The 51395-nt window shown below is 44.0% G+C and carries 48 protein-coding genes and 1 pseudogene; 25 read left to right on the top strand and 24 right to left on the bottom strand.

Annotated features, from left to right (window positions below; genetic code table 11):
- Positions 1 to 163 precede the first annotated feature (163 nt).
- The 5 genes from nhaA to AACU59_RS04755 all read right to left on the bottom strand — a co-directional run bounded on the left by nhaA (position 164) and on the right by AACU59_RS04755 (position 7329).
- A complete protein-coding gene (gene nhaA / locus AACU59_RS04775; RefSeq protein WP_026027720.1) occupies positions 164 to 1309 on the bottom strand; it encodes a Na+/H+ antiporter NhaA in 1146 nt (381 codons plus the stop codon).
- A gap of 280 nt (positions 1310 to 1589) precedes the next feature.
- Positions 1590 to 2723, bottom strand: coding sequence for a lipocalin-like domain-containing protein (locus tag AACU59_RS04770; RefSeq protein WP_094143666.1), 1134 nt, complete (start codon positions 2721 to 2723; stop codon positions 1590 to 1592).
- On the bottom strand, positions 2724 to 5177 hold the full coding sequence (locus AACU59_RS04765) for an FtsX-like permease family protein (RefSeq protein ID WP_094145875.1): 2454 nt from the start codon (positions 5175 to 5177) through the stop codon (positions 2724 to 2726).
- A complete protein-coding gene (locus tag AACU59_RS04760) occupies positions 5158 to 5829 on the bottom strand; it encodes an ABC transporter ATP-binding protein (RefSeq protein WP_013857013.1) in 672 nt (223 codons plus the stop codon). The genes AACU59_RS04765 and AACU59_RS04760 overlap by 20 nt, the downstream gene beginning before the upstream one ends.
- 123 nt (positions 5830 to 5952) lie before the next feature.
- Complete coding sequence (locus tag AACU59_RS04755; protein ID WP_094145876.1) at positions 5953 to 7329, bottom strand: MATE family efflux transporter; 1377 nt, start codon at positions 7327 to 7329, stop codon at positions 5953 to 5955.
- A 40-nt stretch (positions 7330 to 7369) separates the two neighbouring features.
- Between AACU59_RS04755 and AACU59_RS04750 the strand changes: the two genes are divergently transcribed.
- On the top strand, positions 7370 to 8863 hold the full coding sequence (locus tag AACU59_RS04750) for a DUF2867 domain-containing protein (RefSeq protein WP_094145877.1): 1494 nt from the start codon (positions 7370 to 7372) through the stop codon (positions 8861 to 8863).
- Between the two features lie 42 nt (positions 8864 to 8905).
- Here AACU59_RS04750 and AACU59_RS04745 read toward each other — a convergent pair whose 3' ends face one another.
- Genes AACU59_RS04745 through rsuA form a run of 3 tightly spaced genes read right to left on the bottom strand, consistent with a single transcriptional unit; the run spans position 8906 to position 11516 of the window.
- A complete protein-coding gene (locus AACU59_RS04745; protein ID WP_017044311.1) occupies positions 8906 to 9565 on the bottom strand; it encodes a DUF2913 family protein in 660 nt (219 codons plus the stop codon).
- Positions 9565 to 10773 carry a Bcr/CflA family multidrug efflux MFS transporter gene (locus tag AACU59_RS04740; protein ID WP_013857017.1) on the bottom strand — a complete coding sequence of 403 codons (1209 nt, stop codon included), beginning with the start codon at positions 10771 to 10773 and terminating at the stop codon, positions 9565 to 9567. Before AACU59_RS04740 ends, AACU59_RS04745 begins: the two co-directional genes overlap by 1 nt.
- A 47-nt stretch (positions 10774 to 10820) precedes the next feature.
- Positions 10821 to 11516, bottom strand: a complete 696-nt coding sequence (rsuA, locus tag AACU59_RS04735; RefSeq protein ID WP_017044313.1) for a 16S rRNA pseudouridine(516) synthase RsuA — start codon at positions 11514 to 11516, stop codon at positions 10821 to 10823.
- Between the two features lie 104 nt (positions 11517 to 11620).
- Here rsuA and AACU59_RS04730 point away from each other — a divergent pair, with 104 nt between their 5' ends.
- The 6 genes from AACU59_RS04730 to AACU59_RS04705 all read left to right on the top strand — a co-directional run bounded on the left by AACU59_RS04730 (position 11621) and on the right by AACU59_RS04705 (position 16878).
- The gene (locus AACU59_RS04730) at positions 11621 to 13363 is read left to right on the top strand and encodes a DEAD/DEAH box helicase (protein WP_064625084.1); all 1743 of its coding nucleotides are present in this window, start codon (positions 11621 to 11623) and stop codon (positions 13361 to 13363) included.
- 62 nt (positions 13364 to 13425) lie between these two features.
- Positions 13426 to 13815 carry a PepSY domain-containing protein gene (locus AACU59_RS04725; protein ID WP_010318383.1) on the top strand — a complete coding sequence of 130 codons (390 nt, stop codon included), beginning with the start codon at positions 13426 to 13428 and terminating at the stop codon, positions 13813 to 13815.
- 9 nt (positions 13816 to 13824) lie between these two features.
- On the top strand, positions 13825 to 14484 hold the full coding sequence (locus AACU59_RS04720; RefSeq protein ID WP_094145878.1) for a response regulator transcription factor: 660 nt from the start codon (positions 13825 to 13827) through the stop codon (positions 14482 to 14484).
- Positions 14474 to 15814: an ATP-binding protein gene (locus tag AACU59_RS04715; protein WP_094145879.1), complete on the top strand. Its 1341-nt coding sequence runs from the start codon at positions 14474 to 14476 to the stop codon at positions 15812 to 15814. Before AACU59_RS04720 ends, AACU59_RS04715 begins: the two co-directional genes overlap by 11 nt.
- A gap of 227 nt (positions 15815 to 16041) precedes the next feature.
- On the top strand, positions 16042 to 16320 hold the full coding sequence (rplY, locus tag AACU59_RS04710; protein WP_010318386.1) for a 50S ribosomal protein L25: 279 nt from the start codon (positions 16042 to 16044) through the stop codon (positions 16318 to 16320).
- A 165-nt stretch (positions 16321 to 16485) separates the two neighbouring features.
- Complete coding sequence (locus AACU59_RS04705; RefSeq protein ID WP_094145880.1) at positions 16486 to 16878, top strand: ribosome recycling factor family protein; 393 nt, start codon at positions 16486 to 16488, stop codon at positions 16876 to 16878.
- Between the two features lies 1 nt (position 16879).
- Here the strand turns inward: AACU59_RS04705 and AACU59_RS04700 are convergent, their stop codons facing one another.
- A complete protein-coding gene (locus tag AACU59_RS04700; protein ID WP_017046184.1) occupies positions 16880 to 17236 on the bottom strand; it encodes a PilZ domain-containing protein in 357 nt (118 codons plus the stop codon).
- Between the two features lie 290 nt (positions 17237 to 17526).
- Here AACU59_RS04700 and AACU59_RS04695 point away from each other — a divergent pair, with 290 nt between their 5' ends.
- Positions 17527 to 18813 (top strand): DEAD/DEAH box helicase, encoded by a 1287-nt coding sequence (locus AACU59_RS04695; protein WP_094145706.1) that lies wholly within the window; start codon positions 17527 to 17529, stop codon positions 18811 to 18813.
- Positions 18814 to 19013: 200 nt separating this feature from the next.
- Complete coding sequence (locus AACU59_RS04690; protein ID WP_013857026.1) at positions 19014 to 19634, top strand: LysE family translocator; 621 nt, start codon at positions 19014 to 19016, stop codon at positions 19632 to 19634.
- Positions 19635 to 19692: 58 nt separating this feature from the next.
- On the opposite strand, the gene AACU59_RS04685 is transcribed toward AACU59_RS04690, so the two are convergent.
- A complete protein-coding gene (locus AACU59_RS04685) occupies positions 19693 to 21609 on the bottom strand; it encodes a bifunctional metallophosphatase/5'-nucleotidase (protein ID WP_161437643.1) in 1917 nt (638 codons plus the stop codon).
- A gap of 299 nt (positions 21610 to 21908) precedes the next feature.
- On the opposite strand from AACU59_RS04685, the gene AACU59_RS04680 reads away from it, so the two are divergent.
- On the top strand, positions 21909 to 22118 hold the full coding sequence (locus AACU59_RS04680) for a hypothetical protein (protein WP_202598809.1): 210 nt from the start codon (positions 21909 to 21911) through the stop codon (positions 22116 to 22118).
- Between the two features lie 4 nt (positions 22119 to 22122).
- On the opposite strand, the gene AACU59_RS04675 is transcribed toward AACU59_RS04680, so the two are convergent.
- Positions 22123 to 22374 (bottom strand): DUF1289 domain-containing protein, encoded by a 252-nt coding sequence (locus AACU59_RS04675; RefSeq protein ID WP_013857474.1) that lies wholly within the window; start codon positions 22372 to 22374, stop codon positions 22123 to 22125.
- A 165-nt stretch (positions 22375 to 22539) separates the two neighbouring features.
- Here AACU59_RS04675 and AACU59_RS04670 point away from each other — a divergent pair, with 165 nt between their 5' ends.
- The 6 genes from AACU59_RS04670 to AACU59_RS04645 all read left to right on the top strand — a co-directional run bounded on the left by AACU59_RS04670 (position 22540) and on the right by AACU59_RS04645 (position 28961).
- On the top strand, positions 22540 to 22983 hold the full coding sequence (locus AACU59_RS04670) for an META domain-containing protein (protein WP_094145810.1): 444 nt from the start codon (positions 22540 to 22542) through the stop codon (positions 22981 to 22983).
- Between the two features lie 203 nt (positions 22984 to 23186).
- Positions 23187 to 24326 carry an ABC transporter substrate-binding protein gene (locus AACU59_RS04665; protein WP_094145808.1) on the top strand — a complete coding sequence of 380 codons (1140 nt, stop codon included), beginning with the start codon at positions 23187 to 23189 and terminating at the stop codon, positions 24324 to 24326.
- Positions 24327 to 24346: 20 nt separating this feature from the next.
- Positions 24347 to 26068: an ABC transporter permease gene (locus AACU59_RS04660; RefSeq protein ID WP_094145809.1), complete on the top strand. Its 1722-nt coding sequence runs from the start codon at positions 24347 to 24349 to the stop codon at positions 26066 to 26068.
- Entirely contained in the window at positions 26034 to 26681 is a 648-nt protein-coding gene (locus tag AACU59_RS04655) for an ATP-binding cassette domain-containing protein (RefSeq protein WP_094124578.1), read from the top strand. Before AACU59_RS04660 ends, AACU59_RS04655 begins: the two co-directional genes overlap by 35 nt.
- A complete protein-coding gene (locus tag AACU59_RS04650; protein WP_094124577.1) occupies positions 26674 to 27312 on the top strand; it encodes a CDP-alcohol phosphatidyltransferase family protein in 639 nt (212 codons plus the stop codon). The genes AACU59_RS04655 and AACU59_RS04650 overlap by 8 nt, the downstream gene beginning before the upstream one ends.
- A gap of 158 nt (positions 27313 to 27470) precedes the next feature.
- Positions 27471 to 28961, top strand: coding sequence for an EAL domain-containing protein (locus tag AACU59_RS04645; RefSeq protein ID WP_161437641.1), 1491 nt, complete (start codon positions 27471 to 27473; stop codon positions 28959 to 28961).
- Between the two features lie 75 nt (positions 28962 to 29036).
- On the opposite strand, the gene AACU59_RS04640 is transcribed toward AACU59_RS04645, so the two are convergent.
- The 3 genes from AACU59_RS04640 to AACU59_RS04630 all read right to left on the bottom strand — a co-directional run bounded on the left by AACU59_RS04640 (position 29037) and on the right by AACU59_RS04630 (position 32143).
- Complete coding sequence (locus AACU59_RS04640) at positions 29037 to 29969, bottom strand: class I SAM-dependent methyltransferase (protein ID WP_161437644.1); 933 nt, start codon at positions 29967 to 29969, stop codon at positions 29037 to 29039.
- Between the two features lie 11 nt (positions 29970 to 29980).
- Positions 29981 to 30676, bottom strand: a complete 696-nt coding sequence (locus AACU59_RS04635) for a TIGR01621 family pseudouridine synthase (RefSeq protein ID WP_094144528.1) — start codon at positions 30674 to 30676, stop codon at positions 29981 to 29983.
- A 123-nt stretch (positions 30677 to 30799) separates the two neighbouring features.
- Complete coding sequence (locus AACU59_RS04630) at positions 30800 to 32143, bottom strand: sodium-dependent transporter (protein ID WP_094144529.1); 1344 nt, start codon at positions 32141 to 32143, stop codon at positions 30800 to 30802.
- Positions 32144 to 32479: 336 nt separating this feature from the next.
- On the opposite strand from AACU59_RS04630, the gene cls reads away from it, so the two are divergent.
- A complete protein-coding gene (cls, locus tag AACU59_RS04625) occupies positions 32480 to 33934 on the top strand; it encodes a cardiolipin synthase (RefSeq protein WP_094144480.1) in 1455 nt (484 codons plus the stop codon).
- Between the two features lie 78 nt (positions 33935 to 34012).
- Positions 34013 to 35209, top strand: coding sequence for a cystathionine beta-lyase (locus tag AACU59_RS04620; protein WP_094144481.1), 1197 nt, complete (start codon positions 34013 to 34015; stop codon positions 35207 to 35209).
- 68 nt (positions 35210 to 35277) lie between these two features.
- Here AACU59_RS04620 and AACU59_RS04615 read toward each other — a convergent pair whose 3' ends face one another.
- The 4 genes from AACU59_RS04615 to pspA are packed head-to-tail and all read right to left on the bottom strand — an operon-like array spanning position 35278 to position 37222.
- Positions 35278 to 35868 (bottom strand): DNA-3-methyladenine glycosylase I, encoded by a 591-nt coding sequence (locus AACU59_RS04615; RefSeq protein WP_013857035.1) that lies wholly within the window; start codon positions 35866 to 35868, stop codon positions 35278 to 35280.
- Between the two features lie 54 nt (positions 35869 to 35922).
- Positions 35923 to 36312 carry an envelope stress response membrane protein PspC gene (gene pspC, locus AACU59_RS04610; protein ID WP_013857036.1) on the bottom strand — a complete coding sequence of 130 codons (390 nt, stop codon included), beginning with the start codon at positions 36310 to 36312 and terminating at the stop codon, positions 35923 to 35925.
- Entirely contained in the window at positions 36305 to 36538 is a 234-nt protein-coding gene (pspB, locus tag AACU59_RS04605) for an envelope stress response membrane protein PspB (protein WP_026027627.1), read from the bottom strand. The genes pspC and pspB overlap by 8 nt, the downstream gene beginning before the upstream one ends.
- A 15-nt stretch (positions 36539 to 36553) precedes the next feature.
- Positions 36554 to 37222: a phage shock protein PspA gene (pspA, locus tag AACU59_RS04600; protein WP_026027628.1), complete on the bottom strand. Its 669-nt coding sequence runs from the start codon at positions 37220 to 37222 to the stop codon at positions 36554 to 36556.
- A 231-nt stretch (positions 37223 to 37453) separates the two neighbouring features.
- Here pspA and pspF point away from each other — a divergent pair, with 231 nt between their 5' ends.
- From pspF to AACU59_RS04570, 6 genes are all read left to right on the top strand, one after another.
- Positions 37454 to 38461 carry a phage shock protein operon transcriptional activator gene (gene pspF, locus AACU59_RS04595; protein ID WP_176428493.1) on the top strand — a complete coding sequence of 336 codons (1008 nt, stop codon included), beginning with the start codon at positions 37454 to 37456 and terminating at the stop codon, positions 38459 to 38461.
- Between the two features lie 96 nt (positions 38462 to 38557).
- Entirely contained in the window at positions 38558 to 40177 is a 1620-nt protein-coding gene (gene sapA, locus AACU59_RS04590; protein WP_094144484.1) for an ABC transporter substrate-binding protein SapA, read from the top strand.
- Entirely contained in the window at positions 40177 to 41139 is a 963-nt protein-coding gene (locus AACU59_RS04585; RefSeq protein ID WP_094144483.1) for an ABC transporter permease, read from the top strand. The genes sapA and AACU59_RS04585 overlap by 1 nt, the downstream gene beginning before the upstream one ends.
- Entirely contained in the window at positions 41126 to 42013 is an 888-nt protein-coding gene (locus AACU59_RS04580) for an ABC transporter permease subunit (RefSeq protein WP_013857042.1), read from the top strand. Before AACU59_RS04585 ends, AACU59_RS04580 begins: the two co-directional genes overlap by 14 nt.
- The gene (locus AACU59_RS04575; protein ID WP_010320232.1) at positions 42013 to 43008 is read left to right on the top strand and encodes a peptide ABC transporter ATP-binding protein; all 996 of its coding nucleotides are present in this window, start codon (positions 42013 to 42015) and stop codon (positions 43006 to 43008) included. Before AACU59_RS04580 ends, AACU59_RS04575 begins: the two co-directional genes overlap by 1 nt.
- Complete coding sequence (locus AACU59_RS04570) at positions 43005 to 43793, top strand: peptide ABC transporter ATP-binding protein (protein ID WP_013857043.1); 789 nt, start codon at positions 43005 to 43007, stop codon at positions 43791 to 43793. Before AACU59_RS04575 ends, AACU59_RS04570 begins: the two co-directional genes overlap by 4 nt.
- Positions 43794 to 44093: 300 nt before the next feature.
- Here AACU59_RS04570 and AACU59_RS04565 read toward each other — a convergent pair whose 3' ends face one another.
- Positions 44094 to 44879, bottom strand: coding sequence for an AraC family transcriptional regulator (locus AACU59_RS04565; protein ID WP_017043971.1), 786 nt, complete (start codon positions 44877 to 44879; stop codon positions 44094 to 44096).
- 96 nt (positions 44880 to 44975) lie between these two features.
- Between AACU59_RS04565 and AACU59_RS04560 the strand changes: the two genes are divergently transcribed.
- Positions 44976 to 46094, top strand: coding sequence for a multidrug effflux MFS transporter (locus tag AACU59_RS04560; protein WP_088732291.1), 1119 nt, complete (start codon positions 44976 to 44978; stop codon positions 46092 to 46094).
- An 85-nt stretch (positions 46095 to 46179) separates the two neighbouring features.
- Here the strand turns inward: AACU59_RS04560 and AACU59_RS04555 are convergent, their stop codons facing one another.
- The 5 genes and pseudogenes from AACU59_RS04555 to AACU59_RS04535 form a co-directional block, all read right to left on the bottom strand.
- A complete protein-coding gene (locus tag AACU59_RS04555; protein ID WP_094145475.1) occupies positions 46180 to 46572 on the bottom strand; it encodes a DUF2750 domain-containing protein in 393 nt (130 codons plus the stop codon).
- A 100-nt stretch (positions 46573 to 46672) separates the two neighbouring features.
- Positions 46673 to 47578: a manganese-dependent inorganic pyrophosphatase gene (locus AACU59_RS04550; RefSeq protein ID WP_094145474.1), complete on the bottom strand. Its 906-nt coding sequence runs from the start codon at positions 47576 to 47578 to the stop codon at positions 46673 to 46675.
- A gap of 195 nt (positions 47579 to 47773) precedes the next feature.
- A pseudogene (locus AACU59_RS04545) lies at positions 47774 to 48355 on the bottom strand (glycoside hydrolase family 36 protein); the annotation flags it as partial.
- Between the two features lie 242 nt (positions 48356 to 48597).
- A complete protein-coding gene (locus AACU59_RS04540) occupies positions 48598 to 49047 on the bottom strand; it encodes a GyrI-like domain-containing protein (protein ID WP_094145476.1) in 450 nt (149 codons plus the stop codon).
- 89 nt (positions 49048 to 49136) lie between these two features.
- Entirely contained in the window at positions 49137 to 50771 is a 1635-nt protein-coding gene (locus AACU59_RS04535; protein WP_094145473.1) for an aerolysin family beta-barrel pore-forming toxin, read from the bottom strand.
- Positions 50772 to 51395: the final 624 nt, after the last annotated feature.

The raw sequence follows: 51395 nt of genomic DNA, 5'->3' as shown, positions 1-51395 counted from the left end.
GTCCGAGATTGGTGCGAAAAATATCAAAAAATAATTACGCTGGCAATAATTTTCAATAAATCGATAAAAACTTAAATTTTCTATTGATTAAGAATATTGATAAATCAAATGGTTAGTTTATAAAATGAATCAGCCCTCGTATTACGGAGGGCTGATTATATTCTTATGCGTTTTTTGGCAAAGATAAACGAAGCAATATATAGCCTACAATCGCGGCAGTGGTCGAGCCCATTAATATACCGAGCCGTGCAAACGTATCAAATTCAGCATTGGTCGGTCCAAAAGCCAATGACGAGATAAAAATCGACATTGTAAAGCCAATACCACATAGCACTGACACGGCAAAAATATGCTTGAAATTGATCCCTTCAGGCAATTTAGCGACACCGAGTTTCACCGCAGCCCAACTGAAGGTAAAAATACCCAATGGCTTACCAATAAATAGGCCAAGAGCCACGCCCAAAGGCAACATTGACGTGAGGCTAGATACGGAGATCCCTTCCAGTGAAATCCCGGCATTGGCAAATGCGAACAATGGCAGAATACCAAAAGCGACATACGGGTGTAGCGCATGCTCAAGATGCTTTAGCGGAGAATATTCGCCTTTATCACCTTTCAGCGGAATAGCAAAACCAATCACTACACCAGCCAAGGTTGCATGAACACCAGATTTAAGTACGGCAAACCATAAAATCGCACCGACAATTAAGTAAAGGCTGATTTTGGTAACATGCTTGTTGTTTAGTATAAAAAGCACACCAGTCATTAAGAAACCGACGGTTAACGCAATGGTAGAAAGATCACCGCTATAAAATAGCGCAATAATGACCACAACCCCTAAGTCATCAATAATCGCAAGCGCCAGCAAGAACACTTTTAAGCTGATTGGAACACGTTTACCCAATAGCGCCATAATACCTAGCGCAAACGCAATATCAGTGGCCGCTGGGATCGCCCAACCTTGAATCGCTTGTGCATCACCAGCCGTAAACAGCACGTAAATTAATGCTGGAGCAAGCATGCCGCCGACGGCAGCAATGGCTGGGAAAATAGCCGTTTCTTTGGATTTAAGAGCACCTTCCAACAATTCACGTTTGACTTCTAAACCAATCAACAAAAAGAATACGGCCATTAAGCCATCATTGATCCAATGCGACACTGACATTCCAAACACGTAGGAATGTAAAAAAGATTGGTAAACATCATTTAGCGGTGAGTTAGCAATCATCATTGCAATTGCAGCAGCAATAACCAGCAAAATACCACCTGCTGATTCCATCTTGAAAAAGTCGCGAATCACATCACTCATGATATCGTCCTTATAGTTATGCATGTTAATAAACCATTAACAAATGAATATGACAGAGTTTATACAGTAGCTGATAGAAGTAAAAATCGCTTGTTCAGATATTAAGAATCGGAATTTCCGAGTCAAGCATAACAATACAACGTATATTCCTTGGTTTTCACTATTTTCCCATTGTTGATTAGTTTTCATGCATAACAATTTTACAACAAAATAAAAAAGGTTCACAAAAACACAAAAGGCCAAGAACAACTTGACCTTTAGATTCCGCAAATATTTGAACTTAGTTGCTCGTTAGTTGCATGAAACCCGTCACCTTATGACTACCATCGGTGATAATTGGGCCTTCCCAATAAGGGATCAGAAAGGGCGACCACAGATCGCGATTCACCGCTTTCGTCACCAGATGAATATTATATTTAGGGATGTTTACCACCCATTGTAACGGGATGTCACGCTCATTCTCCGACGCGGCAGAAACGACAGGAACTAAATCAATTTCATCAGCAGATAGTGCGATCGTGGTGCCCGAATCTTTCACAATTGCCCCAAACAAATAGGGCTCTTGCTGAAAATAACGATAGCGATTAACCAATAAGGTTGTTTTGCTATCGAGTTTAACGAACAACTTATCCCATCCCTGTTTAGCGTTAGGCAGCAGATTATTACCCCACTCCTTGCTCAGCCATGCATTACCTGTGACTTGAATGGGTTGAGAGTTAACACCTAAGTTGAGCACACCTTTGACCTGCAAAAACGGTGCTTGGAGACTATATGAGGCTAAAGAAAGTGAATCATGCTTTTTTTGGTATCCCTGCTGACCAGGTAATACAAATGGCCCGGAAAGATTATTTTTTAATGAGAGTGAAAACGTGTCCGTCGCTACATCTAATACTCCAGGAAATGGAGTCGTCCCCGGTGCGCGCCAGTTCCAATTATCAATCCACATTTTAAACGGCTTTAATTCTAAGCCGGCTTGACCAATTCCGCCCCGCGCAATCCGCTGTTCACGCCAGACTTCATTCTTTGAAGAGATCACCACATAAGCAAGATAAAGCTGAGGACTAAGCCATCCATTGGCATCTCGAGCTTCATTAGCGAGACGAAAATAACTCCACTGGATCCCATATTGCTGCCCATGTTCATCACTGACATTCGCAAAGTAATGCCACCACTCATGTTCAAAACCTTGATGAAAATTGAAATCTTGAGGAAGTCGTACCGGGCGATTAGGAAGCACGAGCTCGAACGGGTGCTCTTTCGATATTGATGATGTATCCATTTGCTTAGAAGCTGTTTCAGAAACAGCATATTCTGAAATCGTTTGCTGTGCCTGCCAATACTGGTGCCACGAATAGAGGCCGAACAATACAGCAATCAACAAAGAGCACAAAAGTACGAGGTATCGTTTCATCATTTATAACGCGTCTCTAAATGAGCTAATCGGTGGCCTTCTAACCAAACGAATAACCGGGATTGCACCTGCGCACATCAAGGTCACCATCGCCCATGCTGCCGTTTTCAAATACTCCCCGGGGATCAACTGCAGTTGGATTGTCCAACCAAAGGATTGTTTAATCACGATGTCCACCACAAGACGAGCGAGTGCAAGCCCTAACGGCATTGCAATCACGAGTGCTATCGCCCCAAAAACACACAATTGCAAGCTGCCAATCACCACCAGCTCTTTACCAGAAACACCCAAACAACGCAGTAGCGAAACGTGTCGCTGGCGAGAAACCTCTCCGGCTAACGTAGCAAAGAAAATACCACACACGGCAATCAACAAAGTAATGCGTCCGAGCGTATCGGCGATGGAAAAGGTTCGGTCAAATACTCGCATCGCTTGATTGTGGATGTGGTTGTTATCAAATACTCGTTCATCACCAAGCCTAAATACCGACTCTAAGCGATTTTTCAAGCCTTGATCATTCACACCATCGCGCAAAATAACCCCTAGCGCCACATTCCCTTTCCCTGCAAATGCAAATAGCCAATTTTGATGTGACAATAAAACTTGATAGTAAGGGTTACCATAATCGTAATAAACCCCCGCGACTTGCCACTTTTGGCCCAAAGGCTCAGAAAGGTCAATAAAATCACCAGGCTTAATGCCTAATTTAAGCGCCATGGATTCACTGATCATCAAACTCTTTGAATGGTGTAAATCATACCAATAGTTAGGAACAGCAAGTTTAACCGTCAACGAGTCTAACTCACCATCGGAGATACCCGTGCTGACCACTTGCAATGCGCCTTTGTCAGTGGAGAAATCTTTTTCCCAACGCCACCAAACATCATTGACCTCAGGCTGCGCTTTCAACCAACTGCTCATTCTTGATGCAGAACTGTTGGTAGGATAGACATAAATATCGGCCGCTAAACGTTGGTTTAACCATTTTTCAGTAGTGTCTCTAAAGCTACCAACCATGGTTTCAATGCCAATATTCGCCGCCATAGCAATCATAAATGCCATAGTTGCGACACCGCGATAGCTCATACTGGCGGCTGCATCGGCAAAGAACCAACGCGCTTTTACCCAAGCGAGTGAATAGGAAAAACTGTTGAACAGCGTCCAAATAAGATAAGGCGTAAACAGCGCAACACTGAGTAACATCAACGCAATAATTGCAAAACCAGAAAGTTGCGTTTGTGGAACTTGATACACGGCAATCGCCGCGACAGTCAATGCGCAAGCAACAAGGGCTTGCAGGCGAAATTCTGTGCCAGCAAATCGAAGCAAAGAGAGACGAGCCGAAAGACGAATAGGTTGCGATTTTAGCAACCGGACGAGGGGCCAAGCGCACGCCGCGAATGCACCAATCAACGCCATGGCTAAACTGTAACTACTCCACTGCCAATTCCAGCTAATCGATAAACCGACATTAGCATCATACAAGTCACCCAAACTGGCTGAAACCGCTGGAATAAGTTGATTGGCCAATAATAACCCCAATCCGTTACCGCATATCCAGCTAAGCAGGACCATGCCAAACAACTCAATCACCAATGCTTGGGTAAGCTGCCAGCCAGAAACGCCCGCTTGTCGTAATAACCCGACTAAAGGTTGGCGCTGGATTAAAGATAAAGACATGGCTTGGTAGAATATGAATAGCCCGACCAAAAATGCCAACATACCCATTGCATTGAGATTGAGATGAAAAGCACGCGTGAGTGATTCCAGCTCAGTGCGAGAACTACGGACTAGCGTCAAACCATTAGGTAAATTATCTTTTAGCCTTTTCAGTTTCTCTGGCGGCATATCACCACAAGCAATAACAGATAAGCCCGAACTTTTCTTGAGCATTCGCACCAAGGATAGATCCGCAATAACGCGTGTGCCGTTGATGAGATCTTGTTGATCGATCTGAATAGGACCTAACTTTGATTCATTATCAAGCACGATAAAATCACCCGTTTGCCAACCTTGGAGACGAGCGAGATCAACACTCACCAAAATAGGATACGGCGGATTCATCAATGATAATGTCGAAAATTCCGATAAAGGAAGGCCGCTATTGGTTGGCAACATCGCGACGGGATCAAGCCCAATCAGCGAAATATCCGTGCCATTTTTTGTCGTCAAACGATGGTTTTCAAAAGGAGCGCACTGAGAAAATCCATCACGGCGCAACTGAATATAGAAACCTTGGGGGATTTTATTGGCAATATGCTTGGAACGAATACGATAAGGTAATGGATTAGAAAACAGCTTTTCGCCATGTTCGTAACTTTGACGAGCATGCTGGTTGATGGCCGTCACTCCCACCAACAATGAAACGCCAAGCGTTAAACCCAGCCATACTAGGATGATTTGTAAAGGATAACGCCGATAATGACCAAGTAGCGCCTTAACTACGGGCCATAACATGCAACAACCCTCCTTGTAAACGTACGCGACCATCCATATGCTGCGCGACTTTTTCACTGTGCGTCACCAATAATAACGTGCAATCCAACTGACGAGTTAAGGTCGTCAATAAACGCATCACCGCCTCGGCATTACGCTCATCAAGACTACCGGTTGGTTCATCTGCTAATAAAATCTTAGGCTCCATGTACAAGGAGCGCGCGATCGCAGCACGCTGCTGCTGCCCACCAGAAACCTCTTCAGGGTATCGGCCTAGCAACGGCATTAAATCAAGCGAAGAAAGAATTTGACGCAGTAAACCTTGGTCTTCCGGCATTCCTTTCAACTGACGACAAAAGCGAATATTATCCGCGAGATTGAGGGTGGGAAGAAGATTAAACTGCTGAAATATATGACCAATGTTATTTCGGCGATAAGCGGTACGCTTATTTTCTGACGTGTCATGCATGGCAAAACTTGGAAACCAAATTTCGCCAGAATCGACAATATCTAATCCGGCAATAAGGTTGAGTAATGTACTCTTACCCGAACCACTTTCACCCATCAATGCGATTTGGTCGCCTCGGTTTAATGTTAACTCTGCCCCCTGTAGCACGGGATGAAATTCATCGCCATCTAGATAGCCTTTACACAGGTTGGTCAGCTGTAACATCAAATCGCTCGCAATCGACTAAAATTGGATTGTGAATCTACACTAATTCTCCTGCAGTAGAAAGCATTTTGGATACCGGATCACATTATGTGCATCAAATTGCACCACCTAACTGCGTTGTGTCTAATTTTCAATCAAATTTCGCATCCACTTCTTGCTTTTCATTCGATAAAGAGAACCGCCCCATTTAATCAACTCTTCAACGAGAAACAATAAATAGATGGCTTCAGGCTTAGCACCAAGCACAATCGCACAAAATGCGGCTAACGGAATACCGATCAACCACTGCGCGACTAAATCTTGGTAAAGACAAAACTTTACGTCACCGCCAGCTCGCAACACGCCAACAATCACAGTCATTGGAATGGAACGTAAAATGATGCCAAGGCTCAGTATCACGATAAACTCTTCAGATAAAGCACGGGTTTCATCCGTCAAGGCGGTGAAAGAGTTCAGGATAGGGATCTGCACCACATACAAGGCGGCAGCGACGATCACGCCTACAAGAAGGCTGATGATAGTTAAACCTAAGGCTTGATAATAAACAGCATCGTACTGCTTAGCGCCAAGTTGGTTACCGACTAAAACCGCAGCCGCATTCGACATCCCAATCAGTAAACTCAATGAAATCGATTCTACTGGCGTCATCACCGATAACGCCGCTAAGCCTTGCACACCACTCTGCCCCATGATGGCATGGTAGGCAAATAAACCGCCTGCCCATGCAAGGAAATTAAAGGTGGTTGGCAACGAAAGCTTCAAAAAACGAGAAATGGTAGGCCATTCAATGATGGCTCGGATATCGTCAATTCCAAACGCTAACAGATGTTTCTTAGCATAGAGGTAACCGTATAAACACGCGACTTCAATAAAACCACTTAGCACGGTAGCAATCGCCGCACCTTCAATTCCCATTGCGGGAAAACCCAATTTGCCGAAAATCAGCACCCAGTTTAAAAACACGTTTGAAACAATACCAATACCGCTAAAAAACGTGCTGAGCCCTGGTTTATGCATCGCTCGCAACCCTACTGCCGTACTACTGACGCAAGCTACAGCAAACATACTGAGTGAGGTAATAACCAAATATTGGCTACCTAGCGCATTAACGGTCTCGGAATCCGTGGTTAGTGCCATAATTTGACTTGGAAACAGTAAAAATAGTGCCACCGTCATGACAGCAAATAGGTTAGCGACTAACCACGTAAGTGCGGTACTTTCTCGCACGCCCTGTTTGTTTCCTGCGCCCCAATACTGAGCTGTTAACAGTGCGCCTCCGGTTGTCACGCCCACTAGCATGATGGTGGTGACAAAAGTTGCTCTAGCGGCAACGCCTACCGCAGCGATTTCAGCCTCACCTAATTGCCCTAGCATCAAAACATCCACTAGACCACGACTAGAAAACATAATACTTTGCAAGGTGATCGGCAGAGCGATAGCCATTAAGCGACGGAAAAAATCGCCTCTTGTATGTAACACGATTTGCGAAAAAACAGACAACCGATCACCTCAAATTCAACACATTGATAGCACAGGAAAAATGAAGTCGCTATTATACGTCTGTGAGCATAATCTAACCATCTTATTTGAAGGGACCGTCATGAAAAAAGTGTTAGTACTCGGCGCATCAGGCTATGTCGGCTCACAACTGCTACCTTTGCTATTAGCGCAAGGTTTTCAAGTAACGGCCGCAGCTAGGCACATTGACTACTTAACCTCACGTGCCATATCTCATCCCAACCTTACCTTGCGTTATTTAGACCTTACCGATAAAGAGGCGACACTTGCGCTTATCCCACAATTTGAACTGGTTTATTTTTTAGTGCACGGTATGGCGCAAGGACATGATTTCGTCGACTATGAATTGTCGTTAGCGGAAAACGTTAAACAAGCCCTTGAGGTTAGCCAGGTCAAACACCTGATCTACTTAAGTGCGATTCAGCCACAAACCGGAAACTCAGAGCACCTCAAAGCACGGAAAATGACAGGCGATCTACTTAGGAAAAGTCCTGTACCAGTGACCGAGTTAAGAGCCGGTGTCATTCTTGGACCGGGATCAGCCGCATTTGAAATCATGCGTGATTTTGTTTACAACTTACCGATGCTCATCACGCCCAAATGGGTTGATTCCAAAGCAAATCCGATAGCGCTGGAAAACCTCAATCATTATCTACTTGAATTAGCGAAGGAACAGCCCGTTGCCCACCAATTGTTTGAAGTCGGTGGGCCTGACACCCTCTCCTACCGCGAACAATTTGCCATTATTTGTCAGGCAACGCAGAAACCTTTTCGGTTATGGTCTACCCCACTATTAACTCCAAAAACGGCTTCTTACTGGCTAGGTCTTGTCACCTCCGTCCCCTCTAATATTGGCAGAGCACTACTTGCCGGTTTAGATCATGATTACATTGCCGACTCACAAGCCATTGAAGCACGCTATCCCCAAAAACTAACTCCCTATCGTGACGTTGTCACCAAAATAATCGAGCATGAAGGGGAATTTACACGCTCGCAGGTGTGGGGATTTGATCCAAGTGCCCTACAACGTTGGCAACCCGGTTTTGGCTACTATCCTAAACAGGCAGGAGCAACGATTCAGACCAGCGCTTCTGCTGAGGTTTTATGGGATGTTATCCGAACCATAGGCAGCCGCCAAGAAGGCTATTTTTTTGCCAATGCACTATGGCGTACACGCGAATGGCTCGATCTTTTATTCGGTGGTGGCAAACCTGTGCGCCGCTCTCCTTGTGGCCCGGAACTGCAAGTTGGCGATTTTATTGATTCGTGGAAAGTGATCCGCTGCCAACCTCAACAGTTTTTGTCTCTTCTTTTTGGGATGAAAGGCCCAGGATTAGGGCGATTGGAATTTACCATTAAAGATCTAGGCGAAACGCGAGAACTCAATGTGACCGCATGGTGGCACCCCAAAGGATTCTTAGGGTTACTTTACTGGTTTGCGATGATGCCTGCCCACCTTTTTATTTTTAATGGCATGGTCAAAGCCATCGTCAAAAAGGCACAAAAAAAGAGCTAGCGAAATCGCTAGCTCTGCAACTTATTGGGTTTCAATTCCATACTAATCAATAGGAAAGCCTAATGGAATTTCAGCTAATTGCACGCCATGATTGCTTGGGTATATCAAATACTCACCATGATATTTCACATTCGACTTATAATCGGTACGTTTGTGCACCATAAAGCCAGCACTGCTGGCTTTTTCGACGAAATCAGCATGATGGCCCCGTACAAACCAGTTCATCGGCTTCACGAGCAGTTCACCATCAAAGCATGATTCACACTGATTTGCGCACAAAGCCAATGAGTTTTGCCCATCGGTAAAAAGCTGTAATTTGCCTTCATTCACCAATGGATCACATGTTGTCACTTCCCAGTGAGCCGCTTCCATGAATTCCAAAAACGCGTCAATTTTCTTATCGGTAATGATGTTATCCGCCTCTTGCGCAAAAAACTGACCGTAAAATGCTGAGATGCGTTTGAAGATAAACAGTAATTCAGATTGGTTGCCTTTCGAACGTCCAGCTTTCTGCCAACGATTTAAATCATCCACCACACAGCGATGGAATCGTTGTGCTTTCAATGCCTTACTCACCCAATGCACCAAAAAGTGATTATTAGCTAAAGGCGCATTCACCAGCTTATTCGCTTGGTGTTCTGCTGTTAACTCTTGCAGCGCTGTATTCACTACACGTTGAATTTCGAGGTAATACTCTGACATTACGCCTTTCTTCCTAATGTCCAATAAAAAAGAGATGAAAGTACCGAGCACGCCGTCATGACCACAATCATCGGCCACTCAACATCACTAGGCATCATCGCGACAATCGCTGCAACCACTGAGCCTGTGCCAAAACGCAACGTTCCAGCCAGTGAAGAAGCGGTACCCGCCATTTTCGGATAACCACTTAACAATAATCCCATTGAATTACTGCCTATCGTTGACAATGTACCAATAAAAAGCACCACAAAAGGCACAATGCCCCATAAACCAAGGTTGAGTAACCACGCGATAAATAGCCCGATACCTGCGCACAACTGAATCAATAAACCAAAGCGTAGCATGGCGTGGGAACCGACTCGTTTCACCATTCGACCATTTAAACTGGTCATGATAATCATCGCGACGATATTGAGGCCAAACAGGTAACCAAATTGATCAGGATCGACTCCATAAATATCAATATAGACAAAGGAGCCTGCGGTCAAAAAGGCAAACATACCAGCAAAAGAGAAAGCACCAGAAAAAACAAGCCCCATCGCGACTGGGTTACGGCTTAACTGCACATAGTTGCGAATGGTATTTCGAAAGCGCAGCGGTTGACGATTTTCTGCACTGAGTGTTTCTGGAATTTTCCAAACCACGAGAGCAATCACCACAGCGGCAAAAATAGCTAACACCCAAAATATCGAACGCCAACCAAACCAAATGGCCAAGTGTCCGCCAATCATCGGCGCAGCTAACGGGGCAACGGTCATCACTAAGGTGACAAAAGACATGGCGCGGGCAAAATCTTCGCGATCAAACATATCACGCACCACCGCTTGGATAACCACAGCCGCCGCTGCTCCAGCAAAACCTTGCGCAGCGCGAACATACGTTAACGCTTCAATACCCTGCGTAGTCGCACTCACAGTAGCAGCAATACCAAACAGTAATACGCCGATCAGCAACACTGGGCGACGGCCATAACTGTCGGCTAGAGGACCATGCAATAGTTGGCCTATCGCAAAACCAGCGGTATAAGCAGTCAGCGTCATTTGTACCGCTCCAGCACTCACACCGAGATCTTTAGCAATCGCTGGCATGGCTGGCAGATACATATCAATCGCCAGCGGCGTTAATGCGCCAATTGCGCCTAAGACTAAGAAGAGTAAAAAACTAATGTGCGGCGTATTATTCGCTGTAACAGGTTGAGATGAAGTCATAGTTCTCCAGATAAATAAGGAATGAAGTTTCAGTAAAGCTAGGCCGTTCAAGCCCCAATAGAAGCCACTTCTTGGTCAGTCAAATAACGGTATTCACCGGGCTCTAGTGCCTCATCTAGCACAATATGACCAATGCGCTCACGGTGAAGGCCAACCACTTTATTGCCTAAAGCAGCAAACATGCGTTTAACTTGATGGTATTTGCCTTCATGAATGGTCAGTAAACATTCATTCTCACCGACGACTTCCAATTGCGCAGGCAAGGTTGGCTCACGCTCATTACGCAGTTCAATACCCGTTAAGAATTGTTCGACATAATTCGCTTCAATAGGATCGGCAAGCCAGACACGGTAGGTTTTGTCGCATTTGTGTTTTGGCGAGGTAATGCGATGAGACCATTGGCCGTCATCGGTGATCAGAACCAAACCTGTGGTATCGACATCCAAACGTCCTGCAAAATGCAAGTCTTGAACATTCACTTCATCGAGCAAAATAAATGCCGTATGATTGAAGCCGTCTTCATGTGAGCAAACGTAGCCAGCGGGTTTGTGTAACATGATATAGCGCGGGCCATGCAAGATTAACTCACGACCTTGCCACTCCACCTCACACTCCTGCGTCACCTGCAATGAACCACTTTTCTGCGTCTTACCATTTACTGTGACATCACCACTTTTGATGATCTTGGTGGCTTCTTTACGTGTCGCACCTAACGCATCACACAAAAATTTATCTAACCGCATGATTACCTCATCTAAATCAAGTCAGGTATTATACGCAGCTAAAATGAAATAGTTGATCTATTTCACTGTTTTTATCCAGCGTTCAACAAGAGACAACGCGAGTTATGTACACACTTCGTCCTTATCAATCGGACTCGGTCAAAGCCGTGATCCACTATTTTCGTCATCACACTACGCCCGCCGTAATTGTACTACCGACGGGGGCAGGAAAAAGTTTGGTTATTGCTGAGCTGGCAAGGCTTGCCAAAGGACGAGTCTTAGTACTAGCGCACGTGAAAGAACTGGTAGAGCAAAACCATGCCAAATATGAGGGCTACGGTTTGCAAGGCGCGGTATTTGCGGCAGGTTTAGGACGAAAAGAGACCGATCAACAGGTCGTCTTTGCTTCGGTACAATCCGTGGTGCGCAATTTAGATGCCTTTAAAAATCAATTTTCATTACTGGTGATTGATGAATGCCACCGCGTACCGGATGAGAAAAGTAGTAGTTATCAAAAGGTGATCACCCATTTAAGCGAGCTCAACCCGGGGATTAAAGTGTTGGGGTTAACCGCTACGCCTTATCGTTTAGGCATGGGCTGGATTTATCAATACCATACTCGCGGCCAAGTGCGCAGTGAGGAGCCTCGCTTCTTCCGTGACTGTATTTTTGAGCTACCGATCCGTTATCTGCTCGATGAAGCTTTTTTAACGCCAGCGCGAATGGTTGATGCCCCCGTGCTCAGTTACGATTTTTCGCAGCTAAAACCAGCCAATACCGGGCGCTACAAAGAAGCCGAACTCGACATGGTGATTGAGCAATCGAAACGTGCCACACCACAGATTGTTCAACAAATCATCCAACTAGCACAGCAAAAACAGGGAGTAATGATCTTTGCGGCCACCGTTCGCCACGCCCAAGAAATTGTGCAATTACTGCCCAATAACGAAACTGCCATCGTCATTGGTGACACGCCGACCACTGAACGCGACACCATCATCAAGCAGTTTAAACAGCGCCAAATCAAATTCTTAGTTAACGTGTCGGTATTAACCACAGGTTTTGATGCTCCGCATGTTGACCTGATTGCGATTTTACGCCCCACCGAGTCCATCAGTTTATATCAGCAAATTGTCGGACGTGGGCTACGCTTATCCGCAGGAAAAACCGAATGTTTGGTATTGGATTATGCGGGCAATAACTATGATCTTTATCAACCAGAAGTCGGTGAGCCAAAGCCCGATCCCAACAGTGAAATTATTACCATTCCCTGTCCGGCCTGCGGTTTTAATAACAACTTTTGGGGTAAACTCGATGCCGCTGGTTTTTTGCTTGAACACTATGGTCGACGTTGCCAAGGCTATTTTACAGACGAAGAAAGTGGCGAACGAGAACACTGTGGTTACCGTTTTAGAGCAAAATATTGCGGTGAGTGTGGGGCTGACAACGATATCGCCGCACGTATCTGCCATGAATGTGACGCAACACTGGTTGACCCTGATAAAAAGCTCAAAGAAGCACTCAACCTCAAAGATGCATTGGTTTTTGAATGTATCGAAATGGATTTGAATGTACATAAAGATGCAAGTGGAAAAGCGCAACTGCGCGTTACCTATCGTGGTGAGAACGATGCACAAGTCCACGAATTTTGGCCACTAACCACCAAGAAACAGAAACAGGTGTTCCACGACCAATTTGTGCGACCACACCTAGCCGATAAGCATCGCCCTTTTGATCAATCTTCACCAAGCAAAGTAGTGGCTCATCAACACCGTTTTCGTCCACCACAATTTGTCATTGCGCGAAAAGTGGGACGATTTTGGAAAATGCGCGATAAGATCTTTGAAGATGAGCTACAAAACCGATGATTCACTTTCTATTCATGTAAGGTCATTTATACTCTGTTCATCTTATTTACAGGGGGCGCAACATGTTGTTCAAAAAGGGTAAAGCTTTCGCACGCTTACTGCTGCTCTCATCATTATCCTTACCCACTTTAGCTGCAAGCAGTGATGTACACGATTGGGTTCAAGACACTTATAAGCCAGGAACCAAGGTAGAGATTGATGAGGATCAAGACGAGGTCTACGCGGCAGTTCAAAAAGGTTTAATTCATCCATTGTCTGAGCTTTATGCCACGATAGATAAAGAACTCAATGGCCGAGTTATCAAGGTAGAGTTAGATGAAGATGATGGTGAATGGGTCTACGAATTAAAACTGATGCATGACAACCGAGTTATCCGCGTAGAATATAATGCAAGCACATTAGAACTAATGGCTATTCGTGGCAGGAACCTACGCGACATCATCAAAAAATAGAGAATAACCATGAAAATATTGGTAGTCGAAGACGATCCTCGTCTTGGGGAACAAATTGTAGAAGCGCTTGAACAGACCGGCTGGGTACCTGAATTATCACAAGATGGCATTGATGCACTCTATCGCGCTACATCAGAAGAGTGGGATGTGATTGTGCTCGACCTCGGTTTACCCAAGCTCGATGGGCTCACCGTATTGAAAGGCATTCGAGATGAAAACATTAATACGCCCATTGTGATCCTCAGTGCAAGAGACGGTTTGACTCAACGAGTCGAGGGCTTAAATGCAGGAGCAGATGATTACCTCACCAAACCATTTGAGATGGTGGAATTAACCGCTCGTATCCGCGCACAACTGCGCCGAGCATCAGGTAACGCTTCCCCTGTGATGCAAATCGGTGACTTAAGCCTTGATACTCGAACCTCTAAAGTGATGTGGCAAGGTCAAGCGGTGAGCTTGACGGCACTGGAATACAAAGTGGTTGCCTACTTCATGCACAATACCGACAAAGTCATTTCACGGACTGAACTGGTGGAACACATCTACAAACAAGATTTCGATAGAGACTCCAACACCATCGAAGTGTTTATTGGCCGCATCCGTAAAAAAATCAATAACAACATTATCAAAACCGTGAGAGGACTGGGATACCAGCTTAATGCAAAATAAAACCTCGGCCTTAAAGCGCCTCAGTTTAAAAAGTCGTTTACTGCTCGCGGCAACGTTTTGGTTAGGTACCATGATTTTAGCGGCGGGAATTGGCATTCCCACACTGATCAAAGACTACCTAGTCAATGATGTGCAAAGTCAGCTACGTTTAGCGATGGATGAAATCACGGCGAACTTGGAAGCGACACCGCAAGGGAATCTAGTACTGTCGTCGCGCCTTTCCGACCCTCGTTTTAGCCAACCCTACAGCGGCCTTTATTGGACGGCCTCAAGCCATGATCAATCGCTTCGTTCTCGCTCATTGTGGGATAAGCGCCTTATCAGCGAAAAACATGGCTTGAAAAGCATCGTCAAAGGCGCAAGAGATGAAAAACTGATCGTCATTGAACAAATCATCTACTTACCAGACTTCCCTTCTCCTATCACCATTACCATCGGTCTTGATGAAGCGCCATTACAAGACACTTTAAACAACGTAATTAGCCAATTGTGGATGATACTAGGTCTGCTCTTCAGTGGTGTATTGGTGCTGATTGGCTTGCAAGTCAGTTGGTCATTACGGCCGTTAGGGAAAATGCAAAAAGAGCTGGCCGCATTGCGCAAAGGTCAACAAGCCAGTCTCAGTGACGAGTACCCAAAAGAAGTCTTTCCGTTAGTCAATGATTTGAATGCACTGTTATTCCACTATCAAGAATTGCTTGAACGTGCACGTAATCATGCAGGCAATCTCTCTCACGCTTTAAAAACGCCGATTTCTGTACTGCGCAATGAGATCGATCATCTTGATTTCGCACAACAGCAGAAACTCAGAACACCGATTGAACAGTTACAAAAACAGATTGACTACCATCTAGGCCGCGCGCGCATGGCTGGCTCAATGAATATTCTTGCGGTAAAAGCCAATCCAAGCGAACGGGTAGATGCTATTTCTATGGCATTTGACAAAATTTACGCACAGCGTGAAATCACGTTAGTTAATGAGTTGGATTCTGATCTAGAGGTTGCCGTTGACCCAACCGATCTCGACGAGATGCTCGGCAACCTACTGGAAAATAGCTACAAATGGGCAGCTTCTTTAGTTCGAGTTCACGCAAAAAATCGAGAAGAAGGCTGGGTAGAAATCCACATCGAAGACGATGGCCCAGGTATTGCTGAGCAAGATCTGGCCAAAGCGGTACAGCGTGGCGTGCGCTTAGACGAAACAACCTCTGGATCTGGGCTTGGGTTGAATATTGTCAGTGAAATGGCGCACAGTTATCGCGGTACGCTAACCCTATCGACCAGCACCATGGGGGGGTTAAAAGCGGTGCTAACTTTTCGTTCGGTTTAATGGACGAAATCGAACTCGACATTAAGCAATAAAGACTGTCACGGTCCTTCGTAACACTGCAATAAATCGATGCTGCAAGGGATTTTCTATTGCCCCATCTTAGATAGAGTGCTAGTATCCGCGCTCGTTTTGTTAGTAATCATTGATTCACTATCAAAGCTATACCACATCAGCAAGGTCGCATTGCAGATGTGAAGTTTATTTTTACTAATTTGAGTGTAAAAACTATGAAATTCGAAGCAGTAGTACGTACTGAACTAGGTAAAGGTGCGAGCCGCCGCCTACGTCACGCGGGCCAATTCCCAGCAGTTGTTTACGGTGGTGAAGCAGCACCAGTTGCTATCGCACTGGATCATTCTGACGTGATCAACCAAATGGACAAACCAGAATTCTACGAAGCAATTACTCTAGTAATTGATGGCGCAGAAGTAAAAGTTAAGCCACAAGACGTTCAACGTCACGTGTTCAAGCCAAAAGTTGAGCACATGGACTTCATCCGCATCTAATTTCCTACCAAGGAATTAGTTGGATAAAATCCAACCTTTTGCATAAAGATGATCGGCCTTACCATCCGAGAAATCTAAAAATTCGAAACCCCGATAGCTACCAACTATCGGGGTTTCACCGTTTTATAAGACCGTGTTATAACGGAAAGTCATTCAAACAAGAACATGGCTATTATGATCATCACGATTTCCCTCCCCTCATTGATTCATCGGCTTGGTGGAGAAAATGCGAAAAAAGCAAAAATGCTGGCGAGAGAATATCAGTGCGACCTGAAACGAATACGACGTTCCAGAAATTGGCAAATCAGTGGTGAGATAACGCAACTTGAATTATTGGCAAATCGGCTCAGAGAGCTTGATTCACTGGCCATGCAATTTTTAATAACGAGACTCAAAGACAAACTGGCAGAATATCAGGAACAGCTTGAACCCAAATCAGCCAAGTTGGTAAGGCTTGTTAAACAAAACCCATCAATCACTCTCGCCGAACTTATGCACATCACGCACTGCACAGTCGCAGAAGCACGCACCGCTCGTTTCAACGCAGACAGTTGTTGATTTAAGCAGAACGTAAAGACGAAAAGTAAGACGGGTATCTTTGGCGAATATAACGCTGTTCTTCAACCATGTGCTTAAAAGCAGGACCATTGGATAGTTGAACCACGACTTCATCTTGTTGAAAGCGCAGTACTTGACCTGCAATTTTGACTGTATTGTTACTGCGTAGCTGCACCGTACCAGACATCGATAGACCACAATATAAGGTAGTCACTCTCGGCATTGAAATACGAATGCCTTGCTCTGATATTTCACAGACATGGAATAGCTGATCATCAATTTTTACGGTAGGTCTTGCCCGCTTTGGATACTTTAAGCGGTAATATTGCCGTTTCTGTACAAAATCTGCATTGTCCATGGCGTCTATGCATCCTTTATCAAGGTTAATTACTTCTGCGTCATCATGATGCTACGCAAGTGTTGAGAGTCTACCATTTATTATCGGCTTCTGAAGTAAAAACATAATAGAAAGATAGGCAGCCGCTATGAATCACCAATTCATCTCATTTGTGAACTCAAATACAATTGGTAAATAATGTAGGAAATTTATCACTGATCACGATAAACGTGAGATAAATCACTCTAAATCCTATATAGTGCACGGCTAAAATTAAGAACTGTAGGCTGTCTGCTTAAGGAACCCGTTAAATGTCATTTTCATCTCAAGGTTTTGCACCTGAACTTGTTAAAGCGCTTACTGAATGCGGCTATGAAAAACTTACCCCCATTCAGCGACAAGCCATTCCCGAGGCTCGTAAAGGGCATGATATTTTTGCAACGGCGCAAACTGGCACAGGCAAAACCGCAGCATTCGCACTGCCCGTTATTCAACATCTGTTAGATAGCGGCAAGCAACCTTCGCCTAAAACAGCGCGAGGCTTAATTTTGGCACCCACGCGTGAATTAGTGGCACAAATTGCCCAGAACATTAAAGACTACGTCAAGTACACCAAACTCAGTGTCGCTGCTGTTTACGGTGGAAATAAAATGTCTTCTCAAGTTCGTCAGCTTGAAATGGGTGTGGACATTTTGGTCGCGACCCCTGGCCGATTAGAAGAGCATTTAAGTGAAGGTAATGTTTCACTCGCCAACCTTGAGTTTTTGGTTTTCGACGAAGCAGATCGAATTTTAGATATGGGATTCATCAATCCCGTGCGTAAAATCATGCTGGAAGTAGAAACCTCACCGCAAATCATGATGTTCTCGGCCACTACATCCACTCAGCTTAACCAACTGGCGGGCGATATTTTACGCAAACCCAAACGCATTAATGCCGATCGTGCCAATACCACGGCCGCAACAGTGGCGCATGTGGTTTACCCTGTCGATCAAGAGCGTAAAACGGAACTGCTGTCTGAGCTGATTGGCCGCAAAAATTGGCAACAAGTCTTAGTGTTTGTGAACTATAAAGAGACGGCTAATGAAGTGGTTAAAGAGCTGAAATTGGATGGCATCAAGGCCGTGCTATGTCATGGCGATAAAGCACAAAGTGCACGTCGACGCGCTCTTGAAGAATTTAAAGAAGGCAAAGTGCGTGTCATGGTTGCGACCGATGTGGCTGCACGTGGTTTAGATATCGTCGACCTGCCACACGTGGTTAACTATGACATGCCATTTCTCGCCGAAGATTATGTACACCGCATAGGTCGTACTGGTCGTGCTGGCAAACAGGGACATGCTGTCTCATTTGTCAGTCGCGAAGAAGAGTTGACTGTTGTTCAGGTTGAAAACCTTATCCAGCAACGCATCCGCCGTGTTGAACAGCCTGGTTATGAGCCTAAGCAGCGTGATGCCTACATTGAAAAACTTCACACAAAAGCGGCGTACAAAGAGCGCCAAGGCCGTCGTAACAACCCAAATGACGAAAAGCCGGATCAAGCCTCAGCAGAACGTCGTTTGAACATGATGAATCGACTAAAAAATCGTAAGAAGTAAGCCATAACAACGAAAGAGCTGCAGCAATGCGGCTTTTTTCATCTCTGTGCATCCTATCTATGCTTCATCATCCCAAACGGTCATCTTTATTGGTTTCAATCCGTAAGTAGCACTGTCGTCAATTGCACAGCAAAGTGAAATAGTGAAGATTGTAATTAATGTGTATGCTAGAGCTCTTGTCTCTCAACACGGATTGATTAATGAGCAGTACTTTACTTCTGGCATTTATACCAACATTCTTTTTTGTTTCGATTACTCCAGGTATGTGCATGACATTGGCACTGAGTCTTGGGATGAGTATTGGTTATCGCCGAACTTTATGGATGATGATGGGAGAGATCGTCGGTGTGGCGTTCGTTTCCATCGCAGCCGTTTTGGGGATGGCTTCGATTATGCTCAATTACCCTTGGCTCTTTACCGGATTCAAAACCATCGGTGCCATCTATCTTGGCTATATAGGCATTCAGATGTGGCGTTCAAAAGGCAAGCTCGCCCTCAGTAGCGACTCACAGGTCACTCCCCATAACAAAGACTGGGATCTTGTCATGCAAGGTTTTGTGACCGCGATTGCTAACCCTAAAGGCTGGGCGTTTATGATCTCCCTACTTCCGCCTTTTATTAATAGTGAAGCACCACTTGCACCTCAACTATTACTGCTGGTGTCCATTATTATGGTCTCAGAATTTGTCTGTATGACACTTTACGCAACAGGTGGCAAGGGGTTAAAACGAGCTCTAGGGCATTCAAAAAATGTGCGTCTAATGAACCGTATTTCAGGCTCATTGATGATAGGTGTTGGATTCTGGTTATTGATGAGTTAGTCGTTAAAGTAGGCTCTGACTTTTGGCCAGAGCCTTAACCGTTAATTTAAAACTTTAGCTAATCTAAAACATTAGCATTCAATGCCTTGAGCAATACAATATCTCGATTGATACGCTGTTTTTCAGCATCAGAAGCTTGGCTACTTTGCAAAATACGCGCATTGATCGCCTCTTCAGCCGCGGCCTTATTGCTAAAGAGCAGTGCTTTAACATTGATCGAAGCGATATTGCTATAGCGCCCATCATCACTACTTGGTACATCAATTTGGCCACTATTAATTAGAGCTTTCACGATGGCACGTTCCGATTCATACCCTTGCAAACCTTCCAGCTTCCAACGTTGCATTGGTTTCCCTTCGTAGCGGCCTTGCTTCTCTTGGGTGAGATAGCGGATCGTTAGGTTTCTAATAGTTCCTTCCTCTTCGCCATATTCCGCTTCCGAGTCAAAAATAATCGGGAATGACCGCCCTTCAAGGCTACCCCCTTTCTGCGTCAAATGCCCCATTCGGTAACTATTCATACCCAACCGAATATCACTAGTATCATCAATCGGTTGTCCACCAGCAAAACGCAGATCTTTAATTCGCTTACCCGCAGGTTGAGTAAGATCAATGGTGTAAGTGACACCCGCAAAAAAATCATTGGTTGAGTATTTCGATGCGCGCCGCTTTGGATCAAAGCTATAAGTCACATCGCCTGGCGAGACGGAATTGAAATACCCAGCGGCCCACTCCATGTAGGTGCGCAGCTCTTTGCCGGTCATTTGGTAAACCGTAATTTCACCACCAGCATATTGATAGTTAAACGCGATATCTTTTGCTTTGATGGGGCCAGTATCAAGTTGAGCTTGGTCATTATCAATTTGCAGTGCGATCACGTTTGCTTTTGGCGCGTAGAAAAAACTGGCTTCCTGAAACAGCGCACTGATGCCGGTATCTTGAATATGCACTTGAGGGATACCGCGTATTTCATCATCAGGAACCAAGTCGACTCCGTCAAGTATCGCAATTTCGCGATTGGCATTTTCTCGTAAGCGTTGATGATAAGGTGCGTATAGCGTTTCCATTTTCGAATCAGAATCAACACCTTTCATAGGGTAGGTGAAGCTGTCTTTATGAACGAGCGTGTATTTGCCATCCTTTTCTTCAAATTGGAAATCGATTCGAGATAAAACGCGTCCATATTTGTCAGGCTCGGTAATGATGACACCGTTTACCGTCGCTTTATCAATTTTAGTGTGCATGTGGCCAGCAACAATGGCATCGATTTCTGGGTTAGCATTGGCAATATCAGATACGCCCGTATCTTTGATGTCGTTTTCGTTATCCAGCCCCATGTGCGCAACCAAAACGATCGCATCGACATCATTTTTTATCTGCCCAATCACTTTTTTTACTTCAAGTGTTGGGTTAGTGAAGCTCATGCCTTCAAGGCGATTAGTGCCTTCAGCAAACACTTGTGTCATCGGAGTATCCATTCCAATAATACCGATCTTGACGCCATTTTTTTCAATAATTGTTGCGGCGGGTAAGAATGGATTGCCATCGGGCCTCTGAATATTCCCGGCTAACGCTCGGCCTTTAAATTGTGTCAGGGAGCGATTTAATACCGATAAACCAAAATCAAACTCATGGTTACCCAGCACCCAAACATCGTAGTTCATCTCATTAAAACCGAGCATCATAGGGTCTACGGCTTCATGCTTAAACGTTTCAACAAAGTTTCCCTGAATCGTATCTCCCGCATCCACTAAAATAACGTTTTTATCTTGCTCTCGTATCTGTTTAACCTTGGTGGCGATTTGACTTAGGCTCCCCTGCATATTCAGTTTGTCAGCAGCATAATCCCATGGCATAAAATGCCCGTGAATATCGGAAGTACCAAGAATGGTAACCTGATGAATATCGCCATCAGCAGCGAAAGAAGAAGCGGCAATAGAAGCAAGTATTGCGCTAGTAACAATTTTTAGTTTCATAACATACTCATACGTATAAACAGGCTTTCATTAAAACAGAGTGGATATTATTGATTTTATAAATATGTTTATGTGATGGGGCCGCTCATTTGGTTGCAACACTAAAAAGCAATCACAAAATTTCGAGATCGATCTCTCTTTAAATAGATTCTATGGCTTAAAGAGCTTTAATCGAGCCAAATCAGGCGGTTAATTTTTAATCATAAAATTGAGCGAATTTTAAGCAGATCTTTGATTGACGCTGTACTGGATCGCTTCTATTTTTTCTATTGGTTACCACAACAATGGAGGTTATAGAAATGAAACGCGCAAGTTCCACTTATCGATTACAACTGATAAAAGATGTTGTAACGCGGCACCAACTTACGGATCCAATGGCGAACTATATTCAACAGCTTCTGACAGAAAAACCCAACATGGAACAACCCGATGTGAATAAACGTTTTCACGGTAATCATTTTGATGAACATGTTGGTGGTTGGGTCAGTGATTTTTGGGGAATGAAGTAATTGATTAAAACAGATCGCGCTGCGGATTCGTTTCTGGCTCGGAATCTGCTTTGTTTTGCGCTTGTTGTTTCTGTTTTTTCCGCTTATAGCGCTGTTGGCATAATTTTATGACATGCAGTTGCTGCGCAGCAGTCATTGAGAGCCAGTTAAAACGCTCTTCCCTTTTACGCATACAGCCTTGGCAATAACCTTTGTCATCAACTGAACATACACCGATACAAGGGCTCAGCACTTTAAAAAATTCGAGTTGCTCCATGGTTACTCAATTATTTTTCCAATTTAATGTCCGCCACATAAGAGTAACGTGTGTCACTTCCTGATTGCAAACTGTGACGCATATAAAACAATCACCTTATACTGACAAAAACAGTACTCAATTTTATATACTGTGCGCGTTTTCCAAATTCTGGGGTCTAATACGATGAAGTTTAGTTCAAAAAAATGGCTAGCCGCAATTTCTCTACCTGTATTGGTGAGTGCCTGTGCAAGTAATGGTGATGTAGAAAGCATCACCGCTCAAGATTTGCAGCATCACAATTGGCAACTGGTGCAAATTGATGGCAAGGACGTGGTCAATAATGACAAACAAAAAGCACCGCGATTAGAAATCGGCGAAAAGATGATGGCTAGCGGTAACGCAGGTTGTAATAACTTTTTTGGGCAAGCCGAGCTAAAAGACAACAAATTCCGCATCGAAAAAATGGGCATGACCATGATGATGTGTATCGGTGATGTCATGGATACCGAGCAGGCGTTTTCTCAAACATTGTCAGATTGGAGCGAGATCAATCTGACCAAAGATAGCCTAACGCTTAAAAATGAGGTTCACACGCTCACCTTTACTTTGCGTGATTGGGTAAATTAATTTCAGTCATTCTTCTCATGGCAGTCTTTTCTATCAGGCTGCCATTTCCGTAGACCACCTCACACATCATTCACCTATCTGCAACTTCTGCTTTTTCTTACCAATTCAGATCTTTTGTTTTTTTTCGTTCATAATGAATGAACATGGAAATATCTCCGGTCTATTCACTAAGTCACTGAATAAAGCGATCTTTAAGGATAATTATGAAAAAGCTCATCACCTTACTCTGCACGTGTGCCTTCGCACTTTCCGCGTCAGCGCAAACTTGGCAACAAACCACAGATGCAGCTAAAGGACAAACCGTTTACTTTCACGCGTGGGGAGGAAGCCAAGAGATTAATGAGTACATCCGCTGGGCAGGCAACGAGCTTCAAGATCGCTACGGTATCGAGTTAAAACAGGTGAAAGTGACCGATATTGCCGAGACAACAACACGGCTTATTGCAGAAAAGGCGGCCGCTAAAAATAATAATGGCAGTGTCGATCTAGTATGGATTAATGGTGAAAACTTTAAGTCCATGAAAAATAATGGTTTACTGTATGGTCCATTTACGGAGCGTTTACCTAACTGGGAATATGTTGATTCCTCACTGCCGATCGATCAAGATTTTTCAGAGCCGACTCTTGGCCTTGAAGCGCCTTGGGGTGTAGGACAACTGGTGTTTATTTACGATCAGGAAAAGCTCAATAACCCACCCCGTTCATTTTCAGAAATGTTGAGCTACGCAAAGGCGTTTCCGAATCGTGTTAGTTACCCTCGTCCTCCAGAGTTTCATGGAACCAGTTTCCTTAAAGCCTTATTGATTGAACTAACAGAGAACGATGTTGCCCTGTCTAAGCCTGTGGATGAACAAAATTTTGCCATAGTGACAGCACCTCTTTGGCGCTATCTTGATGAATTTCATCCTGTGGCCTGGCGTCAAGGCAAGCAGTTTCCCAGCGGCTCTGCTCAAATGCTGCAATTGCTTGATGATGGTCAGCTTGATCTTTCCATCAACTTTAACCCCAATGCTGTTTTTTCCGCTCAAGCAAATGGAACGCTAGCGGCCTCTACCCGCTCCTACGCGTTTGAAACAGGGGCTCTTTCTAACATTCATTTTCTCGCCATTCCTTCGAATGCGAGCGCCAAAGAAGGCGCATTGGTTGCGATCAATTTCTTACTCAGTCCGGAAGCACAATCTCGTAAAGGTGATCTTTCCATTTGGGGAGATCCATCGGTATTACAAAATGAGTTCTTAAGTGGCAGCGCCAAGAAAACTCAGCTGTTTAAATCAATCGCCGAGCCACATCCAAGTTGGCAAACGGCGCTTGAAGCCGAATGGCAACAACGCTACGGCCACTAAAGAGACTGAGATAAAGCCCGATGTTTAGAGCAAGCTATTTGCTGATTATTGTCATCTGTATTGCCCCAGTTGTTCCCGGCCTACTTGGGGTCATACTTTCCTCATTGGGCTATATTCCTCCCGTTGGCTTGCACCACTTTTCTCTAGATGGCTACATCGCCATTTTACAATGGTCGGGAGTCGGGCAATCTCTACTACTTAGCATAGGTTCTGCGTTAATCAGTACCTATCTCGCCGCGGCGATCTGCTTTGCTATATTGCAATCATTATGGCACAGCCGTTACTGGTCAAAAGTAGAGAACGCTTTGTCACCGCTACTGGCTATGCCTCACGTCGCTTTTGCCATTGGTTTTGCTTTTTTATTCTCGCCAAGCGGTATGATGGATCGCCTTTTGTATCATCTGTTTGGAACCTCATTCATGGGAGATGGCGCTTCGCTTTTAGTGCGCAACCCTTACGCAGTCGGGTTAACCTTAGCGTTAGCACTTAAAGAAGTTCCTTTTTTACTGCTGATGAGCATCCCCATTTTGCAGCAATTAAACATTGATAAACTGCAACAAGCAGCGGCTTCGCTGGGTTATTCTCAACCCCAACTATGGCTAAAAGTGATCTTCCCACAGTGGTTAAACAAATTGCGGTTTGCCCTCTTTGCCGTGATTGCCTACGGTGTATCCGTTGTCGATTTGGCGCTCATTTTAGGTCCCAATAATCCACCAACGTTTGCAGTATTGGTATGGCAGTGGTTTAGTGACCCTAACTTAGCCTTAATTCCTCGCGCCTCCGCTGGCGCCGTTCTGTTGTTTATACTTGCCAGCGCCATGTTATTGATCGTTCTCTTCATCGAAAAGTGTTCCACGCAACACTACAAACGCTGGCAATACTCAGGCCGCTATGCGCTTTCCTTGCCAGGAAAATCACTGTTTTTATTCATCATTACCTTATCTCTGCTGATGTTGCCTTTAATGGTGAGTTGGAGTTTTGCACAACGTTGGCGCTTTCCAGATTTATGGCCCAGCCAGTTCAGTACCCGTTTTTGGGACAACGAATGGTTGAATATCGCACCAACCATTTATCAAAGCGTACAATTAGCGCTATTCAGCACTGTGATTGCGCTGGTGTTATCTCTACTCGCTCATGAGTATAAGCTCAAATATCAGCGCCATTTACCCAGTTATTTGATCGCCTTGCCGATGCTCATTCCTCAGCTTTCACTGTTATTTGGCATGCAGATCGCCACACTCTTTTTAGCCAGCGATCAGTATTGGCTTTGGGTTACATGGTCACATGTATTTTTCGCCTTTCCTTTTGTCTACCTTGCGTTGGATGGCCCGTGGCAAAGCTACAATCAAAACCTGACTAAAGCAGCGTTGAGTTTAGGAAAAACGCCGTGGCAAGTATTTTGGCAAATTAAAACGCCGCAACTCTTACCAGCCATCGTTTACGCGGCAGCGGTTGGAATGAGTGTGAGCTTAGCGCAATATTTGCCGACTTTGATGCTCGGCGCAGGAAGGATCGCTACTATTACTACCGAAGCCGTTGCACTCTCAAGTGGCTTTGACCGCAGAGTCACCGCCATCTATGCAATTTGGCAAGCCCTACTGCCTTTAATTTTTTTCACCTTGGCGATTGTGATCAGCCGCCTGCAAACTCATCGCCGTACCATGAACTCTATCGTTAAAAAAACTGCCCGTAAGGAAGCCATTACTCATGACGTTCTGCCTCGAAAACCTCGCCATCCATAAACAAAATGGTGAAGTTCTCTTATCGGATTTAAATATCACCATCTCCCCTGGTGAAATTGTTAGCTTAATGGGGCCGAGCGGCTGCGGAAAATCAACGCTACTTAATGTAATTGCGGGTCATTTGGGGAGGGATTTTAGCTTCCAAGGCAGAGTCATACTGGACGGTGTCGACATCACTTTGCGGCCTGCACATCAGCGGCAAGTCGGTATTTTATTTCAAGATGATCTGCTCTTCCCACATCTGACGGTTTGGCAAAATTTGGCTTTTGCCTTGCCCAACTCGGTAAAAGGCCATGAACGGCAGTCTCAAGCAGAAAAAGCATTACAGAAAATTTCTCTCGAACATCTTGCCAATGCTTACCCAGAACAGATATCTGGGGGGCAGCGAGCACGTATTAGCTTGGCTCGCATGCTACTGGCTCAACCTAAACTGGCACTATTGGATGAACCATTTAGCAAGTTAGATAAAGCACTGCGGATCCAATTTAGGGATTGGGTCTTCAATCAACTGGTCGCCGAAGGCATTCCGACCTTGATGGTCACGCACGATAAAGATGATGTTCCACCTAACAGCCGTATTTTAACCTGCTCATGGGAGAGCGCACATGCTTGATCGATTTAGTGTCAAAATCATTCGTTGGCCACTAGAGAAAACAGCTCAAGGGCTTCATCGCTTAGGCATTACAGCGAACCAAACGACACTCTGGGGTTTTGCTTTAGGTTGCTGTGCACTTCCTGCACTTGCTTTCTCGCAGTACACGCTGGCATTAATTTTCATCATACTAAACCGAATAGCAGATGGCCTTGATGGTGCATTGGCAAGAATTCAGGGGGTCAGCGATGCGGGAGGATTTCTTGATATCAGTTTAGATTTTCTGTTTTACTCGCTCATCCCGTTTGGTTTTGTGCTGGCTTCACCTGAGCACAATGCGGTGGCTGGTGCCTTTTTGATCTTTTCTTTTATCGGTACGGGAAGCAGCTTTCTTTCCTTCGCCGTGATGGCCAGCAAGCGAAACATCCACAGCCCTATCTACAAGAATAAATCACTGTATTACATGTCAGGCTTGACTGAGGGTACGGAAACGATTGCTTGTTTCGTCCTCTTTTGTCTTTTTCCTCAACATTTTGCCTTAATAGCTTATCTATTCGGCGGCGCATGCTGGTTCACCACCATTACCCGCATTTATTCTGGATTTCAAACACTCTCTAACACTCACTCACGTCAAGAATACAACCATGATTAACGCTATCACTTTTGGCTTCGAACTGTGGCTTCAAATCCAGATAATGTAATACATTGGGTAATCGTATAACTCTTCGAAATTCTCATCAATTGAACCAGTGGCATGCTAAACTGCGCACTTACTAACGCAGTGGCATAACGATGCCTAAGGTTGCATTTATGACTTTGACCAGACCCGTTAAAATAGCGATCTTACTCTTTCTGATCCCGACTCTTATTTTTTCGTTAGCCATCCCGATATTAATCAATCCGTTGACACGCTATGTGCTGGAAAGCAAACTCGATACCGTCAATCTTTACTTGGCCAATAGAGCTCAGAGCTTAAATGATATGATTTTAGATCAAGTCGCTCAGATAAATTATGAATGCCAAGCAAGCGATATGTCATTAATTCGTGATTCCAAGTACTACAACCGATTTATCAGAATGATCGCGGTTGTCAACAAAGACGGGCGTAGCTGCTCGACTGTCGGTTTCCCATTACAACTTTCGGATGAGTTGAAAGCCTATGACCTCTCTTCAGGGTTTTACATGTCCACCACTCCCGCACTTTTTAATACGGAAAAAGAGCTACTTATTTATTATCAAAAAGAAGGTAATCGAATTTTTTGGATATTAGACAGTAGCTGGCAAGAAGAGATATTAAAAGGTGATTGTATAAATTGCTTTTTATTGAATTTTCATTATTTATCGCCTAGTTTAAATGGATTGAGAATGAGTCGAGGCAATAAAGAGATTGCTTACCAAGACCACATCACAACCATTAGTTACACCATAAAAGAGTTTGATATTCAAGAAACACTCTCTGCTGGTAAAGAATTCAAGCAATATCTTTACTACCAATTAATACATTGGGGTTATCCCATTGCGCTAGCAATTGGTATCTTATTATCTGTTTTTTATTTAAAGTTCAGAAATTATAGAAACTCAATTCAAGGATTAATTCTTAAAGGCATCAAAGATAAACAATTCATCCCTTACTACCAAGCCATTCTTGATAGCCGAGAAGAGAGAGTTATTGGCTATGAGATCTTAGTTCGTTGGTGCAAAGGCAAAGAGATGGTTCCACCAAATGAGTTCGTTGGTCCGGCGGAAACATCAGGTTTAATCATCCAGATAACGAATCAAATCATAAGAAAAGTAATTGATGATTTAGAACAATTCGACGTGCAACAATGGGTGAGTATCAATATCGTGCCGGCCCACATTGAAAGTGGAGGCTTAGCAGAAACACTAGAAGAACTCAATTGGCCGACCACCAAACAGATTCATTTTGAAATAACAGAAAGAACGCCATTTATTAATATTGAAAATGCAGGTAGGGCACTATCTCATCTTATGGCAAAAGGCTATAAGTTCAAAATTGATGATTTTGGTACAGGCTACGGTGGTTACTCATATATACAAAATCTTGGTATTTCTTGTATTAAAATAGACAAGATGTTTATTGATACGATTGGAACTGACGACTTAAAAATAAAGGTACTCAATTCTATTATTCTCTCAGCGCAAGAAGCTAATATTGAAATTATTGCTGAAGGCGTTGAACGCGGAGACCAAGTTGATTATCTTGCTACTCGTGCTGTGTATCTTATCCAAGGATTCATCTATTCTAAACCCTCACCGATTGAACATATTTTGCAAAATTAATAATTCCTGAAGTCGGGAGAAATCACACCATAACCAACTTTATTATGGCGTGATCTTACCTAGTCTCCATTCTACTTAGGAGAAAATCAGTGCTTTCAGGCTGGCTTGCGGATCAATATCTTCAAACTCTGGTGGGTTTTCTAGGCGAGCTTGAAAAGTAAGTGATGGCGCTTCCACCTTCATCCCTTCGATTAAAAAGTCGCAGGTTACGGCTGGTGAATTAACGCATGCAAGCACTTCGCCGCCTTGTTCTAACAACTCTGGTAAACGGCGTAAGATACGTTGATAATCTTTAGTCAGCGCAAAGCTGCCTTTTTGAAACGAAGGAGGATCAATAATAATCAGATCATATGGCCCTGATTTTTTGATTTTTCCCCAAGACTTGAAAATATCATGTCCAAGAAACTTCACTGAATTGAGATTGTGGCCATTTAATTGATGGTTTTCACGGCCTTTAGCCAGTGATGCTTTGGCCATATCGACATTCACAACTTGGTCAGCACCACCAGCAATAGCCGCTACTGAAAAACCGCAAGTATAGGCAAATAGATTCAGTAAATTTTTATGTTTAGCGTGAGATGAAACCCACTCACGGCCGTAGCGCATATCCAAAAACAGACCAAAATTCTGGTTACGCCCAATGCTCAATTGGTACTTTAAGCCATTTTCGACCACCACAGGGAAAGGCTCTAATTCTCCCCATACTGTTTCTGAAGGCGCGCCATCGGCATATCGATGCTGAAGTAAAACACAACGACCTTGCTTTTCTAGCCATAACGGACGGGTTGTTAGGTGCGACAAACCCGCTTTTAACTCCGCGAGAAAGTCCTCTTCGACACTTTTAAATAAGTTGACGACCAACTGCCCTTGCAACCAGTCACAAGTGAGCTGTTCTAGACCTGGCCACTGACGACCTCGACCATGAAATAAGCGGCGAATTTCACCGGTATTACAAGAGAGCTGCTGCTCAATATGGGTAAAAAAGTGAGGAAGCGCTGAGCGTTGCATTGTTTGTTCTGTCATTTGTTTACTTTCGGCCAAACTAGATTCCAAGGTGTTAACCAAGATTCAATCCTTTGGCTAACAATGTCTGAGTTCCATTTCTGCCCCATCGCTACTTGATTGCGTGGGTCGCAGATAAATTGATACCACAGATCCTGATAGCAAAAACGTAACGCAAAAGCGTGTAGATAGCCTCTATCAGAATCATCATGAGAATGATAAATCGGGTCACCGACAATCGCAGAGCCGAGTGATTTCAAAGCGACCCTAATTTGGTGGGTTTTTCCGGTAAAAGGTTTACATAAAAAGAGACGTTCACCCGGCTCAGCAGAGCAGGAAAAAAACTGCGTTACGGCAGGGTTATTTTGCGTCGCCACTAACTTCCAGGACGAACGTCGAGAGCGTTCCATATCACCGCTTATCAAGCCCTGTTTCTTTTTCGGCTTTTTACTGCCAATGGCAAGATAGAATTTCTCGACTTCCCTTGCTGCAAAGTTTTTAGACAACTCACTGGCCGCAGCTTGGTGGCGGGCAAGCAATAAAATACCAGACGTCATTTTATCCAACCGATGAACTAAGTAGAGCTGACCATCACCTGAAACCTTACCCACTTCTTGCAGCAGCATCGTATCCCCGTCATCTTTGTGCACAGAAACATTGGGATGCTTGTTAATGATGAGAAAATCGTTGTGAGTATAAATAATATCAAACATGTGAATCACTAACTGCAGAATAGGCGGCTGAGTATAACGTTAAACAACCCAGATACCAATAAATGCACGGCTCAACGCCGTAGGATGATAAAAAGGCTCTCGGATGAGAGCCTTAGGAATGGGTTAAATTAATGAATAAGCAAACACCATTAAAATTGCCACAGGACAGACAAAACGCACATACCATGGCCAAATTTTCCAGAATAGGCTTTGTGCAATGTCTGGGTTACCTTGTTTGATCTCATCAAGCAATTTATTACGATGCCAAACCCAACCCACCACAATAGCCCAAACCACACCTAATAAAGGTTGCATATAGACGGTCGAGACGTTAGCCACTAGGTTAAATAACGCCCCAAAGTTAAGGGAAATGATGATGCTCAGCAGCGCAATGGCTCCACCGATCATCCATGTTGCTTGGCTACGAGTCATTTTTAGTTCATCTTGCGCGCAAGATACTGGTACTTCTAGCATAGAAATTGAAGAAGTTAGCGCTGCGATAACCATCAAAATAAAGAAACCAAAACCGAGCAACACCCCTGCACTGCCCATATTATCAAACATCGCAGGCAGCACGGTGAAGACTAAATCGCCCGAACTCATCAAGTTGCCTGCATCATCAAAAATTTCGACACCATGATTTTTAGCCACAAACATTGCTGGGAGAATCAAAAGGCCAGCGGCAAACGCCACTCCTGTATCAATCGCCGCGACTTGCGCCGCTGTTTTTGGCAAATTAACATCTTTCTTAAGATATGAGCCATAAACGATCATCGCTCCAACGCCTAAAGAGAGGGAGAAGAAAGCTTGCCCCATTGCGTCTACTAATAAACTGGGAGTGATGTGCGCAATATCAGGGATCAAATACATCTTCAATCCTTCCATTGCCCCATCTTGGGTAAAGATATAAGCAATCATGGCGCCGAATAGAATAAAAAGCACTGGCATCAAACGGGTAGACCATTTTTCAATGCCGTCCGCGACACCTTTTCGCACAACATAAATAGTGAGCAAAGAAAATGCGAGAGCCAGTAAAACATTGCGTAAGCCGCTAAAACTCACTAACCAATCGGCCGCCGTCTGTAAACCCAACAGGCCTAATATAGGGGATGCCGCAAAACCCATAAGCCATCCGGCAAGAATGGAGTAAAAACTGAGGATCATCGATGAGGCAATCATCGCGATAATGCCAAACAGTGCCGCCGCCGCACGATTTTTGGTCCAGATACTTCTTAAAGAAGCGATGGGGTTAGATTGTCCATGTCGCCCGATCGTCAATTCCGCAACCAGCATTGGAAACGCCAGCAAGAATACCATTGCCAAATAAATCACTAAAAATGCCGCGCCACCATTACTTGCCGCTTTGGTCGGAAAACCCCACACATTCCCTAGGCCAACCGCAGAACCTGCAGCCGCCATAATAAAACCAAGTCTCGATGAGAAATGACCTCTTGAACTACTTGCCATAAACTATTTACCAATGTTGTGTTTGTTAGGCAGTGCTAAAAGTGAGTGTAAACTTTTAATTACACAAGTTATAATTTTTAGTCGCACTGAGATGGTGGCAAGTAAAACAGTTTGAGATTAAAATTGGAAGTCCGAACGATATAAATTATGGATTAGACCGTAGTTTTATAGTTCAATTGTTGCTTTTTTATCCTCAGATCATTTTTTTAAACTGCTATGATCACTTTAGTAACACGATTCATCTGTTACTATTTTCATATTATTCACGCGATAAACTTCCTTACTTTTCCCTTTCCCTTTACTATCGTGACTTATTCTATCGACAAGATTAATGGCATGGACAAGGTTTACCACGTTCTTACTTTAGCAGGCATCGCACTCTATTGGTTTTTGGTCGCCGCAGTCACGCTACGCGTTGTATTGAAACGCCGAGCGGTGAGTGTTTCTCTGGCTTGGCTGATGGTGATTTATATCATTCCGATTGTGGGAGTGATCTGCTACTTTCTTTTTGGTGAGCTAAATTTAGGGCGCAAGCGTGCAGAGCGTGCGAAGGAAATGTTTGCTCCATTTGGTGATTGGTTTAGACAGCTTAACGATTGCCAAGCTCATGCCCCTGAGGGAATGGGTGCTCAAATTTATAAAATTGATGAACTGTGTAACCACCGTATGGGGATTCCGGCCTTAAGTGGTAATACGTTATCACTGCAAACCTCCCCTAACGAAATTCTGCATTCCATCATTGCCGACATTGAACAAGCTCACACCAGCATTCAAATGGTATTTTATATTTGGCACCCAGGTGGATTGGCGGATTCGGTTGCTTCCGCGTTGATCCAAGCGGCTAAACGTGATGTGCATGTGAAATTACTGCTTGATTCCGCAGGCAGCCCACGCTTCTTCAAAAGTCACTGGTACAAAATGATGAAAGACGCAGGAATTGAAGTCGTCCAAGCGTTAGAAGTGAGCCCGTGGCGGATGTTCTTACGCCGCTTAGATCTACGTCAACATCGTAAAATCATTGTTATCGACGATAAAATTGCCTACACAGGCTCGATGAATTTGGTTGACCCAGCCTATTTCAAGCAAAACTCCGGTGTGGGTCAATGGGTCGATATTATGGTTCGTATTACCGGGCCTGCGGTCAATGTGCTGTCCGCAGTACATTGCTGGGACTGGGAGGTGGAAACAGGAACACGCATGTTGCCAGCACAACCAGAATGTACTATCGCTCCAGATCAGCCCCATCATCCAGTACAGGTTGTCCCCTCAGGCCCCGGTATGCCAGAAAACTTAATCTCCCAAGTGTTAACACTGGCGATTAATCAGTCAAACCAATCCGTTAGGATCACTACCCCTTACTTTGTGCCTAGTGCAGACCTATTAGCAACGCTAAAAATGACCGCTCAGCGCGGTATCAATGTTGAGATCATTATTCCACATAAAAATGACTCATTGATGGTCAAATGGGCCTCTCGCGCCTTTTATGGTGAGTTGCTCGAAGCCGGTGTGAAAATATACGAATTCTACGGTGGCTTGCTGCACACTAAATCCGTCGTGATCGATAACCAATTCTGTCTTGTCGGTACAGTGAATATCGATATGCGCAGCCTATGGCTCAATTTTGAAGTCACGCTCGCGATTGAAGACCAATCTTTCACTCAGGAAATGAACTGGCTACAGCAACACTATATAGAACAATCTCACTTGGTTGAGCTACCAATATGGGAGCAACGCCCGTTGTATCATAGGTTTTTTGAACGATTGTTCTATCTGTTTAACCCTCTGCTATAAACTTTTTATCTGACTGGGGTTGCCAAGCTAGGCAACTCCATGTTTTAAATAACGAACTCTCCCAGACAAGGATTTCGGATGTCAGAAGGTAAAAAAACACAGTTGGTCAATGCGGGTCGTAGTAAAAAGTGGACCAATGGCGTTGTCAACCCACCTATTCAGCGCGCCTCTACCGTTGTATTTGATAGTGTGGCTGAGAAAAATCATGCCACTGTCAATCGGGCTAATAAAACACTCTTTTATGGACGCCGTGGTACTCATACGCACTTTGCGTTCCAAGAAGCAATGGTGGAAATTGAAGGTGGCGTCGGTTGCGCGCTTTTCCCTTGCGGTGCGGCCGCCATTGCCAATAGTATTCTTTCCTTTGTGCAAACGGGTGACCATATTCTGATGGTCGACACTTGCTATGAACCTACTCGTGATTTTTGTGAAAAAATCATGAAGAAAATGGGCATAGAAACGACCTACTACCCACCGACCATAGGTGAAGGGATCCGTGCTTTGCTCCAACCCAATACCAAAGTGTTGTTCACTGAATCGCCCGGTTCGATCACGATGGAAGTGCAAGATATCCCAACCTTAGCGCGGGTTGCACATGAGCATGACATCATTGTCATGCTGGATAACACTTGGGCGGCGGGTGTGAACTTTTCACCTTTTGAACATGGTGTTGATATTTCGATCCAAGCGGCGACAAAATACATTGTTGGCCACTCAGACGTGATGTTAGGAACAGCGATTGCCAATGAAAAATGCTGGGATCAATTACGAGAACAAAGCTATTTGATGGGACAATGTGTCTCACCTGATGACGCTTATTTAGGGCTACGAGGGCTAAGAACGTTAGATGTTCGCTTACGTCAACATGCTCAAAATAGCTTAGCCATTGCACACTGGTTAGCAGACCAACCTGAAGTGGATCACGTTCGCCATCCTGCGTTAGAGACTTGTCCTGGACATGAGTTTTATCAGCGTGATTTCACTGGTGGTAACGGGCTGTTTTCATTTGTATTAAAGAGCAGTGATACAAAAGCTACGACGGCTTTGCTCGATGGCATGCAACATTTTAGTATGGGCTTTTCATGGGGTGGATTTGAAAGCTTGATTTTAGCTAATGAACCCAAAAGCTTTGATAATTTAAGAACCGTCGCACACCCGCACTTTGCAGGTACACTGATTCGAGTACATATTGGTCTTGAAGATGTAGACGATCTGATCGCTGATCTAAAAGCGGGATTAGAACGCTACAGTGCACAGCTTGCTCTGCGTGCATAATATGAGCGGAAGACCAAAAGGCCGCTGAATCTTCAGCGGCCTTTTGCATATTAGGTTACCCTGAAAAATTAACGCTTGGGGCAATCAGCCAAATGATCGTTCACCATACCCACCGCCTGCATAAAAGCATAACAAATCGTTTCGCCAATAAACTTGAAGCCTTTTTTCTTTAGAAATTGGCTCATCGCCTTAGACGTGGGCGTCGATGTAGGGATATCACTCATCTGCTGCCAATGATTGAGCACTGGTTGACCATCCACAAACTGCCACAATGCTTTGGATAAAGAGCCATACTCTTGCTGCAACAATAAAGCCGCTCGTGCATTGGAATAGACAGAGGCAATTTTGCCTTTGTGCTTCACCACATCGAAATGCTCGATAATGTAAGGTGCCCGCGTTTCGTCGTACTGAGCCAGTTTTTCAAGATCATAACCGTCAAAGGCTAAGCGATAACCTTCGCGCTTTTTCAAAATCGTAATCCAGCTCAGCCCAGCTTGCGCACCTTCTAACGTCAAAAATTCGAACAACTTGACATCATCGTAAACGGGAATGCCCCACTCATTATCGTGATAATCGCGCTCTAAAGGGTGATTCATCGCCCATGCACAAGTCATTTCTGTATGATGCTTCATTTTTTGTTTCCTTACCCTTACCTTCATTTGCGGTGTCAGTTGAACAATGACACTGCAAATCTACGTGCCTAGCTTTGCTTTTTAAAGCTGATTAAACTCACGATTGACTTTAAATGCTTCAGAGGTGACATAAGCCTCCATTTTACGGATTTTCTGATCCACTCGAGTTAAATCTTGATCCAATGTCGCCAGCAAAGCTTCGGCGGTTTGTCCTTGCTCCCAAGGCTTATTCTTCAATGTATGTTCGCGTTGGGCTTTTAGCGTTTCAACATACTGAGTAGGCTGCTTTTCTAACATCAGCATCAAAGCCATATAAGCTAAAAGCACTAAAAAACCACCACCGAGTAGTGCAGCCGAGATGACCAATATACGCACCAACCAAACTTCTAACCCAAGATAATTAGCAAGCCCAGCGCATACGCCAGCTATTTTGCCATTGACCGGATCTTTATAGAGTTCTCGGCTAGCCATGATTTTGCCTCCAAGTCGGTGATTCAGCATCTAAGATGCGTTCAAGGGTTTCAACACGGCTTTGCAGTTTTTCCGCTTTTTCAGATAACGCTTTAATCCGCTCTAAATCCTCTTGTGACAATGAGTTGCTGCTATGTCGTTTACCTCTGTAATGCAGAAAAAGCCATATCGGTGCAACAAAAATCAAAAAGACAATCAGTGGACCTGCGATAAAAAATGATGACATATATGCCACTCCTCGTTATTGGTTTTTGTCCATTTGTTGTTTCAGTTTTGCTAGCTCTTGTTCAATTTCATCTTGCGCTTGAAGTTCAGCAAATTCTTGGTCGAGTGACTTAGCGTTACCGGACATAGCGTAGAGATCGGCTTCAGCTTCAAGTTCATCGACTTTACGCGAGTACTGCTCAAACTTCGCCATCGCTTCATCAGTACGGCTAGTATGCAAATGACGTTGCACATCACGACGGTTGTGCGCAGTTTGGCTACGAAGTGCCAAAGCTTGTTGCTTCACCCGTGTTTCGGCAATTTTGGCCTCTAACTTACCGATTTCCCCAGTCAATTTATCGATAGTTTCTTCTACCAAGGTTTGTTCAGTGTGCAAGCCTTTCTGCATTTCTTGCAATTTCTTTTTTTCAATTAAAGCTGCGCGAGCGAGATCTTCACGCTGTTTAGCAAGCGCCAAGGTCGCTTTCTGTTGCCAATCTTCAATATGAGAGGCCATAGAATCCACTTTACGCGCGAGCTCTTTCTTATCCGCAATAGCTTTGGCCGAATTGGTGCGTACTTCCACCAAGGTGTCTTCCATCTCTTGGATGATTAAGCGGATCATCTTTTCAGGATCTTCCGCTTTATCTAACAGTGCACTGATATTCGAGTTTACGATATCGGCAAAACGAGAAAAAATACCCATGTTCAATCTCCTGATTAGTTGTTCATGACGATGTAGTTATTGGTGAGCCATTTTGAATCGCTCAAAACGTTTAAGACGAGAAGAGATAACCAAGTTTCATGCCATATATAAATTCATTGATAATCAATAAATTAGACAATATCTCATAGAATGAGATTACTGTGCTATGATGATTTTCGCCAAGAGTTGGTGAATTTAACCACCCTTTCAATCACAGTGTGGAGAGTGAACATGCAACAAAACTTACTGGGTGAAGCGCCTCAATTTTTATCGGTACTGGATAAAGTCTCTAAGCTTGCACCGATTGATAGGCCAGTATTAATTATTGGCGAGCGAGGAACGGGCAAAGAGTTAATCGCTCAGCGCTTGCACTATCTTTCCAAACGTTGGGACCAACCACTGGTTTCGTTAAACTGTTCAACCTTGAGTGAAGGGTTAATTGACTCTGAGCTCTTTGGTCATGAATCAGGCTCGTTTACCGGAGCCAAAGGACGTCACCAAGGACGATTTGAACGGGCAGAAGGTGGAACTCTTTTTTTGGACGAGCTCGCCACCGCGCCGCTTGCTGTGCAAGAGAAACTACTTCGAGTGATTGAATATGGACATTACGAACGTGTCGGCGGTAGCCAACGGCTTAATGCGAATGTCCGTATCGTCTGTGCAACCAATGCTAATCTTCCACAATTAGCTGAAATTGGAAAGTTTCGAGCTGACTTACTCGACCGACTGGCCTTTGATGTGATCCAGCTTCCACCGCTAAGAGAGCGAAAAGAAGATATTATGCCACTTGCTGAGTATTGCGCGATTAAGATGTGCCGTGAACTGAACTTAGCGCTCTTTGTCGGGTTTAGTACAGAAGCGGCAGAGCAGCTTCAACACTACTTGTGGCCGGGAAATGTGCGTGAACTTAAAAATGTCGTGGAGCGGGCTGTCTATCAACACGGAACGGCCTCTCATCCCATTGAAAACTTGGTTTTTAACCCTTTTGCTAATGAGTGGCACAAACCAGATGACCTTACTGGCAATCTCTCCACAGATCGCCATACTTACACCACTGGCTTTGAATTTCCGATGGATTACAAAATGTGGCAGGAGGATCAGGACAGACAACTACTGAGTGCCGCGCTCAATGCCAGTAAGTTTAATCAAAGACAAGCTGCAGAATTACTCGGCTTGAGCTACCACCAATTGAGAGGTATGGTGAGAAAATATCAACTCGTCGGCAGCAATGATGATTAACCCTAGGTTTAGATCAACAAAAAATGGTAGATTATCAGGATTTTGAGGCATAATGATTAGCTTTGTTTGCCCTACTTCTCACAGTTATTTCTCTTTATGAAAACATTGATACGATTCGCACTAGGAATATGCAGCTTTAGCCTACTGATAGGCTGTAGCGAACAAATTGACCATAGTAAAATTCGCCAGAGCGGATTCGTATATTGTGGTCACGGCAATCCCACCACTTTTAACCCACAATTGGTTGAGAGCGGCATTACGTCTGAAGCTCTCAGCCCACAGATTTACGACACGCTGTTGCAATTGGATTCAGAAACCTTACAACCGATACCAAGTCTGGCCACGAGTTGGACAGTGAATCCACAGGGTACAGAGTATACATTCAAGCTAAACGATGGAGTTCAATTTCAATCAACCGCTTGGTTTACACCGACTCGCGCTCTTAATGCCGATGATGTGGTCTTCAGCTTTCGTCGAATCATTGACCCAACCAACCCGTTTCATTACGTTAATAGTGGCGTCTACCCATGGTTTGCGGGTATTGATTTCAAAAACTTGCTGATCGATGTTCACGCTCTGGATGATCTCACGGTTAAATTTACCCTTAGTCGTCCCGACAACTCTTTTTTATCCAATATCGCCACCAGTCACGCTGTCATACTCTCTTATGAGTATGCTAATCAATTAGTGATTGAAGATGAAAAAAGCATGATCGACAGTCATCCTGTTGGCTCAGGACCTTTTTATCTAGACGAATTTAAAGTGAATGACCTTATCCGCCTCCGTCGTCATGGTGCTTATTGGAATGGCGTGGCGAAGATGGAGCAAGTCGTATTCGATGTGTCAAACAGAGGGACTGGTACACTCGCCAAACTACTACGCTATGAGTGTGACGTACTTAGCTCGCCGATTTCAAGCCAGATCCCGATCATCAAACAGCAAGCAGAAATCAAACTGAATGCCAAACCAGCAATGAACGTCTCGTTTATTGCTGTAAACACATCTCATCCTGCACTCAGTGATGTTCGCGTGCGTAAAGCGCTTAATTTCGCGATCAACCGCCAAAATATTTTGGACTCGGTCTATTACGGTACAGGGAGTATTGCTTATAACCTACTGCCGCCGTCATCTTGGGCTTACCAAAAAGACAACGTTCACATTCGCTATGATCGTAATTACGCGATCGCATTACTTAAAGAGGCCGGCTATTACGCCAATTTGGAATTGACGATGTCAGTCCCTTCAGAGCCTCATGCCTATAACCCAAGTCCACGTAAAACTGCTGAGCTAATTAATGCGAACTTGGCTGACATTGGTATTACATTGCATATCATCACCCAAGACCGTCTCGATCGCTCAAATTTGATCCAGCACGCTAACGCTGATCTGATTTTAACCGGTTGGAATGGCGATACCGCAGACCCAGATAACTTTTTGCGTCCACTGCTTTCTTGTAATTCCGAGCGTTCGGGGCTCAATGCCTCGATGTGGTGTAATAGTGATTTCGATTTTCTACTCGATTTGGCTTTGGAAGTAGATAAGCCGCGCTATCGCCTCAACTTATACAAACAGGCGCAAAATATTTTAAACGAAGAGTTCCCGGTTATCCCACTGGCACACGGAATGCAATTTAAAGCATACAATAAGACGCTAACAGGCTTTAAACTCAGTCCGTTTAATGTACAGCCATTCAATACGGTTGAGAGGATCGAATAGTGTTTTTATATACGGTACGCAGGCTCAACTTATTTATTATCACGTTACTCATTTTGACTATGGTCGGGTTTGCTCTGTTGCGCTTAGATCCCCTGTCGCCTCTAATGGACCATGGTTTCTGGTCAGGTTGGTCAACCTATTTAGGGCAACTACTGCAACTCAATTTTGGCGTCAATCACAGTGGTGTCCCGATTGTGGACGAACTGGCGATGGTCTTTCCAGCAACGCTGGAGTTATGCCTCATCGCATTTACTCTCTCTTTGTTAATTGGTCTCCCTATTGGTACGCTCGCAGGAATGAAGCAAGGTAAATGGATTGATACCGTCATCTCCTTCACGTCAATGTCCGGCTATTCAGCCCCGCTATTTTGGGTGGCTCTACTGATGATCATGGTCTTTTCTCTTCACTATGAATGGCTTCCCGTGTCAGGGCGTTATGATCTACTCTATCAAGTAGAACACGTAACTGGTTTTGCGTTAATCGATGCTTTTTTCGCTGAAGGCACCTACCGTGCCCATGCTTTGCAAAGTGTTATTGAACATATGATTTTGCCCTGTTTGGTGCTGGCTCTAGCACCGACGACGCAAGTGGTAAGCCTGATGCGCTCTTCGGTAGCCGATGTGATGGCTCAAAACTATATACGCGCCGCTCGAATTAAGGGCTTAAGTCACTACGAAATTGTGACTGCTCATGTGCTGAGAAATGCAATTCCACCGATTATTCCTAAATTCGGGGTTCAGCTATCAAGTATGTTAACGTTGGCAATTATTACTGAGTCCATCTTCAACTGGCCAGGAATTGGCCGTTGGCTGCTCGATGCCTTATCTAACCAAGATTATGTCTCCATTCAAGCCGGCGTGATCGTAGTTGGTACGCTCGTTCTCACAGCAAACATTCTGTCTGATTTGATTGGCGCTATGGTTAACCCGCTGGTAAGAAAGGAATGGTATGCTAACAAATAACATTTATCAGGAAGAGCATATTCCGACTCAGTTTGAGCGGTTTTGGCGCAGCTATCGCAATAACAGTTTGGCAATGTTTGGCTTGTGGTGCTTAGGACTCATTGTGTTGATTACCCTCACCTCTCCTTGGATAGCCCCTCATGATCCGCAGTTGCAAACGAGCAACCTGTTAATACCGCCTTCTTGGGATCCTGCAGGTACTGTCGAATTTTTCTTAGGTACCGACGATTTAGGCCGAGATATCTTGTCACGGTTGATTGATGGTACCCAATACACCTTCGCTGCCGCTATTTTAATCACCGCTATCGCGGCTGTGATCGGCTGTTTTATCGGTATCATGGCAGGCATGACCAAAGGATTATTGTCCAGTACATTGAACCACTTACTCGACACGGTCATGTCGATTCCATCATTGCTGCTTGCCATTATTTTTGTGGCACTGCTCGGTTTTGGCGAGTTCAATATTTTGCTTGCGATTGGTTTGGCACTCATCCCTCGCTTTGTTCGTTCGGTGTATATCGCCGTACACAACGAAGTAGAAAAAGACTATATCCTCGCCGCACGTTTAGATGGTGCCAATGACTTTTATCTGTTGTGGAACTCCATTTTACCCAATGTACTTGCTGTCATCGCCAACGAAATAACACTCGCGTTATCCATTGCCATCTTAGACATCACCGCTTTGGGCTTTCTTGGTTTGGGTGCTCAAGCACCAAGCACCGAATGGGGCACCATCTTAGGTGATTCAGTTGAGCTGATTTACCTCGCACCGTGGACAGTCACTCTCCCCGGTTTAGCGATTATGTTTACGGTGATCATCATCAACTTAGTCGGTGAAGGTGTACGACAAGCTCTGAATGCAGGGGTGGAATAATGCCATTATTAGATATTCGCCATCTCACCATCGAAATTGATACGCCACAAGGCATGGTAAAAGCAGTCGATCGCATGAGCTTAACCATGAACGAAGGCGAAATTCGCGGGTTGGTGGGAGAATCCGGATCAGGAAAAAGCTTGGTGGCTAAAGCCATCGTAGGAATATGCAAAGATAATTGGACCATCACCGCCGACCGCATGCGCTTAGGTAACATTGATCTACTTCAGCTGACGCCGCGCGAACGCCGGCGAGTGATTGCCCGCGACATCGCGATGATTTTTCAAGAACCGTCAACCTGCTTAGACCCTTCAGATGAAGTGGGAAAACAGTTGATTGAATCTATCCCATCGCGCACATTTGAAGGCAAATGGTGGCAGCGTTTTACATGGCGTAAAAAACAAGCCATTGCCCTTTTACATAAAGTAGGAATCAAAGAGCACGCTCGCATCATGAGTAGCTACCCCTATGAGCTAACTGATGGTGAATGCCAAAAGGTAATGATTGCGATGGCTATCGCAACTAAACCAAAAATTTTGATTGCTGATGAACCAACGAACGATTTGGACCCCATTACCCAATCACAGATATTGCGCCTGCTCAGCCGGATGAATCAGGTCAATAACACCACGATTCTATTGATTGGCCACGACTTAACCACCATTACCCAATGGGCTAACCGTATTACAGTGATGTACTGCGGTCAGTCTGTTGAGTCAGCCGATACCCAGAAAATATTGAGTGAACCCAAACACCCTTATACGGCTGCACTACTGAAAGCGATGCCTGATTTTAGTGATTGGATCCCGCATAAAGAAAAATTGCAATCCTTACCGGGTTCCATTCCACCCTTGCAACATTTACCGATTGGTTGCCGGTTGGGGCCTCGCTGCCCCTATGCTCAGCGCCAATGCGTTGAAATACCGTATCCACAACGTATTAAAAATCATAAGTTTGCCTGTCATTTCCCACTCAATATGGAGCAACAGTCATGAGTGCATCATTATTAGAAGTGAACGGGTTAACTAAAGATTTCATTACTCGTTCAGGTCTGTTTCGCAAGAAAATTCAGCATGCAGTCAAACCGGTCAGCTTCACGTTAGAAGCGGGACAAACCATTGGTTTTATTGGCCAAAATGGTTCTGGTAAATCGACATTGGCACGAATGCTTGCAGGGATGGTTGAACCCTCTGCTGGCGAGATACGCGTTAATGGAGAGTTATTGGAACACAAGGATTACTCCACGCGCTGTAAGCTGATTCGAATGATTTTTCAAGATCCGAACACATCGCTGAACCCAAGAATTCAAATTGGTCGTATTCTAGAAGGGCCGCTCAAAAGAAACACCAATATGCCACCTGAAGCTCGCATGAAGCGCGTGAAAGATACGCTATTGCGCGTTGGGTTATTGCCAGAGCACGCCTACTTCTACCCGCAAATGCTCGCCACCGGGCAAAAACAGCGGATTTGCTTGGCACGAGCACTGATTCTACAACCGTCGATCATTGTGGCTGATGAAGCATTAAACGGGTTAGACATGGCAATGCGATCACAGATGATTAACTTGTTTCTAGAACTGCAAGAAGAGATGGGTGTCTCGTTTGTGTATGTCTCTCAACACCTTGGTATTGTAAAACACATTACTGATAAAATTATGGTGATGCACGAAGGCGAAGTAGTCGAATCGGGTGACACACAAGAAGTATTGTCTAATCCAACTCATCCCATCACTCAAAGAATGATTGAGAGCCACTTCAACAAAGCGCCAAGCTTTAAATAGCCACTCTGTATTTAATATCGGAAGACAATATCGTCGATATTGTACTGTTCCTCCCCCTTTTAGGAGGGGGTGGCCCTCCTAAAAGGGGAGGATTGACAGTGCTCACCCCACCCTAACCCTCCCCTAAAAGGGGAGGGAATTAGTTTCGTTAGCGTTGAGAGTATTTCATTTATGATGATAGATGCGGGTTGCTAAAATAGTTTTACCCTAAACCTTCTTGAGGAAATTGAGTTCCCATTTCAGTAAATCACTATTTGGCTTGTCTTTTCGTAATACCAATAACCTGACTACTTGATTAGTTTAATTCAATCTACTTCTACTGCTTTTCATAAAACTGAGAGGTGTTTGTCCTGTTTGTTTCTTAAAAAAAGCAATAAACGCACTATCAGAAGAAAAGCCTAGCAAATGAGAGACCTCGCTAACTTGTATTTCTTTAGACAGCAACTCAATCGCCTTTAACAAGCGCCATTGCTGCCTCCAGTCTTGATAGGACATTCCTGTTTCTGCTTTGAATAGCCTTGTGATCGTTTTGGTACTTGCACCTATAGAATGTGCGATGGTGGTAAGAGGCGGCACCAAAAAAGATTCTTGCATCACTTGTTGGCAGAATTTTTTAAACCGACGATCTAACGGTAAGGGTAATTGGAAAGAATGACGTTTAGCCGCATAAAATTCCTCCCAAAAAAGAGCCGTCGTTTTTTGCATTTCATTTTCAGGTTTATCCCATGCCCACAATGCCATCTTATCAATGAGTGCCTTTAGCAAAGCATCAACTTCTATCATAATCATGTTATTTGGACATTCAAAAACTGCACAATCGAAGTATAGCGATCGATAAGCTACCACGTTCGTCATCATCGCTCGATGTTGGATGTATGGTGGAATCCAAACTGCTTTTGTCGGTGGTAAAATACAGATTGAGTTATCTAAAGCAAAGCTGATGCATCCTTGAGGCGCATAGAGAAGTTGGCCTTTTTTATGTTGATGCATTCCCGAGTCGTGTTTACCGATGTCGGCTGCTATCCCTACAACGCAAGCTGTTAATTTATCAGCATCGAATTGGGTTTGTTCATCAATAATCGCCATTTGTCCGAATCTTGTTGTTTCTGGTATTAATGTTGTTAATAGATAAAGAATAGCCTCATTTATACTGTGCGCCAAGTTCATTGATGAGGACACAAGATGAATACAAAACCTTCTTTATGGCTGATGGTTGTCATGTTGATGTTTCCGCAAATCGTGGAAACCATTTACAGCCCTGCTTTAGGTTCTATTGCCCAATCATTTTCGGTAAACGACGCCCAAGCAGCTCAAACGCTGTCCGTTTATTTTTTAGCTTTTGCTATTGGTGTTCTTGTTTGGGGAATACTGGCAGACAAATTTGGCAGACGCCCAACCATGATTATTGGCCTATTTATATACGGCTGCGCTTCTTTGGTGGCTATGCAAACTGAAAGCTTTAGCATCATCATGGTCGCACGCGCATTTAGCGCATTGGGAATCGCTGTTGGTTCAGTTGTGACACAGACCATGCTTCGCGATGCGTTCAGTGGCGAAGAGTTAGGCAAGGTCTTTAGCCTAATGGGAATGGGGATATCAATTAGCCCTGTGTTAGGAATGCTACTAGGTGGTCAGCTAACGTCTATTGGTGGTCATCATTGTGTGTTCTTGGCGCTATTTGTTATGGCGATAATGCTATTTTTGTACAACCTGATTAAGCTTCCTGAAACTCAAAAAGAAAGTCAGTCTCTACAACTAGGTAGCTTAAGTCTTCGAATGTTGAAAGATTCGCACATCTGGTTTTCGGCTTTATTGGTTGCGCTATACAACATTGCACTGTTCTCTTATTACCAGCTTGGCGCTTTTACTTTTGAAGCGTTAGGTTTTAGCTCTGCCCAATTTGGTTACAGTGGGGTTGTATTAGGGCTTGGGACGTTACTAGGCAGTTACTTAAACAAAACTCTACTTTCGAAACAAGTGTCGCAACGTTCTCTTTTATGGGTATCCGCTATGCTGTTAACTATTGGTGCTATCGGGGTTTATGCCATGCAGGGCTCTATTTGGTTTTTAGCACCAATGATGTTAGTGGTGATGTCTTTTGGTATTGCGATCCCAAATGTGCTGAGTGTCGCTTTGGTTGACTATAAACAACAATCGGGTAGTGCTGGTGCTCTATTTGGACTTCTGTATTACTTATTGATTGGTGGCGGATTAGCTCTAGTTGGCGAGGTTCAAAACTTAGGTATGGTGCTTATCGTATGTAGTGCAGCCACGGTATTGGTCACAACATCACGCAAGTAATAAGTTACTGATATTTAATTGCAAATCTTTCCCGCACTGTTACTAATTTAGCTAGAAAAAGAGCTTCTATCAGAAGCTCTTTGAGTTAGCGAGTTTTACTGGCTTGCTTTTTCAATTCAAAATCGAACTCGTCGGGAAATAACACAACGCCTTCTTCATTCTCATTGGGGAACACCACCACCGACAGTTCATCTTCTTCTAGGCCCGAAGTCCAACGGCTGTGCCATTTGTTCAAAGAGATCGCTTCCGCTTCACACGCTTGCCACTCGCCTGTTGCCCATGCCTTGGCAAACTCTTGGTTAGGCCACACAGGAACACAATCATCTTCTTCTGTGTTGAGCATGACACAACCGTGCTCATCTTTTAGTATCCAAACTTCACGGTTTGCAACAATGGCTTTAATGCAGTATTTAAAACGTTCTTCTTCATTATAGCGATTGATTGTTTCTATCTGTTCTGTGGTTAATACGTCTGCCATAGCCCGGCTCCATGCGAAAGTTGGGGAATATAAAAACGCCTACAGTGTAGCACTGCAGGCGTTACATTTAGAATCTTAAACAATAAGATGATAAAAAGGATTAAGCCAATTCAGCTTGCAGCCAAGGCCAACCTTGTTTCTTACGGCTTAAGGTATTTTCCATCATCAACATGCCATCTTGTTCGTGTTTAGTCAGTTTTTCAGCCCATTCACCAGTATAAAGAAGACGGGTCTGCGCGGTGGTAATGTCGGTCAACATCACGGCGGCAAACGCAAGGCCTTCCTCTTCGCAGCGACGAACTAGGTCTGCTTGAATGGCGTCAATCATGCCATCGACTTGTTCAAGCGTTGCCAATTCCACTTGACCAACCACCACATCACGGCCGTTGAATGGGTAAGCTTTCAAATCTTTCTCAACAAGTTGAGCGGCAGATAAACCTTCAATGTCTGTTTTCGCAATCAAAAGCGCTTTAATAAAGGCATCAAGGTCTTCAACATCAGCAATTTCAGCCAGTGCCAGCACCGCTTCTTTATCTTTTGGTGTGCACGTTGGAGACGCAAAACCGACCGTGTCAGACAAAATCGCAGACATCATCAATATGGCTAAAGGACGTGTGATTGGCGCATTTTCCATCTTGAATAGGTTGAACAAGATAGTACAGGTACAGCCAACTGGCCAAATCCACGCTTCTAGCGGATTCACTGTCATTACGTCGCCTAGGCGATGATGGTCAACAATACCGAGAATTTCCGCTTGGTTGATGTCATCAGGTGCTTGTGCAAGATCGGTATAGTCCACAAGCCATACTTTTTCGCCCGCGACGCTAGTGCGAAGTTCAGGTTGAACAACACCAGCTGTTGCAAGAATGTGTTGAGTTTCACGGTTAATTTCACCCTGACGAACAGGCGTTGCTTCTAGACCACGTGCTTTAAGTAATTCAGCAGCAACTAATGCACCACAAATGCTATCACTATCTGGGTTTTTATGACCGACAACGAAAATCATCTTTCTTCCTATTTTAATGCTATTTAATGGCCTATCGAAGGTGATAGGCGAGATTGCTCACAAAGGCCGATACTTTACCTGATTTTCAGAATTTGTCATGGCTTGTGGTTAAGAAATTATGGCTAATTTAGCGCAGCATTCTGCTACCCCGAATCATTCAGTTAACCTGAGCACTCTGTTAACAAGGGCACTCCACTAACAAGAGGTAATCACTGCTCGGCTGGTTAAGCCACTTGCCAAGGAGACTTCAAATACTTTGACTGGCTCTGGCGAAAGCTTATCTCCTGTCCAGTAGTCATACCAATCCACTGGCTGGCTCGCTGTTAAGGTATAGTCACACGCCTCACCTTGGTAATTGAATAAGCAGTGCAGATCATTGCGTTCTGTTAACTTTAAAAATAGGTGATTGAGAGCCAATGAAGTTGGCTTAGCCGCATCTTGGTTGTGTTTGCGCCTAATCATTAACTTATTTAGGCTCTGCTTAGCAAAAGAGGTCAATTCTGGGAGTGGATCACCTGAAAGCAACAAGCCACCACACGCAAGCAATACATTGCGATGAAATTCATAGCTGATGCGATCGGTCGATTGATTCGCAAGCGACGTCAGTGTTGCGCAATCAGGATCAATTTGCCATAACTTGCGGTGCTGCCAACTGCGATAAAAAGTCTCTTTAGCGATTTGTTCAAAGCGCTGTGGCGAACGCTCGACATCGTCCGAAACACGCATGGCATCTACTAAACCCAGTGACGGCCACATCGGCGCGTTACATCCAAGTAACAAAACGCCAGCATGTTTGCTGGCGTTTCGTTGAGCTAATGACGGAATTACGCCACTTCGATTGGTCCACCGAATGACGTCACTGGTGGTACTTTACCAGTAAAAATTCCGATTTGAATAATATCTCTTTATCTTATCCAATGCAGTTACTGCCGATTAGACGTCAAAACGGTTGCGAAGCAGCAAGTAGTGATCGGAAATGGCCGAGTAATGTGTATAATCCTTCACTGTTTAATTTGTAATTATTTTATTGCGATATAAATTTCAACTTCCGAAGCGTTTTTATAAAATTCAAAGTCTGTGGTAAAAGCTCTGTCGTGTCTGCAGCCTTGCGAACTGAAATAAGCCCAAATTTCAGCCCATAATTGATACACAACTTGAGGAAACTGCCCCACTGCATTAAAGACAAGATATTTAGATGAAGCGATATGTGTATCTACCGAGCCAGGCAACATACTCATCGATAAAGTATCCGCGCAAGCAATAACATCAAACGCTCCCGTATGATCCGATTCATAGTTTGTATATACACCGAACACTTTCGAAGATTCAGTGAGTTTAGGAGCCGCTTGTGTATAAAACTTCTCCCATAATTTGCTGATTTTAGCCTTAGACGGGCTCGTTTCATCTTGATTAGTGGTACGAACACAAAACCCGATTGCATTAAAACTGTTAACATGGTTAATCGTCATCATTGAAATCTTCCTTATTACTGGTTGAAGCGATGAGGTTAACAACTACCGATAACCTCATCGCGGACTATACAAATTATCATTGTAATCTAGTTAGCGGGAACATCATCAGCTAAACGCACCGTGGCTTGGACGTTGTTAAAACCGTACGATTCCAACTGCTGCTCAATCGCACGTTCCGTTTCCGAATAATCGGCAGGTGCTGATGATACCGCGGAACGCGACATTGCACTCATCGCACGTGTATTACCGGATAATGGCTTCTGATCCATCAACTCAATTTTGCCTGCAAACGATTCTTCATAGATTATTACACCTTTGATCATACTGTGCTTAGGTTGCTCGACTTTACCAAGTCGGTTGAGCAAGGTCTCTTGGCCATACATACGGCTCATCTTATTCCAATCCCAAAGCGTGTTAATTCCTGGAATGTCACGGTGGTCATACAAATAGTCCAGGCTTTTCTCCCGATGTTTATCCATGCGACCAATCAAGAAACTATGCTGTAAATGCCGACGGTGTGATTCTGCACTAAGCATAGGGTTGGTAAAAGAACGAATCGGGCCATCAAACTCTAACTCGTAAGACATGTCGACATTAGCCCTATATGGAAAAGTCATGTCCGCCCTATAGAGCTCTAACACGGCCAAACCAGAACTTCTTGGTTCTAAAACTGGTCGGCCTTGAACTGTCACTCTTGTGCTTTCTGAACCTCCTACCACGTCAGACCAACTTGCTGTATTGTCCATGCTAGTTTCTGCTGTAAATGAAAAACTCATTGTAGTTGTCACTTTACCACCAGCGATCCCAGGAAATCCTACACTACCTTCAGATGACACCGAAAAGCCCATAGTGGTACCAATTTTAAATCCAACAGAAGTGCTCGATGAGCTAGTATGGCTCCATGATTTGTTAGCGTCATAAGCGAGATCAACAACAAAAGTTTGCGGGCTATTCGTTCGGTTCTCTAAAGGCACAACAAGACTGCCGATTTGCTGCTTACCACTTGTTACTACCGGTCCATCCAATACAAAACTATCACTATCAATTAAGTATTCGATATTTTTCACAGTTATGCTGGTCTTATCACAGCTGTTTGGCTGGCAGTAACCTTCTTCATTCCCCTTTATGCGGTATTCACCCGGACCAAGGCGGGTAACGGTCATGTCCTCGCCAATATTTTTAGCTGAATTACCCCACAAGTTGTGAAAACCAAGTGAATAGCCAAGCAACGCGGCTGGTTTGATGAAATTATCGCGATCATTAAATACAAGCCACTCGATTTTGTCTTCAGACCCTTGTTCAACAATAAGTGGAGGAAATTGAGGGAAAAGATGATCCTGAATAACTGAGGTAGTCTCTGTCGATTCAGGATAACAAACGGTATTATTACTCGACTCATCTTTTGTAAAACGCTCACCAGGGCCTTTAAAACCACGCCCCTTAATAATCCAATTATTGCTGAGGGATGCAGTTTCCCAACGACCCAGTTTTTTAAGTGTCGCTTGACGTACATCGGCACTCCTTAGCTCTTTCCTGGTAAGCGCTCTATAACCTGCCTCGCAAATTCCCATACCAATATCACGGAAAATCACAATATTAGCTGGGTCCACAATATCGCTATCGCTGTTATTTTTTAGCGAGGAGCACTCCACTGCATAAGCATATGAACCAAACAATACTGCAGTAAGTGTTGATACTTTAAATAACTTATATATTCTCATAAAATCACCTTGTTTAATTAGTAGTATATTTCAATAAACCATACCTCTTGCTTTCTTTATTTTGCCACCCTCCCTTGTAGATAAATAATCATTACACATACAAACCATTAAATTGGTCATTCAAACAGTATCAATACATTTCCTTTAATACTTAACCACTTAATGATAATTGAGTCAGCAAATCTAAAATCTCAATATTTAAACAATAAATCAACACCAATAAAATAAATAAAAATAAACCTTCAGAAAACACAATACAAATAATAACTTAACCAAAGGAAAATAAACCAACAAACGTATTGGTTTATTTTTATTAACATACCTAATGCATTAAAATAGTGAAACTACACCACCCCACGCGAGTAACATCGGGCTGTGCGGTAATAATTATTATGATGATTCGGAAGTTAAGCATCACTAAAATTTCCAGTTCAGAAATATTTAATCACAAAGAAACAAGATGAGCGCTGGTAATAAAACCGTTACGATATTACTTAGCGGCAATCTATAAATGAAAATAAATTTGAACACAAATGAGCGTCGAGCAATATAAGAATGCGTAAATATATGTGACAAAAAATAAAAAATACAGCAACCGACTGTTTTATATGATTTATTTTAATT

This window comes from Vibrio sp. V23_P3S9T160 (genome assembly GCF_963886625.1).
Lineage (GTDB): Bacteria > Pseudomonadota > Gammaproteobacteria > Enterobacterales > Vibrionaceae > Vibrio > Vibrio anguillarum.
Note: the sequence above shows the minus strand (reverse complement) of the source record. Positions and strands in the feature narration are given on the sequence as shown.

What these genes read in the sequence shown, in the direction of transcription:
- AACU59_RS04575 (WP_010320232.1), top strand. Translation starts at nt 42,013, where the DNA reads ATGCCATTATTAGATATTCGCCATCTCACCATCGAAATTGATACGCCA.
- AACU59_RS04680 (WP_202598809.1), top strand. Translation starts at nt 21,909, where the DNA reads ATGAAACGCGCAAGTTCCACTTATCGATTACAACTGATAAAAGATGTT.
- AACU59_RS04770 (WP_094143666.1), bottom strand. Translation starts at nt 2,723, where the DNA reads ATGATGAAACGATACCTCGTACTTTTGTGCTCTTTGTTGATTGCTGTA.
- AACU59_RS04550 (WP_094145474.1), bottom strand. Translation starts at nt 47,578, where the DNA reads ATGATTTTCGTTGTCGGTCATAAAAACCCAGATAGTGATAGCATTTGT.
- pspF (WP_176428493.1), top strand. Translation starts at nt 37,454, where the DNA reads ATGCAACAAAACTTACTGGGTGAAGCGCCTCAATTTTTATCGGTACTG.
- AACU59_RS04760 (WP_013857013.1), bottom strand. Translation starts at nt 5,829, where the DNA reads ATGTTACAGCTGACCAACCTGTGTAAAGGCTATCTAGATGGCGATGAA.
- pspB (WP_026027627.1), bottom strand. Translation starts at nt 36,538, where the DNA reads ATGTCATCATTTTTTATCGCAGGTCCACTGATTGTCTTTTTGATTTTT.
- AACU59_RS04745 (WP_017044311.1), bottom strand. Translation starts at nt 9,565, where the DNA reads ATGTCAGAGTATTACCTCGAAATTCAACGTGTAGTGAATACAGCGCTG.
- AACU59_RS04750 (WP_094145877.1), top strand. Translation starts at nt 7,370, where the DNA reads ATGAAGTCGCTATTATACGTCTGTGAGCATAATCTAACCATCTTATTT.
- AACU59_RS04615 (WP_013857035.1), bottom strand. Translation starts at nt 35,868, where the DNA reads ATGAAGGTAAGGGTAAGGAAACAAAAAATGAAGCATCATACAGAAATG.
- AACU59_RS04725 (WP_010318383.1), top strand. Translation starts at nt 13,426, where the DNA reads ATGTTGTTCAAAAAGGGTAAAGCTTTCGCACGCTTACTGCTGCTCTCA.
- pspC (WP_013857036.1), bottom strand. Translation starts at nt 36,312, where the DNA reads ATGGCTAGCCGAGAACTCTATAAAGATCCGGTCAATGGCAAAATAGCT.
- AACU59_RS04670 (WP_094145810.1), top strand. Translation starts at nt 22,540, where the DNA reads ATGAAGTTTAGTTCAAAAAAATGGCTAGCCGCAATTTCTCTACCTGTA.
- sapA (WP_094144484.1), top strand. Translation starts at nt 38,558, where the DNA reads ATGAAAACATTGATACGATTCGCACTAGGAATATGCAGCTTTAGCCTA.
- AACU59_RS04535 (WP_094145473.1), bottom strand. Translation starts at nt 50,771, where the DNA reads ATGAGAATATATAAGTTATTTAAAGTATCAACACTTACTGCAGTATTG.
- AACU59_RS04730 (WP_064625084.1), top strand. Translation starts at nt 11,621, where the DNA reads ATGTACACACTTCGTCCTTATCAATCGGACTCGGTCAAAGCCGTGATC.
- AACU59_RS04665 (WP_094145808.1), top strand. Translation starts at nt 23,187, where the DNA reads ATGAAAAAGCTCATCACCTTACTCTGCACGTGTGCCTTCGCACTTTCC.
- AACU59_RS04720 (WP_094145878.1), top strand. Translation starts at nt 13,825, where the DNA reads ATGAAAATATTGGTAGTCGAAGACGATCCTCGTCTTGGGGAACAAATT.
- pspA (WP_026027628.1), bottom strand. Translation starts at nt 37,222, where the DNA reads ATGGGTATTTTTTCTCGTTTTGCCGATATCGTAAACTCGAATATCAGT.
- AACU59_RS04705 (WP_094145880.1), top strand. Translation starts at nt 16,486, where the DNA reads ATGGCTATTATGATCATCACGATTTCCCTCCCCTCATTGATTCATCGG.
- AACU59_RS04565 (WP_017043971.1), bottom strand. Translation starts at nt 44,879, where the DNA reads ATGGCGATTATTGATGAACAAACCCAATTCGATGCTGATAAATTAACA.
- AACU59_RS04580 (WP_013857042.1), top strand. Translation starts at nt 41,126, where the DNA reads ATGCTAACAAATAACATTTATCAGGAAGAGCATATTCCGACTCAGTTT.
- AACU59_RS04635 (WP_094144528.1), bottom strand. Translation starts at nt 30,676, where the DNA reads ATGTTTGATATTATTTATACTCACAACGATTTTCTCATCATTAACAAG.
- AACU59_RS04660 (WP_094145809.1), top strand. Translation starts at nt 24,347, where the DNA reads ATGTTTAGAGCAAGCTATTTGCTGATTATTGTCATCTGTATTGCCCCA.
- nhaA (WP_026027720.1), bottom strand. Translation starts at nt 1,309, where the DNA reads ATGAGTGATGTGATTCGCGACTTTTTCAAGATGGAATCAGCAGGTGGT.
- AACU59_RS04555 (WP_094145475.1), bottom strand. Translation starts at nt 46,572, where the DNA reads ATGGCAGACGTATTAACCACAGAACAGATAGAAACAATCAATCGCTAT.
- AACU59_RS04685 (WP_161437643.1), bottom strand. Translation starts at nt 21,609, where the DNA reads ATGAAACTAAAAATTGTTACTAGCGCAATACTTGCTTCTATTGCCGCT.
- AACU59_RS04695 (WP_094145706.1), top strand. Translation starts at nt 17,527, where the DNA reads ATGTCATTTTCATCTCAAGGTTTTGCACCTGAACTTGTTAAAGCGCTT.
- AACU59_RS04630 (WP_094144529.1), bottom strand. Translation starts at nt 32,143, where the DNA reads ATGGCAAGTAGTTCAAGAGGTCATTTCTCATCGAGACTTGGTTTTATT.
- AACU59_RS04540 (WP_094145476.1), bottom strand. Translation starts at nt 49,047, where the DNA reads ATGACGATTAACCATGTTAACAGTTTTAATGCAATCGGGTTTTGTGTT.
- AACU59_RS04640 (WP_161437644.1), bottom strand. Translation starts at nt 29,969, where the DNA reads ATGCAACGCTCAGCGCTTCCTCACTTTTTTACCCATATTGAGCAGCAG.
- AACU59_RS04645 (WP_161437641.1), top strand. Translation starts at nt 27,471, where the DNA reads ATGACTTTGACCAGACCCGTTAAAATAGCGATCTTACTCTTTCTGATC.
- cls (WP_094144480.1), top strand. Translation starts at nt 32,480, where the DNA reads ATGGACAAGGTTTACCACGTTCTTACTTTAGCAGGCATCGCACTCTAT.
- AACU59_RS04650 (WP_094124577.1), top strand. Translation starts at nt 26,674, where the DNA reads ATGCTTGATCGATTTAGTGTCAAAATCATTCGTTGGCCACTAGAGAAA.
- AACU59_RS04560 (WP_088732291.1), top strand. Translation starts at nt 44,976, where the DNA reads ATGAATACAAAACCTTCTTTATGGCTGATGGTTGTCATGTTGATGTTT.
- AACU59_RS04715 (WP_094145879.1), top strand. Translation starts at nt 14,474, where the DNA reads ATGCAAAATAAAACCTCGGCCTTAAAGCGCCTCAGTTTAAAAAGTCGT.
- AACU59_RS04675 (WP_013857474.1), bottom strand. Translation starts at nt 22,374, where the DNA reads ATGGAGCAACTCGAATTTTTTAAAGTGCTGAGCCCTTGTATCGGTGTA.
- AACU59_RS04700 (WP_017046184.1), bottom strand. Translation starts at nt 17,236, where the DNA reads ATGGACAATGCAGATTTTGTACAGAAACGGCAATATTACCGCTTAAAG.
- rsuA (WP_017044313.1), bottom strand. Translation starts at nt 11,516, where the DNA reads ATGCGGTTAGATAAATTTTTGTGTGATGCGTTAGGTGCGACACGTAAA.
- AACU59_RS04765 (WP_094145875.1), bottom strand. Translation starts at nt 5,177, where the DNA reads ATGTTATGGCCCGTAGTTAAGGCGCTACTTGGTCATTATCGGCGTTAT.
- AACU59_RS04740 (WP_013857017.1), bottom strand. Translation starts at nt 10,773, where the DNA reads ATGACTTCATCTCAACCTGTTACAGCGAATAATACGCCGCACATTAGT.
- AACU59_RS04620 (WP_094144481.1), top strand. Translation starts at nt 34,013, where the DNA reads ATGTCAGAAGGTAAAAAAACACAGTTGGTCAATGCGGGTCGTAGTAAA.
- AACU59_RS04570 (WP_013857043.1), top strand. Translation starts at nt 43,005, where the DNA reads ATGAGTGCATCATTATTAGAAGTGAACGGGTTAACTAAAGATTTCATT.
- AACU59_RS04690 (WP_013857026.1), top strand. Translation starts at nt 19,014, where the DNA reads ATGAGCAGTACTTTACTTCTGGCATTTATACCAACATTCTTTTTTGTT.
- AACU59_RS04655 (WP_094124578.1), top strand. Translation starts at nt 26,034, where the DNA reads ATGACGTTCTGCCTCGAAAACCTCGCCATCCATAAACAAAATGGTGAA.
- rplY (WP_010318386.1), top strand. Translation starts at nt 16,042, where the DNA reads ATGAAATTCGAAGCAGTAGTACGTACTGAACTAGGTAAAGGTGCGAGC.